Origin of the sequence: Anaeromyxobacter sp. K (assembly GCF_000020805.1) — a bacterium.
In the GTDB taxonomy this organism is placed as follows: Bacteria; Myxococcota; Myxococcia; order Myxococcales; family Anaeromyxobacteraceae; genus Anaeromyxobacter; species Anaeromyxobacter dehalogenans.
Genome location: NC_011145.1, coordinates 169,057 through 223,557, shown reverse-complemented (window position 1 = coordinate 223,557; position 54,501 = coordinate 169,057). Strand labels below are relative to the sequence as shown.

Genomic DNA, 54,501 nt, shown 5'->3' with positions numbered 1-54,501 from the left:
CGCGCTCCACCAGCGCGGGCGTGACGAGCCCGTTCAGCCACGCCGCGTAGCGCGCCATGCCCGGGCGCACCGCCGTGCGCGGGAACAGCCGGACCCGCCCGCCCAGCGCGGCGAGCGACGGATCGGCGCGGAGCGCGTCGAGCTGGAGCGCGAGCCGGCGCGGGTGGGCCACGTCGTCCGCGTCCATCCGCGCCACCACCTCGGCGTCGCAGGCGGCGAGGCCCCGCTGCAGCGCCCCGGCGATCCCCTCGCCCGGCCCGCGCAGCAGGCGCACCCGCCGGTCGCGCGCCGCGAGCCGCTCCAGCACCTCGGCGGTGGCGTCGCGCGAGCCGTCGTCCACGCAGACGAGCGAGAGGTCGCGCTCGGTCTGGCGCAGGATCGACACGGCCGCCGCGCGCACGGTGCGGGCGGCGTCGCGCGCGGGGAGGAGGACGGCGACCCTGGGCACCGGCGCCGGCTACGGGCTCGGCTTCTTGCGGTCCGCGGCGACGCGCGGCTGCGCGCCGATCTCGGCGCAGAGCCACTCCGCCGCGAGCAGGTACCCGCGGATCCCCAGGCCCACGATCTGCCCGCGGCAGGCGGGGGCGATGACGCTCACGTGCCGGAACGCCTCGCGCTGGTGGATGTTGGAGATGTGCACCTCCACCGCCGGCGCGGGCATCGCCTTCAGGCAGTCGTGCAGCGCGTAGCTCGTGTGCGTGAGCGCCCCGGCGTTCAGGATGATCCCGCGCGCCTGCTTCCGGTGCTCCTGCAGGAAGTCGATGATCGCGCCCTCGTGGTTCGACTGGAACGCCTTCACCTCGACGTCCCAGGCCGCGCAGGCGTCGCGGACGAGCAGCTCCACGTCCCCGAGCGTGCTGCGCCCGTACACGTCCGGCTCGCGCTCGCCCAGCAGGTTCAGGTTCGGACCGTTGACGACCAGGATCATCGCGCCCTCCGCGCGGCGCGGCCGCCCGCCCGCGCCTCCGAGATCTCCGCCACCGCCGCCTCGACCGCCGCGGGCTCCGCCTCGACGTCCCACTCCACCCGCCAGCCGTCCTCGACCGCCGCCGGCAACACCCAGCGCAGCCCGCCCGCCGCCCGCTTCTTGTCGTACGCCATCAGGCGCGCGGCGGCACGCGCGATCGCCGGCGGGACCCGGACCGGCAGCCCGGCCCCGGCGACGGCGCCCTCCACCCGCGCCACCGCCGCGCCGTCCACCCGGCCCATCCGCGCCGCCAGCCGGAACGCGAACGCGAGCCCCACCGCGACCGCCTCGCCGTGCGTGTACCGCGAGAACCGCCCGGCCGCCTCCACCCCGTGGCCGAAGGTGTGGCCCAGGTTGAGGAGCTTGCGGGGGCCGTGCTCGGTGGGATCCTCGGCCACCACGTCCACCTTCATGCGGGCGCAGGTGGCGATCACCGCCGGGTCCGGCGCGGCGGCGCCGAGCGCGGCGAACGCGTCGAGCAGCGCCGGCTGGAGCGCCCCGTACTTCAGCACCTCGCCGAGGCCGCTCGCGAGCTCGCGCCGCGGCAGGGTGCGGAGCGCGGCGGGATCCGCCAGCACCGCGTCGGGCGGGTGGAACGCGCCCACCGCGTTCTTCGCGGTCGGCAGGTTCACCGCGGTCTTGCCGCCGATGGCGGCGTCCACCATGGCGAGCAGCGTGGTGGGCACCGCCACCCAGGGCACGCCGCGCATGTACGTCGCGGCGAGGAAGCCGGCCGCGTCGCTCACCGCGCCGCCGCCCAGCGCCACCACCAGCGTCCGCCGCGTGGCGCCGGCGCGGAGCAGCTTCGCCGCGGCCCGCTCCAGCTCGGCGAGCGTCTTGCCCGCCTCGCCGTCGGGGAGCGCGTGCACGAGCGCGAGCGGCGCCTCGCGACGCAGCCGGGCGAGCACGTCCTTCCCGAACGGCGTCGAGAGCACCTTGCGGCAGGAGACGAGCGCCACCGCGTCGTGCTCGTCGGCGAGCGCGGGCAGCGCCGCCGCCGCGCCCGGGCCGACGCGCACCTCGTAGGCGTGCTCGCCCTGCCGCGCCGGGATGATCTCGGTGACCGCGGCGCCGGCCTCGTGTTCCTCGGAGGCAGCGGCGGGCTTGCGGGTCGGGCTCATAGCGACTCCAGGACGCGCCGGGCCACCGCCTCGGGCGTCAGCCCGTCCACGTGGACGGTGAGGTGGGCGCGGCGGTAGAGCGGCAGCCGGCGCGCGAGGAGCGCCTCCCAGCGCGCCGCGAGCGGGCGGGCCGGATCCTCGCCGATGCGGCGGGCGGCCTCCTGCGCCGAGACGTCGAGGAACACCACCCGCGCGGTGGCGAGCAGGCGCGCGGCGCCGTGCGGGTCGCAGAACGCGCCGCCGCCCAGGTCGGCCACCGCGCCCGGCGGCAGCGCGGCCACCGCGGCGCGCTCCAGCGCGCGGAAGCGCCCCTCGCCGTCCTCGGCGAACACCCGCGCGATGGGCTTGCCCGCCGCGCGCACGATCTCGTCGTCGAGCCGCACCAGCCGCCGGCCCAGCCAGCGCGCCAGCAGCGGGGCCACGGTGGACTTCCCCGAGCCCATCATCCCGGTGAGCGCCAGCGTCTCAGCGGATCCGAGCGGCATACGCCTCCACCGCCCGGCGCACGTCCTCGACGGCGTCGCCGCCGAACTTCTCCAGCAGCGCGTTCGCGAGCTCCCAGGCCACCACCGCCTCGCCCACCACCGCCGCGGCCGGCACCGCGCACACGTCGCTCCGCTCGTAGCGCGCCTGGGTGGCCGCGCGGGTGGCGAGGTCCACGGTGGCGAGCGGGTGGAGCATGGTGGGGATGGGCTTCATGTAGGCGCGCACGCGGAGCGGCATGCCGTCGGTCATGCCGCCCTCCAGCCCGCCGGCCCGGTTCGTCTCGCGCCAGAAGCCGCGCGCCGGGTCGTGGTGGATGGCGTCGTGGAACTCGTAGCCGGGGCGGCCCACCTGCGTGCCGTCGCCGATCTCCACCGCGCGGATGGCCTGCACGCCGCAGAGCGCGCCGGCCAGGCGCGCGTCGAGGCGGCGGTCCGGGTGCACGTGGCTGCCGACGCCGATGGGGAGCCCGGTGGCGTACACGTCGAAGGCGCCGCCGATGGAGCCGCCGCGGGCCTTCTCCGCGTCGATGAGCGCGCGCCACTCGGCGGCGAGCGCCTCGTCGTCCACGTGCAGGTCGGAGGCCTCGATGGCGTCGCGCTGCGCCGGGGTGGGCGGCGCGTCGGGCCGGATCTCGCGCGGGCCGATGGCCACCACCCGCGAGCACACCTCCACGCCCAGGGTGGAGAGCAGCGCCTTCGCGAGCGCGCCGAGCGCCACCGTGACCGCGGTGGACCGGGCGCTGGCCCGCTCCAGCACGTCGCGCGCGTCGTCGAGCCCGTACTTGAGCGCGCCGGCGAGATCGGCGTGGCCGGGGCGGACCTGGGTGAACTTCCTGCCGCCGCGGGCGTACGGGGAGACGAGGTCCTTCCAGTTCTCGTGGTCCTTGTTCCAGACCGCGAGCGCGATGGGCGCGCCGGTGGTGAGCCCGCCGCGCAGCCCGGCCAGGAACTGCGCCGCGTCGGTCTCGATCTTCATGCGGCCGCCGCGGCCGTAGCCCTTCTGCCGGCGGCGCAGGTCCCGGTCCACCGCCTCGAAGTCCACCGCCAGCCCCGCCGGGAAGCCCTCGGCGATGGCGACCAGCGCCGGGCCGTGCGACTCGCCCGCGGTCAGGTACCGAAGTGTCATCGTGCTCCCTCGCGCGCCTCGAGCGCGCGGGCCATGTCCGCCTCCGGGGCGGGCTGGCCGGTCCAGATCGTGAACGCGAGCGCGCCCTGGCGCACCAGCACCTGCTCGCCGCTGACCAGCCGGGCCCCGGCCGCGCGCGCGGCGCGGGCCAGGTCGGTGTCCCCGTACACGAAGTCGAGCACCACCTGGTCGGCGCGGAAGCGGAGCGGCGGCAGGCGGCCCTCGTGCCCGGGCAGCCCCACCGACGTGCCGTTCACCACCACCGCGGCGGCGTCCGCCTCGGCCTCGAGGTCCTCGAAGTCGGCGGCGGCCAGGTCGGCGCCGGGCACCGCGGCGGCGAGGTCGCGGCACAGCTCGGCGGCGGCCTCCTCGCGGCGCGCCGCCACCCGGAGCTCCGTCCCGAGCTGGACGAGCGCCCAGGCCGCCGCGCGCGCCGCGCCGCCCGCGCCCACCAGCAGCGCGCGCGACCCGCGCGCCACCCCGGCCGCCTCGAGCAGCGAGCGGCACGCGGGCGCGTCGGTGTTGAAGCCCTCCCAGCCGTCGCGGGTCCGGCGCAGCGTGTTCGCGGCGCCCACCGCGGTCGCCACCGGGTCGAGCGCGTGGCAGAGCGAGGCCGCGCGCGGCTTGTGCGGGACGGTGACGTTCAGGCCCTGGAAGCCGAGCGCGTGCGCGCCGCGCAGCGCCTCGTCGATCCGCTCCGGCGCGACCGGCAGCGCCACGTAGATCGCGTCCACGCCCAGCCTCGCGAACGCCGCGTTCTGCATCTCCGGCGAGCGGCTGTGCGCCACCGGGTGGCCGACGACGCCGTAGAGCGCGGTCCGCCCGGTGATCACGGCGCGCCTCCGCCGGACGCCGGGCCGGACACCTGGTCGAGCAGCCGGAAGAAGCCCGGGAAGCTGGTGGCGACGCAGGCCACGTCGTCGAGCACCACCGGCTCGCCGCCGCAGAACAGCTGCGCGACCGCCATGGCCATGGCGATGCGGTGGTCGAGCCGGGTGCGGACCTCGACGCCGCGGAGCGGGGTGGGGCCGTCGATGGCGCAGCCGTCCTCGAACAGCTCGATGCGGGCGCCGGCGCGCGCCAGCGTCTCGCCCATGGCGGCGAGGCGGTCGGACTCCTTCACCCGGAGCTCCTTCGCGTCGCGGATCACCGTCCGGCCGCGCGCCTGCGTCGCCATCACCATCACCGCCGGCAGCTCGTCGATGAGCCGCGGGATGGTCGCGCCGCGGATCTCGGTGCCCTCCAGGCGGTCGGCGCGCACGGTCACGTCGGCGCGCGGCTCGCCCGCCACCTCGCGGAGGTCCGCCAGCCGCACGTCCGCGCCCATGGCCCGGAGCACGTCGAGCAGCCCGGTGCGCGTCTCGTTCACGCCCAGGTTGCGGACCGTCACCTCGGAGCCGGGGAGCGCCGCCGCGCCGCACAGGAAGAACGCCGCCGAGGAGATGTCGCCGGGCACGTCCACCCGGCCGCCGGCGGGCCGCGCCGCCGAGACCGACACCTCCAGCCCCGAGACCCGCACCGGCACGCCCATGCCGCGCAGCATGCGCTCGGTGTGATCGCGGCTCTTCTCCGGCTCGACCACCGCGGTCTCGCCGTCGGCGAACAGGCCGGCGAGCAGGAGCGCGCTCTTCACCTGCGCGCTCGCCACCGGCAGCAGGTGGCGCGCCCCGCGCAGCGGGCCGCCGCGGACCACCACCGGCGGCAGCCGGTCGCCGTCGCGGGCGGACAGGTCCGCGCCCATCACGCGCAGCGGGTCGATCACCCGCCGCACCGGGCGGCGCCGCAGCGAGGCGTCGCCGGTGAGCACCGAGAGGCCGGGCACGCCGGAGAGCACGCCGGTGAGGAGCCGGAGGCTCGTGCCGGAGTTACCGCAGTCGATGACGTCGCCCGGCTCGCGCAGCGTCGCGGGCGGCGTCACCACCACCTCGGCGCCCTCGTCGCGCACGGTCGCGCCGAGCGCCTCCACCGCCCTGCGGGTGGAGTGGACGTCCTCGGCGTCGAGCAGCCCGGTGACGCGGGTCTCGCCGGTGGACAGCGCGCCGAAGAGCAGGCTCCGGTGCGAGATGGACTTGTCGCCGGGCACCTCGATGGCGCCGCGGAGCGGGCCGGCGCGCCGGCAGGTCAGGGGTCCGGAGGTCGGGGCAGCGCTCAAAACAGCTCCTCCCGTGCGGCGCGGGCCGCCTCGAGGGCCGAGCGCGCCGACTCCGGCGACTCGGCGATGGCGGCGAGGAGGCGGGCGAGGTGCCGCTCCAGCCGGCGCGCCGCCTCCGGCAGGTGGGCGTTGCGCCGGGCCACCTCGCCCTGGATGTCGAACGGGAACTCGGCCAGGCGCGTCGCGTCCTTCAGGCCGGGGCCGGCGAGGTGCATGGCGAGCGGGCCGGCCTCGCGCACCGCCACCGAGAGCGCCGAGGCGACGAGGTAGGGCAGGTGCGAGACCATCGCCACCGCCGCGTCGTGCTCGGCGGCGGTGCAGCGCTCGACCTTCGCCCCGAGCGCGAGGTGCAGCGCCGCCACCCGGTCCACCGCGCCGGGATCGCCGTCGGTGCAGATCGCCACCGTGCCGCCCGCCGACCACTTCTCCGCGGTGGCGCCGTCGTAGCCGCCGTGGCCGCCGAACATGGGGTGCGCGCCCACGAACGCGACGCCGGGGCGGACCCGCTCGCGGGCCAGCGCCACCACCCGCTCCTTCGCGCCGCCCACGTCGGTGAGCACCGCGCCGTCGGCGAGCAGCGCCGACACCGGCGCGAGCAGCGCCTCGATCGTGGCGACCGGCGTGCACAGCACCACCACCCCGCAGCCGGCGAGCGCCGCGTCCGGCGCGGCGGCGACGTGGTCGGCCACGCCGTCGGCGAGCGCCCGGGCGCGGACCTCGGCGCGCGGCTCCACCGCGGTGATGCGCACGCCGCGGTCCACCCGGCGGGCGGCGCGGGCGAGCGACGCGCCCATCAGGCCCAGCCCCACCACCCCCAGGTGGCCCGGGAGCGCGGGGAGCGGCCTGTTCGTCTGCGCGTTCACGCTCGCCTCCGCTCCCCGGCCGCGCCGGTCACGGCCGCACGTGGAGGTCGGGCCGGAGCGCCTGCGCGCCGCGCAGGTACACGTGGTTGCGCGGACCGTCGGAGTCCACGTGCAGCAGCACCCGGACGATCCGCGGCATCGAGCCGGGGACCGGGATCTCCTGCGAGCAGATCATCGGGACGGCGTTCCAGCCCTGCACGCGCGCGGCGCGCGCCGGGAAGTCGGCGTCGAGGTCATGGGTGACGGTGAAGATCGCCCATACGATCTGCTGCGGCTCGAGCTGGTTCCGCGAGGTGATCTCGCGGCACAGCTCCTTCACCGCATCCTCGATCGCCTCGACCGTGTTGGCCGAGCACTGGGTCGCGCCTCGAATGCCACGCATGGGAGTCGAACAGTGTAGGAAACGGGCGCGCGGGTGTCCACCCGCTTTCCGCCGGATCCACGCGCGCTTGGATCACCGGCCGTGCGGGTCCGGCCCGCCGTGCCCGGCCGCGACGGCCTCGGCGAGCGCCACGGTCCGGCGCGCCGCCGCGACGTGCAGCGCCTCCACCAGGCGCCCGTCCACCACGGTGACGCCCAGCCCGGCCGCCTCGGCCTCGGCGTGCGCCGCGATCACCCGCCGCGCCCGCTCCAGCTCGGCGTCGTCCGGCGCGAAGGCGCGGTTCGCCGCCTCGAGCTGCTTCGGGTGGATGAGCGTCTTGCCGTCGAAGCCGAGGTCCCGCCCCTGCCTGCAGGCGGCCTCCAGCCCCGCCGCGTCCTCGAGGTCGAGGAACACGCCGTCCAGCGCGGCGAGGCCGTGGGCGCGCGCGGCGAGCAGGACGAGCGACAGGCTGGTGAGCACCTCGGCCCGGCCGGCGGTGTGGCGCGCGCCCAGGTCCTTCACGAGGTCGCTCGTGCCGGCCACCAGGCACGCCACCCGCGGCGACGCGCCGGCGATCTCGTCGGCCGCCAGCACGCCGCGCGGCGTCTCGACCATGCACCAGAGCGCGAGGCCGGCCGGCGCGTGGCCGGCCGCGAGCGCCTGCACCGCGGCGTGCACCTCGGCGGCGCGCTCCACCTTCGGCAGGCAGATCGCGTCGGCGCCGGCGCGGGCCAGCGCCGCCAGATCGGCCGCGCCCCAGGGCGTGCCGAGCCCGTTCACGCGCACCACCCGCTCGCGCCGGCCGAAGCCGCCCTGCGCCAGCGCGGCCACCACCTGCGCGCGGGCGGCGTCCTTGGCGGCGGGCGCCACCGCGTCCTCCAGGTCGAGGATGAGCGCGTCGGCGGGAAGCGTGCGCGCCTTCTCGAGCGCGCGCGCGTTGGAGCCGGGCAGGTACAGGGCGCTGCGGCGGGGGCGGACGACGGGCATCGAGGGCTCCTCGGCGGGGACGAAGAGGTCGAGCGTGCCAGAGCGGGCCGCCCCGCGGAAGCGGGGATGCGGTTGTCGCCCCCGCCCGCCGTCACGATCGTGGAGGCATGACGGCGCTCCCGGCCATCGCGCTCGGGCTCGGCCTCGCGCTCGGGCAGGCGGCGCCGGAGCGGGGTGGCGACGCGGGGCAGGCCGCCTCGCCCGCTCCGCCGGCTGCGTCCGCGGCGCAGGGGACGGCGCCGCCGGCGGCGGGCCCGCGGCCGTACGAAGGGACCGAGGAGCCGGGCGCAGCCGGCAACGGCGACGCGCAGCGCCGGTCCGACGCGCCGGCCCGCGACGACGCGGCGGGGCGAGCCGAGCGCGCCGCCGCCGCGGCGCAGGCCGAGCGCGCCGCCGCCGCGGCGCAGGCCGAGCGCGCCACCGTCGCGGCGCAGGCCGAGCGCGCCGCCATCGCGGCGCAGGCCGAGATGGACCAGCTCCGGACGCAGGTGGAGGCGCTGCGGGCCGAGGTCGAGGCGCTGCGCGCGTCCGGCGCCGAGGCGGAGGCGCACACGGCCGCGGTGGAGCAGGAGCTGGCGGAGGCGCGAGCCCGGCGCGCCGCCGAGGCCGACGCCGCCGCCCGCTCGCCGGAGGAGCGCGCGCAGGCGACCGGCGGGGCGCTGCAGCGCATGGACGGCGCGCTGCGCGCGCTCGCGGCGGGGGACGCGAGCGGGGTGGACGCGGCGCTGGCCGGGGACGCGGCCGCGCTCGAGGCGGCGCGGGCCGAGGCCGGCCGGCGCGGCTCGGCGGAGGAGGCGGCGCAGGCCGAGGCCGGCGCGCGCAGCCTGGCCGCGGCGCGCGAGGCGCTCGCGCGCGGCGACCTGTACCAGGCGCGGCTCCTGCTCGGGAGCGCCGCGCGCTCCGCGGCCGCGGCGAACCGGCTGGCGCGCCAGGGCGCGGCGCCGGCGCCTTGACCCATCGTGAGTTCGCCTACCCGGGCGGCCAGCCCATGCGGCGGCCGCCCAGCAGGTGCAGGTGCACGTGGAACACGGTCTGGCCGGCGTCGCCGTGCGTGTTCACGACCGCGCGCCAGCCGGAGCCGTCGATCCCGCGCTCCTTCGCGAGCGCCGCCGCCACCCGGTACAGCTTCCCCATGAGCGCCTCGTCCTCGGCGGCGAGCTCGTTCACGGTGGGGATGTGCTTGCGCGGGATGACGAGCAGGTGCGTGGGCGCCTGCGGGTTGATGTCCACGAACGCCACCGTTTCGGCGTCCTGGTGCACCAGCTTGGCGGGGATCTCGCCCCGCACGATCTTGCAGAACAGGCACTCGCTCATCGGTCGCCCTCTCTAGAACAGCCGCCGCGAGTCGAGCAGGATGGTGACGGGGCCGTCGTTCACCAGCTCGACCTCCATCTCGGCGCGGAACACCCCGGTCTCGACGCGCAGCCCCTTCTCGCGGAGCATCCCGCACACCGACTCGTAGAGCGCGTTCGCCGCCTCGGGCGGCGCCGCGTCGCTGAAGCCGGGCCGGTTCCCCCGGCGCGCGTCGCCGAGCAGCGTGAACTGCGACACGACCAGCAGCGCGCCGCCCACCTCGGCGACGGCCAGGTTCATCTTGCCGGCCGCGTCCTCGAAGATCCGCAGCGCGGCGATCTTGTCGGCGAGCAGCCGCGCGTCCGGGGCGCCGTCGTCGCGCGCCACGCCCAGCAGGACGAGCAGCCCGCGCCCGATCGCGCCGGTGGCCGCGCCGCCCACCCGCACCTCGGCCCTCGAGACCCGCTGGATCACCGCCCGCACGCGTCCTTCCATGGCACGCGCCGGCCTGGCTTTCAACGCCGGAGCGCCGCGCCTCGGCGGCCGGCGGGCGCCTCCCCGGGGCCCGTTGCGCTCCGTGACAGGCCCCTGGCCCCGTGCTAGACCCGGGCCCGCCTCCAGCCACGGATCCGGTCCGCATGCTGCTCCTCAGGGACGCCCAGAAGACGGACCTCGCGGGGCTCGCCGCCCTGGCGAAGGTGCTGAACACGGTCAACCTCCCCTACGACGAGCGCGCGCTCTCGGGGATCGTCGATCGCTCGGTGCGGAGCTTCGCCGGGAAGATCCGCGATCCGCTGGAGCGGGCCTACGTGTTCGTGGCGGAGGAGCCGCGCACGCGGCGGATCGTCGGCACCTCGATGATCATCGCGCAGCACGGCACGCGCGAGTCGCCCTGCACGTTCTTCGACGTGTCCGAGCGCGAGCACTACTCGTCCACCATCGACCGGCACTTCAAGCACCAGGTCCTCTCCATCGGCTACCACTTCGACGGCCCGACCGAGATCGGCGGCCTGGTGGTGCACCCGGGCCTGCGCGGCGGGGAAGCGCGCGCCGGCAAGCAGCTCGCGTTCGTGCGCTTCCTCTACATGGCGATGTTCCGCGACCGCTTCCGCGAGCGCGTCCTCGCCGAGCTCATGCCGCCGCTCACGAAGGACGGCCGCAGCCTGTTCTGGGAGGCGTTCGGCAAGCGCTTCACCGACCTCGACTACCAGGAGGCCGACAAGAAGAGCCGCGAGAACAAGGAGTTCATCCAGCAGCTCTTCCCGCCCTCCGACGTGTACGCGACGCTGTTCCCGCCGGCGGTCCGCCGCCTGCTCGGGAAGGTGGGTCCCGACACCGAGCCGGTCCGGCGGATGCTCGAGAAGATCGGCTTCCGCTACGTCGACCGCATCGACCCGTTCGACGGCGGCCCGCACTACGAGGCGACGCTCGCGGACATCACGCTCGTGCGCGCCTACCGCCGCGCGCGCCTCGCGCCCGAGCCGCTCGACGGCGAGCTGCACGGCGGCGAGGACTGCCTGATCGCGGTGACCCGCGGCGAGGGTCGGACCCGCTTTCGGGCGGTGCGCACCGGCGCGCGGCTGGATGGGACGAACGTCTGGATTCCCCAGCGGGCACGCGAGGTTCTGGATGGACGGCCGGGCGAGCGGGTGCACGTCGTCCCGTTCGACGGGGGAGCGCGCTGAGAAGCCCCTTCCGGTCTGCCCTTTGAGTGGGCTAGAAGGCGCGGCATGACCCTTCGCAGCCTCCTCCGTGCCTCGTTCCTGCTCGCCCTCGTCGCCGCGGCTCCGGCGGCGCGCGCGGGCGGCTTCTCCACCACCAACGTCCAGCTCCTCCAGGGCTGGAACTTCGACAAGGCGATCGACACCTCGTTCGCCGGCAAGCTGAAGGACGGCACCAAGACCACGCTCACGCTGAACCACTTCTCGACGTGGGAGTACGGCGACAACTTCGCGTTCTTCGACCTGTCGCGCGGCCGCTTCGAGGCCGACGACACGCAGTGGACCGACGCGTACGTCGAGTGGCACCCGCGCCTGTTCGTGAACCAGCTCCTCGGCCAGAAGGAGCCGCTGTTCGGCGTCATCCGGAACTGGGGCTTCGCGGGCGAGGTGAACCAGGGCGCCGGCTTCTACGCGTACATGGGCGGCCTCGGCCTCGACTTCGCCGTGCCGGCCGGCTGGGTGCTCGGCCTCAACGCGTACTACCGCTACGACAACTTCAACCGGCACGGCTGGCAGGTGTCGCCGTTCTGGACAGTGCCCTTCACGGTCGGCAAGGTGCCGTTCCTGTTCACCGGCTTCATCGACGTGAACGGCCTCAAGGACGAGGGCGGCTTCTACACCGGGTCGGACAACGGCGTGGAGATCTGGTCGCAGCCGCAGCTGCTCGTGGACGCGCTCGCGCCGTTCGGCGGCAAGGCCGGCAAGCTCTACGTCGGCGTCGAGTGGTGGCTGCACTACTACAGCCTGGGCTCGTTCGAGGAGACGTCGTCCGCGCCGCAGGCCATGGTGCAGTGGACGGTCTTCTAGCGGGGACTGCGTCCCCGCCCCGCCGGCGGAGCCGTCGGGGCCCCACCCCTGCTCCGCGGGGCCCGTGACCGCTCGCGCCCGCATGCGCGGGCACGCGAGGCGGTCCCCGCGGAGAGGGGCGATGCCCCTCCCCAGCCTGCGGCTGGGGCCCCTCCCGCTCATGGGCGTGAGGTGGGCTCGTCACGGAACGTGAATGCGGCCGCGCTCCTGCGAGGGGGCGCGGCCGTTCCGTTCCTAGATCCGCACCAGCGTCGCGAGCCAGGCGCGCGCCGGCTCGGCGCCGAGCCGCTCGAAGCGCGCCTCGCGCAGGCGCGTCAGCGCGAAGATCGACCGGAACGCGTCGCGGACGTCGGACTCCGAGATCCGGTGCGGGCCGGGGCCGGGCGGCTCCTCGTCGGAGAAGCAGAGCAGGTGCAGCGTCGAGCCGGGCGAGAGCACCTCGGTGAGCGACTGCGCGTAGGTCCGCCGGTCGGCGCGATCGAACACGTGGAACAGGCCGCAGTCCACCGCGGTCTCGAAGCGCCGGTGGAGCGCCTTCAGGTCGAGCGCGTCCGCCACCAGGAACGGCACCTGCAACCCGCGCGCGGCCGCCTTCTCGAGGGCGCGCGCGATGGCGGTGGGCGAGCCGTCCACGCCCATGACGCGCTTGCCGAGCGCGGCGAGGTGGAGCGCGTTCTCGCCGGTGCCGCAGCCCACGTCGAGCACGTCGCCGACGATCTCCCCCGCCTCCGCGAGCGCCACCAGCTCGGCCTGCGGGCGCCCGATGTCCCAGGGCGGCGTGCCCTCCCGGTAGCGATCGTCGAACACGCGGCGCTGCGAGTCGGCCATGGCATCCTCCGGCGCCGCCGCGGGCGGCGCGCACCCCTTCTTGTCCCGCGCGCGCCCCGGGCGCAAGATCGCCCCGCATGCCGTTCGAGCCCGCCTTCATGTCCCGCCTCGAGGCGTTCCAGGCCGAGCTGGCCGAGGTCCGCGCGCCCGCCGAGTGGATGGCGTTCCGCGCGCGCTGGTTCACCGACCTCCCCTGGCCCCGGCGCACCCCCGAGGCGCTCGCCGCCGCGCGCGGCGACGGCGCGCCCTGGGTGGTCGCGGGGCGCACCTTCCGCCGCGCGCCGCTGCCCGACGACCTCACGCCCGAGGCGAGGTACGCCTACTTCTCCGCGCTGGCGCGCGGCTTCGCGGCGATGTACCCGCACGACGCTCCCGGCACCGGCGGCTCGGCGGTGCGCCACCACTGCCCCGCCTGCGAGCTGTTCTCCGACGAGCCGGGCGATCCCACCTGCCCCGGCTGCGGCCGCCCGCTGCTCGCGATGCGGCTCGCCCCGCCCCCTCGCTGACGGCGACGACGAGCGCCGGCGCGCGCCCCGCTCGCGCGCCCGAGCGGGCGAGCGCGCGTCCGCGCCGCGGCTTCCTCGTGCGGGCGCCGACCCGCGGGGGCAATTTCGCTCCCGGCTCCAGGGAGTATTCTGCCGCCCGCTCTTGTCGAGCCGTGCGACCGCGCGGGCTCGAGGTGACCCCGATGATCAGCAGCGCAGCGAGCCGGGGCCCGGTGCGGCCGGAGACGGTCGAGCCGGGGCGGGGGAACGGCGAGGACGGCGAGGCCGTCCCCGGAAGACAGATCACCACCCCGCGCGCCGTGGCGGCGGCGGTGCGCCCGGAGGCGTGGCCGGCGCTCGCCATGTTCGGGCTGTGCGCCCTGTTCGCGGCCGAGACGGCGCTGCTCGCCGCGTTCGGCCTGGGCGGGGGCGAGACGCTCCTGCCGGGCGGCGACCACGACGGCGTGCTGTTCGGGGCCTCGCTCGCGGCGGCGGTGCTGGGCGGCGCGCTCGCCTCGGTGACGCTGGTCCGCGCGATCCGCGCCTCGCGGGCCGACCGCGACGGGCGCGCCCAGGCCGAGGCGGCGCTGCGCGCCCGCGACGAGTTCCTCGGCCTCGCCGCCCACGAGCTGAAGACGCCGCTCACCGCGCTGTTCCTGGAGCTGGGCGCCGCCGGGCGCGAGGCCACACGCCGCGGCGACGAGCCCGTGCAGGGCCACCTCACGCGCGCCGACCGCGCCGCGCGACGGCTCGCCGAGCTGGTCTCGCGGCTGCTCGTGGACGCGCGCGCCGCCGCGGAGCCGCTCGCGCTCGAGGAGGTGGAGCTCGGCTCGCTCGCGAACGACGCGGTGGACGCGCGCCGCGAGCTGTTCGATCGCGCCCGCTGCGACGTCACGGTGCGCGCCGAGGGCCCGGTGAGCGGGCGCTGGGATCGCACGCGGGTCGATCGCGCGCTCGCCAGCCTGCTCGCGAACGCCGCCAAGTACGGCCAGGGGCGCCCGATCGAGGTGACGGTCCGCGCCGAGGGCGCGCAGGCCCGGCTCTCGGTGCGCGACCACGGCATCGGCATCCCGCCGGAGCGGCGCGCCGCCATCTTCGACCGCTACGCGCGCGCCGTGTCGGCCCGCCACTACGGCGGCCTCGGGCTCGGCCTGTGGATCGCGCGCCGCGAGGCGCTCGCGCTCGGCGGCACCGTCACGGTGGAGAGCCGGCCCGGCCACGGCGCCGAGTTCACGCTCCGGCTGCCGGCCGGCGCGGCGCCGCCGCTGCGTCGCCTCCCCCGGGCGGCGGGGGGGCTGGCCCGGGCGCCGGCGCGGGCGCTGCGCTGGCTGGCGTGGCGCAGCCGCCGGTGCTAGGTTCCGCGCCCGATGCTCCTGCACCCCGCTGGCGCGCCGCGGGGGGGCCCGTCCGGCCTCAGGTTCCCGGCGTTCCTCTGGGCGCTCCTCCACGTCCCCGTCTTCCTCGCGCTCTACGCGACGTCCATCGGGCAGGCCGTCCAGGCCACGCCCGCGCCGTACCGCGCCTGGCTCTGGCCCACCTTCCTCCCGCAGGCGCTGCTGCTCGCGCTGGTGGCGTTCGCGCTGGCGCTGCCGTTCTCGCTCGCCCCGCGCGCCTACCGCTTCGCGGTGGGGGCCGCGGCCGGGCTGCTCACCGGCGGGCTGGCGGTGGACGCGAAGGTGCTGCAGTCGGTCGGCTTCCACCTGAACGGCTTCTTCCTGCGGGTCATGCTGCAGCCGAACGCGCTCCGCGAGACCGGCGTGCCGCTCTCCGACGTGCTCCTGTTCCTCGGGGGTGCGCTCGCGCTGGTGGCGGTGGACGTCCTCGCCGGCGCCTGGTTCGTGCGCCGGTTCGCGGCCCCGGCGCGCCGCGCCTGGCCGTGGGCGCTCGCGCTCGTGCTGCTCTCGGCGGCGGAGCGGGTCTACGGCGGCGGGCTCACCTACTTCGCCGGGTCCTCGGTGTTCGCCGCCTCGACCACCCTGCCGCTCCAGGTGCCCATCCGCATGCAGGGCCTGGCGCGCTCGGTGTTCGGCGACCGCACCAACGATCCGTTCGAGGGCGCGAACGCCTCGAAGCGCCTGCCGGCCGGCGTGGACCCCGCCGAGCTCCGCTTCGAGCACCGGCCCGACGTCCTGTTCGTGGTGGCGGAGAGCCTGCCGGCCGAGCACCTCGACGCGCGCACCATGCCGCGGCTCTGGGCGCGCGCCGAGCACGGCGCGCGGTTCACCCGGCACTACGCCGCCGCCAGCTCCACCAACTACACGCTCTTCTCGCTCGTGTACGGGCTCCAGGCGCAGAAGCTCGAGGCGGTGGTCGGCGCGGGGCGCCAGCCGACGCTGTTCCCGGCGCTGCAGGAGAACGGCTACCAGGTGAAGGTGAGCGCGGCCTCCTGCGTGGACTGGATGGACCTGCAGAAGACCGTGTTCGGCGGGGTGTCGGATCTCGAGACCTGGTGCGACGGCAACGACCCGTCCACCCGCGACGCCCAGATGCTGAGGAGCGCCCGCGCCTTCACGGCGCGGGCCGACCCGGCGCGCCCGGTGTTCCTGTTCCTCTTCTTCTTCGGCACCCACTTCAACTACTTCCACGACCCCGAGGACCAGGTGTTCGCGCCGGCCTGGGACGGCGCCGGCGGCCTGAAGGCCACCCGCGCGCCCGGCGTGGAGATCGAGCACCGCGCCCGGAACGCGGCGCACGCGCTCGACCGCGCGCTGGACGCGTTCCTCGACGACTTCGCGCGGACCCGCGGACGCGAGCCGCTCGTCGTGTTCACCGGCGACCACGGCGAGGAGTTCCGGCAGAAGGGGCACCTCGGCCACGGCTCGGCGGTCACCGACGAGCAGATCCACGTGCCCGCGGTGTGGCTCGGGCCGGGCGTGCCGGCCGGCGTGCGCGACGCGGTCACCAGCCACGTGGACGTGGTGCCGACGCTGTTCTCGCTGCTCGGCGAGCGCCACCCGGCCTCGCTGTACGCCGACGGCCTCTCCATGTTCGAGGCGCCCGAGGATCGCTTCGTGGTCTCGACGGTGGGCTGGGAGCCGCGCTACGCCGCCATCGGCAAGGACCTGAAGGTCACGATGTACGCCGGCATGGGCGGCGCGCAGATCACCGACCCCGACGACCGGCCGCTCCCCGACGGGCCGGCCCGGATGGCCCGGCAGGCCGGGCGGATCCTGCGCGCGCTCCGGGGCGAGGCCGAGCCCGCGCCCCGCGCCGCCGCCGCGCCGGCGCCCTGATCGCGTCGGGGCATACCCGCTCCCACACGCGTCGCCGGCCGCCGCCTCGACGGACGCTCCGGGCCCATGCTCTGCTCCGGGCATGCGCCGGCTCGCCCTCGCCGCCCTGGCCCTGTCGCTCGCGTCCGCCTGCGCCTCGCGGGAGGGGCTGTGGCGCTACCGGGAGGAGGGCACGTTCGGCGACGGCGCCCCGCCGCTCCACGCCGAGCCCATCGGCGGCGGCGCCGAGTACCGGCTCGTGTCGGCCTCGCTCGGCGAGGCGGACCTGTCGCTGGAGCGCAGCGTGGCGGCGCTCGGCGACGCGCCGGTGCGGGTGGACCTGGGGCGGGTGCGCCTGCGCTCGGCGAGCGGCGAGGAGCTGCCGCTGGTGCGCGCCTGCCTGCTGGAGGCGACCCCGCGCTGCGCCGCGGGCGGCGCCTCGCGCGGCTTCGTGGCCACGCTCTCGCCCGGCGAGGTGGTCCGGTTCCGCGCCGACTTCGGCCCGGTGGACGGCCTCGGCCCGGATCGCGCGCCGAACGCGGAGGTGCTGAAGGTGACGCTCTCCGAGGAGGGCGTGTACGTGGGCGGCCGCCTCCAGCCGGTCACGGTGGTGCTGGAGCGGGTGCCGGCGCGCTAGGCGCGCGGGACGCGGCGGGGAAGGTGGGGCGCAGCCCCGCGCTACTCGCCCACGAGCACCGTGCCCGCCGACCCGGGCTCGAGCACCGCGGCCTCGAGGTCGCCGGGCGCGAGCTTCCCGAGGATCACCACCGACCTCGCGCCGCCGCGCAGCACCTCGAACGACTCCTCCAGCTTCGGGATCATGCCGCCGGAGATGGTGCCGTCCGCCACCAGCCGCTCGAACTCGGCGCGGGTGATGCGCGGGATGCGGCTCGAGGGATCCTTCACGTCGCGGAGCACGCCCGGGGTGGAGGTGACGAGCACGAGCGCGTCGGCGCGGAGCGCGCCGGCGAGCTGGCTCGCCACCGTGTCGCCGTTGATGTTGAGCGCCTGGCCGGCGTCGTCGCAGCCCAGGCACGCCAGCACCGGCACGTAGCGCCGCTCGAACAGGTCGCCGAGGAGCGGCAGGTTGAACCCGACCACGTCGCCCACCAGGCCGAGGTCCACCGGCTCCGGCCCGGCGCCCTGCATCACCCGCGGCGGCCGGCGGGTGGCCTGGATGGCGTGGCCGCTCGCGCCGTGCAGCCCCACCGGCATGACGCCGTTCGCGAGCAGGCGGCCGCACAGATCGACGTTGAGCCGCCCGGCCACCACGTACTTCATCACCTCGAGGGTGGCCTCGTCGGTGAAGCGCCGGCCGGCGACCATGCGCGTCTCGAGGCCGAGCCGCTTCTGGAGCGCGGTCGCCTGCGGGCCGCCGCCGTGGACGATGGCGACCCGGTTCCAGCCGTCGACGAGCGTGCGCAGGTCGCGCGCGACCAGGTCGAGCTCCGGGGAGTGGACGATCTCGCCGCCGAGCTTGAGGACGATGGTCTTCATGGAGGCCAGGGGCCGGGATCGGCGAGCGAGGCCTTCTCGTCGAGCCCGAGCACGAGGTTCATGTTCTGGATGGCCTGGCCCGCCCCGCCCTTCACCAGGTTGTCGGTCGCGCCGAACAGGGTGACGGTGCGCCGCCCCCGGAGCGCCGGCCCCACCGCCACGCCCACCTCGGCGTAGTTCGAGCCGGACACCGCCGCGACCTCCGGCAGCCGCCTGCGCGGGACGCGCACGAACGGCTCGCCCGCGTACGCCTCGCGGTAGAGCCGGTCGAGCCGGTCCTGCGTCCACTCCTCCGGCAGCTCCAGGAACGCGGTGGCGAGGATGCCGCGGGAGAGCGGCGCCGACACCGGCACGAAGCGCAGCGCGAGGTCGCGCGCGCCCGCGGCGGCGAGCGTCTCGGTGATCTCCGGGACGTGCTGGTGCTCGAGCGGCTTGTAGGTCTTGAGATTTCCGGCGCGGACCGGGTGGTGCGTGCCGGCCGAGGGCGCCACCCCCGAGCCGGAGGATCCGGTGATGCCCTGAACGTGGACCACGCCCTCGAGCAGCCCGGCGCGCGCGAGCGGCAGGAGCGCGAGCTCGATGGTGGTGGCGAAGCAGCCGGGCGAGGCGACGAAGCGCGCGGACCGGATGCGCTCCCGGTTCAGCTCGGGCAGGCCGTAGACGAAGTCGGCCAGCCGCTCCGGGCAGGGGTGGACGTGCTTGTACCAGCGCTCGTACGCGGCGGCGTCCTTCAGCCGGAAGTCGCCGCTCATGTCCACGACCTTCACGCCGGGCAGCGCGGCGAGCTCCGGCACCTTCGAGGCCGCCACCGTGTGCGGCAGGCCGAGCAGGACCACGTCCATGCCCGCGGCGGCCTGCGCCGGGGGGATGCCCTCGAACGTGAGGTCGGTGACCGCCTCCAGCGCCGGATCGGCGGCCGAGAGCGGCTCGCCCACGAAGTCGATGGACGCGACGCGGACCAGCTCCACGTCGGGGTGGACGAGGAGCCGGCGGATCATCTCCGCCCCGCCGTAGCCCGAGCCGCCGATGACCGCGGCCTTGAAGCGCTTGCCGGTCGCCATGCGCCGCCCTTATACCGGGAGCGCCCTCGCCCGGCCAGCGCCGACGCGCCGCCCGCGCGGGCTTTGCCCCGCGCGCCCGCCGCTGGCGGGCGTCGCCGGGCCGGGGACGACACGGATGGCCGCTCGCATCGAGGACGCGCTCACCTGGCTGCAGGGACAGCGCGGCGCCATGGAGGCGCTGCTGGAGCGCCTGGTGGCGCAGAACTCCTTCACGCAGAACCGCGCCGGCGTCGAGGCGGTCGCGAACGTGGTGGCGGGGCAGCTCCGCACGCTCGCCCTGGACGTGGAGCTGCGCCCCTCGCACCACTACGGCCCGCACGTCCTGTTCACCGGCCGCGCCGCGGGCGCGCCGGTGTTCCTGCTCGGCCACACCGACACGGTGTTCCCGCCGGGCACGTTCGAGGGCTTCCGCCGGGACGGCGACCGGGCGCGGGGGCCGGGCGCCTTCGACATGAAGGGCGGCATCGTGGCGATGCTGTTCGGGCTGGCCGCGGCGAAGCGCGCCGGGCTGCTGGAGCGGGTCGCGGTGCGGGGCGTGCTCGTCTCCGAGGAGGAGGTGGGCTCCCCCGAGTCGCAGGCGGTGATCCGCGCCCACGCGGCGGGCGCCGCCTGCGCGCTCGGCTTCGAGTCCGGGCGCCCGGGCGACCTGGTGGTCACCCGCCGCAAGGGCGTGGCGTCGGTGCGGGTCGAGGCGCGCGGGGTGGCGGCGCACTCCGGCAACGAGCACGAGAAGGGCCGGAGCGCGATCTGGTCGCTGGCGCGGTTCGTGGACCGCGCCCAGTCGCTCACCGACTACGCGCGCGGGCTCACCGTGAACGTGGGGACCATCGCCGGCGGCACCACCAAGAACACCGTGCCGGCCTCGGCCTCGTGCGAGGTGGACCTGCGCTTCGAGACGGTGGCGGACGGGCAGGCGCTGCGCGAGGCGGTGGAGGCGGCCGCGCGGGAGGCCGCCATCCCCGGGACGGAGCTCGAGGTGACCGCGGGCGCCTGGCGCGATCCGCTGGAGCGCACCCCGGCCTCGTCGGCGCTCGCGAAGGAGTACGGCGACTGCCAGCGCGAGTGCGGCCTGGGCCAGGGCGAGGCCCCGCTCGCCGGAGGCGGCTCCGACGCCTGCACCACCGGCGCGCTCGGCATCCCGACCATCGATGCGCTCGGCCCCCGCGGCAAGGCGTTCCACACGCCCGGCGAGGAGGTGGACCTCGGCTCGCTGGTGCCGAAGGCGAGCGCGCTGGCGCGCTTCCTGGCGCGGCGCGCCGGCTGACCGCCGCCGTCGCCCCCCGCCCGCGGGCACCTCGCGCGAGCCCGCGAACGCGGCGGCGCGAGGTCGCGGGCCCCGCGCACCAGCGGACGGGTCCGCCGCCCCTCAGGCGGCGGCGCCGCGGCGCAGCCAGCGCCAGAGCCGCGAGGGCGTCGGCGAGAGCCGCAGCGCGAGCGCGCGGGCCGCGGCGCGGGTGCGCCCGCCGGTCCGCTCCGCCAGCCCCTCCAGCAGCCGGACCGCGTCGCGGCGGCGGCCGGAGCGCGCCCACGCGCGCGCGAGGAGCAGCGTGGCCTCGCCGTGCCAGGGCTCGAGCCGCCCCGCCGTGTGCAGCAGCCGCTCCGCCGGGCCGAGCGCGCGCGCCGCGAGCAGCGTGCGGCCGCCGCGCACCAGCGCCGCCACCGCGTCGGCGCGCCGCCCGCGCGACAGCTCCAGGTTCGCCATCTCGTCCCACAGGGCGTCGTCGCGCGGGAACGCCTCGGTGGCCTGCGCCAGCACCGCCAGCGCGCGGTCCACGAAGCCGGCGCGGCGGTGCCCGTCGATGGCGGCGCGGAAGCTGCGCAGCGCCCCGTCGCGATCGCCGCGCGCGGCGAGCAGCGGCGCCACCTTGCCGTGGACCGCGAGGTCGTCCGGGTGCTGCGCGAGCACGCGCTGGTACAGCGCCACCGCCTTGCGGCGGCGGCCGCGCGCGCGGGCCCGGTCGGCGAGCGCGAGCGTCGCGGTGCGGTCGATGGTGGGCGGGGCCTTGCGGGCGGGGCGATGGGCGGTGCGGCTGCGCACCGGCGAATCCTACGCTGCGTCCGCCCGGTCCGGAACGGCGGCGTTCCACGGCGAGTGGGCGCGGCGCCTACCTCACCCGCCCCCGTCCCCAGCAGGCGAGGATCTCGCGACCCGCGGCGGCGCGCGCGGCCTCGTCACCCATCGTGAACCGCGCCACCGTGAAGCGCGGCCCCCGCGCGGGCGCCTCGCCGAAGGCCGGGTCGATCGCGATCCAGCCGGACGGCCCGCGCACCTCCGCCCAGGCGTGCCAGGTGAAGCCGGCCCCGTCGTGCGCCACGCCCACCGCCTGGCGCGCCTCGAGCCCGGCGCGCCGCGCCGCCGCGATCCAGGCGGCCGCCTGCGCCCGGCAGTCGCCCGGCCCCGGCCGCGCGGGCGGGGCCGTGGCGGGCGGCGGGGCCGGCGCCGGCGCGTCCACCGCGCGCCCGCAGAACGCGCGGGCGCGGCCCGGATCGGCCGGGCCGGCCACGCGGACCGGCAGCCGCGGCGCCCGGGCCGGCGGCGCGGCCGCGGGATCGCGGACGAAGCGCGCGCCCTGCTCCGGGAGCCGCACCTCGTCGGGGAAGCCGTCCGGGCCCGGGCGCACCTCCTCCCGCTCGCCCAGCACGTCGAGCACGACCGCCCCGTCCGCCAGCGCCGGCCCGGCGCAGGCGAGGCCGGCGCGCCCGCCCTCCTCGTCGAAGGCGGCGAGGCACGCCGCCGTCCCCCGGGCCGCGCCCGCCGACGGCGCGAGGAGCGCCAGCTCCGCCGCCGACGCCGGCACCCGCCCCCGCGGCGCGCTCGCCGCCCGCGGCGCGCCGTCCTCGGTCCGGCGCACCGCACCCACGAGCCGCCCCTCGCGATCCACCTCCGCCTCGATCCGGCGCACCCGCACCGCGCCGCCGGCCTCCTCCGGCGCGCGCAGCCACGTGCCGAAGCTCAGGACGCACCGCGCCCCGGCGCAGGCGACTCGCAGCTCCGCCGCGCCCACCGGCTCGCCGGAGAGCTCGACGCGGTAGCGCGCCTGCCCCTCCGGCAGCGCCGCGAGCAGCGCCGCCGCCGCGAGCGCGATCACGCCTCCTCCTCCCGGTCCGCCGCGGCGCGGCGCCGGGCGGCCCGGCGCCAGGCGAGCCCGAGGACCCAGAGCAGCGCGCAGGCGGCGAGCGCGGCCCAGGCCGCGTTCGTGTACCGCTGCACGAGCTGGATGAGCTCCTCCTGGTTGTGCGCCAGGAACGCGCCGGCCGCGAGCAGCACCGCGTTCCAGAGCGCGGCGGACAGGCCGCCGAGGAGGAGCACGCGGCGGAGCGGGATCCGCGACGCGCCCGCGCCGATGAAGATGAAGGCCCGGACGCCCGGCAGGAACCGGTTCGCCACGAGCAGCCACCCGCCCCAGCGCCGGTAGCTCGCCTCGAACCGCGCCAGCCGGCGGGCCTGGAGCGAGAGCGCGCCGTGGCGGGCGGCGCGCGCGTCCAGCCGCCGCCCGAGCGCCGCACCGACCCGATGGTCGAGCCACGCGCCCGCCAGGCCGCCGGCGGTGACCGAGACGAACGTGACCGGCCAGGAGATGGCGCCCTCCACCGCGTACCAGGCGCCGAGGACCACCAGCAGGTCGCCGGGGAACGGCGGGAACACGTACTCGACCAGCGTGGCGAAGAACAGGATCCCCGGCGCGTACGGTCCGGTGGTCGAGACGAGCGCGGCGAGCGCGTCGGCGAGGCGCTGGAGCGGGGTCACCGGCGCGCGATGTTACCCGAGGCGCGCGGGCGGCGCGCCGCCCGTGCGGCACCCCGTCCCGCGGCCGCCCGTCAGGTGACCGTCCGGTGACGGCCCCGGACGAAGCCCAGCACGTAGAGCACCAGCGCCGCGACGAGGAGCAGGTGGATGGCGCCCACCGTCACCTTGAACGCGAGCGAGACGATCCAGACGAGCAGCAGCACCGACGCCAGCAGCCAGAGCATCGCGACCTCCTCGTCTCATGTTCGGCCCTGGGCCGCGCCCGCGCCCGGCCGGCCGCCTTCCCCGCCGGCGCCCGCCCGCCGCGTGCTAACGTCGCGCCCGCGTGACCTCCCGGGCCCGGCTCCTCACCTTCGGCCTCGCCGCTGCCTGGCTGGCGATCGGCTACCTGAACGTCGCGCGCGGGGCCTCGCACGCCGGCGCGGGCTACCGCTTCTGGTCGTTCCAGCACCACTGCTACTCCGACGTCATCGCCCTGCACGGCGACCGCTACCTGGGCGGCGGCCGGCCGCTGCCGTACCTCGAGGATCGCATCGAGTACCCGGTGCTGCTCGGGATCGCGCTCTGGCTCCCCAGCTTCGCGCCGGGCGGCGCGCTCGGGCACTTCACCGTGAGCTACGCCTTGCTGGCGCTGTGCCTGTTCGCGGCGCTGCTCGCGCTGGAGCGGCTGCCCGGGGCGCGCCCGTTCTGGCTCGGGGCGACGCCGGCGCTCGTGTTCTACGCCGGGCTGAACTGGGATCTCCTGCCGATCGCGCTCCTCTGCGGGGCGCTGCTCGCGCTCGCGCGCGACCGGCCCGGCGCGGGCGGGGCGCTCACCGCCCTCGGCACCTCGGCGAAGCTGTTCCCGGGCGTGCTCGCCCCGCCGGCGCTCCTCGCGCTCGCCGGCGACGGGGCGCGCGCGCCGCTGCTCCGCTTCGGCGCCGGCCTCGCCGCCGCGCTCCTCGCGGTGAACCTGCCCTTCGCGCTCGCCGCGCCGGCGGGCTGGAGCTGGTTCTTCCGCTTCAACGCCGGGCGCGGCGCCGAGAACTCGATCTGGGACGCGCTGGGGGTGGGGCGCGGGCCGCTGCTCGAGGTCCTCTCCACCGGGCCGATGCTCCTCGCGGTGGCGCTCGCCTGCGCCGCCGCCTGGCGCGCCGCGCGGTCGGGGGGCGACGCCGGGCGGGCGGTGCGGCTCGGGGTGGCGCTCGCGCTCACCGCCTGGATCGCCACGAACAAGGTCTGGAGCCCGCAGTACGCGCTGTACGGGTTCCTGGCCGGCGCGCTCGCCGCTGCCCCCGCCGGCCTGTTCCTCGTGCTCTGCGCGGCCTCGGTGGCCGACTTCCACATCGCGTTCGAGGTCCGGGCGCGGCGCTGGGAGCCCTGGTTCCGGGACCACGTGTTCCACCCGGACGGCGTGGTGCGCTCGCTGCTCTGGCTCGCGCTCGCCGCCTGGATCGCGCGCGAGCTGTGGCGCTGCGCGCGGCCCGCGCCGGCGGAGGCGCGTGCGGGGGCGGTCAGTAGTCCCTCGACCAGATGAGGCTGGCGCCGCCGGACTGCGCGTCGCCGTAGCGCGACTCGAACGTCCAGCGGCGGGTGATCTGGTACTCCACCCGCACCTCGTTCACGTTCTGGCCCTGCTCGAGCTGCACGTCGAAGCGGCGGGTGTAGCCGACGTAGATCTTGTCGGTGACGTACTTGCCGGCGCGCAGCGCGCCCGCGTCGACCGCCACCGTGTCGAGCGGGAGCTTGTCGGCGACGAGGTTTTTGAACGCCTGGGTCGCGACCGCGCCCAGGGCGGCCCGGCCCGCCTCCTCGCCGGTGAGCGTCCCCACCCCGCCGGAGCCGGGCTTCAGCTCGGTGCGGCCGGTGGCGATGAGCAGCGCGATCTGCCCGTCGTCCATGGGCGGCTGCGAGGAGAGGCGGATCTCCGGATCGGAGACCGGCCCGGCCACCGCCACCGTCACCTTGGCGACCGGGTTGTCGTACGTCGCCTCGACGTCGAGCAGCGCCGCCCTGGGCGGGCCGCCGGTGAACGTCACCTTGCCCCGCTCGATCTGGAAGTTGCGGCCGCCGATGGGCTCCACCTCGCCGCGGACCACCTCGATGGTGCCGGTGGCGAAGTCGTTCGCGCCGGAGAGCTCGTACGTGACGTTCGCCTTCAGCTCGACGCGGATGCGCGGGTTGTCGCTCACCACCATGAGCCGCCCCGGCGCGACCAGCTGGGCGGTGAGCGTGAACGGCCGCTCCCCCGGCCCGCGCGGCACCGGCAGCGGCGCGCGCTTCGGCTCCGGCTGGCGCCCGACCACGATGTCGCGGCGGCGCTCGAGCGGCTGGAGCGCACGGGGGGCGCGCTTCGGCAGCCGGATGGTCCCGCGCGGCACGGTGAGCTTCACCTGCAGCGCCCCGGGCTGGTAGCCGCCGGTCGCGTCCACCTGCAGGTCGAGCGTCGCGAGCTCCATGCCGGCGCGCATGATGGGCAGCTCGCGGCTGACGATCCGGCCCTCCAGGCGCGCGTCCGGCCCGCCCATCCCGCGCAGCGCGCCGTGCGCCTCGAACGACCCGTGCGCCCGGCGCGCCGCCACCCGGCGGATCTCGACCGCGTCGTCGGTGACGGACGCGTCCACCTCGATCTGCGTCCAGTCGCCGTACTCCGAGACCGCCAGCCGCCCGTCGGCGAGCCGCACCGTCCCGCGCGGCGACGGGCGCGCGAGCGGGCCGCGCGCGGTCACGTCCGCCTGGAGCTTCCCGGAGGCGGTCCGCACCCACCCGGACAGCACCGCCGGCAGGAAGCCGAGGTCGAGGTCGCGGGCCCGCAGCGCGAGCTCCGCCGGCGCGCGGCGCAGGTCGGCGGCGCGGGTGTCGAGGCCGAGCGGCGCGTCCACCGCCGCGGTCGCCTCCAGCGTGCCGCCGGCCCTCGCCGCGAGCGTCACCCGGGCGCTGCCGCGCCCGTCCGCCCAGCGCGCCTGGGAGGTCACGTCGCCGAGCGGCCGGCCCTCGATCTGCAGCCCGCGCCCCTCCGCCTCGAGCGCGAGCCGGGGGGCGGCGAGCGTCCCGTCCGCGGTGAGCCGCGCGTCCACCGTCCCCTCGACGAGGAGCGTGCTCGTGGAGGTGCGGGCGAGCGACGCGTGCGGCACCACCAGCACCACCGAGAGCGGCGCGCTCCGCAGCCCCCCGCGCGCCAGCAGCCGCTCCGGCGCCGCCGCGAGCGACCCCTCGCCGCGCAGCACCTCCTCGCCGCCCATGGCGAGGCGGACGGTGGCGCCCACCCGGTGCGCGCCGGCCTCCGCCTCGAGCGCCACCCCCAGCCCGCTCACCCCGCTCGCGGCCCCGCCCTCCACCTGGAACGCAGCCCGCCCGCGCGGGGCCGAGAGCGTCCCCTCCAGCCGCGCGTCGCCGCTCAGCCGGCCGGCGAGGTCGTCCGGCAGGCCCAGCCGCCCCGCCAGCGCCGCGAGGTCCAGCCCCGGCACCCGCGCGTCCACCGCGGCGTGCCCGGCGCGGAGCGCGCGGATCGCGGCGGCGGGCCGGGTGAGGAGGTCGGACAGGTCGAGCGGCGCCTCGCCGCGCACCGAGACCGCCGGACGCCCCTCCAGCGTCGCCTCGAGCCTGGCCGTGAGCCGCTCGCCCGGCGCCTCCGCCGTGAGCCCGAGGCCGATGGCCGACAGGTCGTCCCAGGCGCCGCCGGTGAGCGAGGCCTCGGCCCGGAGCGAGGGCGCGCCGATCGCCCCCTCCAGCGCGACCTCGAGCGCCACCTCGCCGCTCGCCGGCAGCGCCGCGCCGGCCGCCTGCAGGATGGGGCCGAGCGGCAGCGCCTCCCCGCGGACGCGGGCCGACACCGGCTCGCCCGGGCGGCCCTGCAGCGGCAACGGCAGGTCGAGGCGCACGTCGGCGGTGCCGCCCGCCCCGCGCGCCGCCGACAGGTCCAGCCGGGCGCGCCGGGCGCCGCCGTCCCAGGCCGCGTCGGCGACGGCGCGCAGCCCGTCGAGCCCGCGGAACCGTCCCCCGGCGAGCGTGAGGTGCGCCTGCGCCACCGGCCGGCGCGTGGTGCCGGAGACCGACGCCTGCGCGCTCAGCTCGCCCGCCAGCCCGGCGCCGCTCGGGAGCACCCCCACCGGCAGCCCCTCGAGGCGCAGCGCCTCGACCTCGGCCCGGGCGTCGAGCGCGCCGCGCGCCCCGATCCCGCCCTCCAGCCGGATGCGCTGGGCGCCGGAGGCGAGCTCGAGCCGGTCCACCCGCGGGCCGGTGAGGGACAGCCGCGCCGGCGCGGTGAGCGCGTAGCGGGTGCCCGGGTACGCGATGGCGAGCTCGCGGAGGATCACCTCGTCGCCGCGCTCGGTGCGGAGCGCGCGCGCCTGCACCGCCACCGGCTCCCGCCCCAGCGCCGGGACGTCCGCCGAGGCGTCCAGCCGCGCGTCCGCCGCCGCCAGCTCCGCGTCGAGCAGCAGCGCGCGCGCCAGCTCGGCCCCGCCGCTGCGCACCCGGTCGGCGGTGAGGTGCAGCCGGCCGGTGACGGCCCGGAACGGCCCGGCCACGTGCCCGCTCCCCTTCGCCCCGTCGAGCGCGAAGCTCCCCACCGCGAGGTGCGGCCCCTCCACGGTGCCGTCCAGCACCGGGGCGCGCGAGGTGCCGGAGAGCGTCGCCTCGACCCGCGCCCGTCCGGCGAGCGGCGGCAGCGCCTGGCCCAGCAGGCGCTCCAGGTTCGCGGCGAGGCGCGCCAGGTCGCCGGCGTCGGCGGAGACGCGGCCGGAGACCCCCGCCCCCTCGCGCCAGCGGCCCGACCCGAGCAGCGCCACCCCCGGCGCCTGCAGCGTGAGCCGCTCCACCTCCCAGCTGCCGCGGTCGGCGCGGGCCGTCAGCTCGCCCGGGCCGAGCTCCCCGCCGCGCACGGTCGAGCGCGAGAGCGACACCTGGGCGCGGCCGCGCAGGTCGTCGAGGGTCGTGCCGGACAGCCCGCCGCGCGCCCGCAGCGTGACCGCGCCGCGCGGCAGGCCCGACCAGATCCGGGAGGGGTCGAGCGCGTCGAGCGCCACCTCGGCGCCGAGCGAGCGGGATCCGTCGAGCCGCACCGCCACCGCCGCGTCGCCGCCGCCCCGCGACTCCCCGGCCCGCGGCGCCACGTGCAGCGCCGCGGTGGCGACGTCCCCGTCCGACTCGGCGTAGCCCGCCGCGGCGAGGTCGCCGCCCAGCGCCACCTCCGGCGCGAGCGCGCGGAGCTTCTCCGAGTCCACCCCGAGCCGCGTGATCGCCAGCCGCCCGCTGCGCCGGGCGAGGTCTCCCTCCCCGATCGCCTCCAGCACGGTGTCCCCGTGGCGGGCGCGGAGCACCGAGACCCGCAGGACGTCGCCGTCGCGCGCCAGGCGCACGTCGAGCGCGAGCGCGCCCGGCACCGGCACGTCGGCCGCGCCCCGCAGCCGGAGCTGCACCCGTGCCCGCCGCGGCCCGATCACGCCGCGGGCGTCGAGGTCGAGCGCCTGCGCCTCGAGCCGCGTGGCCCCCTCGCCGTCCACCCACCACAGGTCGCCGCCGCGCAGCGTGAGCCGCTCCACGCGCAGCGTCCAGCCGGACCCGTCGTCCCGCGGCGCGGGGGCGCCGGGCGGGCGCGGCGGCGAGGGGTGGCTGGGGGCGAAGGCCCGCGCGATGGACAGCCCGCCCTCGCCCTCCTCGACGAGCACCGAGGGCCGGTCCAGCTCGGCGGTGACGCCGATCACCCGGTTGCGGAGCCGGGTCAGGTCGGCGAACACCGCGGCGCGCCCGACCTCCAGCACCAGCCGGCCCTCCGGGTCGAACACCCGCAGGCCGTGCAGCTCGATGCCGCCCTGCGGCAGGACCGTGATCCGATCGAGCTGGAAGCTCCCTGCCAGCGCGTCGTCGGCGATCCGCACCAGCGCGTTCGCCACCACCGGGCGCCCCACCCCCCACGACGCGTACAGGATCGCCGCGGACAGCGCCACGCCGGCGAACGCGGCGAGCCCGAGCAGGAGCCAGCCCACCGCGCCGGCGACGGCCCCGATGGCGGCGGCGATCGAGGCCCCCCGGCGCACTAGAACGCCTCGCCGATGGAGAGGTGGAACGCGATCCAGGGCTCGCGGTGCGTGGCCGGCACGGTGCCCACCAGGTTGCCGGCCTTGTCGTAGATGGGCGCGCCGGCGTTCTCGACGCTCGGCACCGTCGGGAAGCGCTGGTGGAAGGGCACGCCGGCGGCGAGGTTGGTGGGGAGCTGCACGCCCACGTCGAAGCGCACCGGGCCGAACGGCGTCCGGTAGCGCAGGCCCAGGCCGCCCGCCCACTGGACCTGGGTCGGGTCGAGCACGTCGCGGTAGGCGGTGGGGACGCCGGAGGGGCGCGAGACGTTGCCGCCGTCCACGAACAGCGCCGCGCCCCAGCTCCGCGTCAGGTCGAGGCGCAGCTCCAGCGAGCCGTCGGCGAGGCCGTTGCCGCCCACCGGCACCCAGTCGCCGTCGCGCAGCACCATGGGGGCGAGGCGGCCGGTGTAGTAGCCGCGCATCGACTGCGGGCCGCCGGCGGTGAAGCGGGCCACGATGGGCGGCTCGCCGGCCTGGTTCACCGGGACGAGCGCGCCCACCCGGGCGCGGGCGGCCAGCACCAGCTTCTGGCCCAGCGGCACGAAGCCGCGCGCCTCGGGCAGGAAGCGCAGGTAGCGGTACCCGTAGCCGCCGACGTTGAAGCCCTCCTGCACCGCCACCATCACCCACACGCCGCGGCGCGGGTTGAGCGGGTCGTTGCGCCCGTCCCAGCCCACCCGCTGCTCCAGGTAGGACAGCAGGCACACGCTCCCCTGGCAGTTCTGCAGCTCCGGCCCCTGCTTCGCCGGCTGCGTGGGATCGAACGTGCTCACCGCGTTCTGGAGCTGGTAGACCTCCAGGTTCCAGCTGGGCACCAGCGTCAGGCGGCGGGCGAGGCGGAACGGAAACCCCACCCGCAGCCGCTCCGACCAGAAGTCGTACGCCTGCTCCAGGCCGCGCTCGATCTCGAGCCGCGCGGTGGCGTCGATGCGGCGGCTGATGGCGCCGGGCTGCGAGAACTCGGCGGTGGCGAGCGCGATGGGCCCCTCCTTCCGCGGCCGCGCCACCAGCCAGGCGTACCCGGCGCGCAGCTCCAGCTGCAGCTTGCGCAGGTCCCCCATGAAGTTGCGGTGGCTCCAGCCCACCGTGCCGTTCACGTCCCAGCGGGTGTTCGCCTGCACGCCCACGCCCGGGCCGGCGCGGAGCGTCCGGAACGGCACCTCGCGCACCGCCACCACGATCGGCACCACCGCGCGCTGCGGGTCGGGGGCGCCGCGGGTGACGCGCACCGCGCCGAACACGCCCAGGTCGAAGACCCGCGCCTGCGCCTTCGCCAGCCGGTCCTCCTCGAACCAGTCGCCGGGGTGGATCTCGATGCCGGCCTGCTCGCGCACCCGGTCGCGCGGCACCGCGGCGGTGCCCGCCACGAACACCGGGCCAAACCGGTAGCGGGTGCCCGGCGTCACCTCGTAGCGGACCTCGGCCGCGTGCTCGGCGGGCAGGATCTGGGCGCGCTGCGTCACCGCGCCGTCCGCCCAGCCGGTGTTGCGGAGCGCGTGGAGCAGCGCGCCGCGGGCCCCGTCGTAGTCGCGCTCGGTGAACCGCTCGCCGGGGCGGATCGGCAGCGCGCCGACGCGGGCCTTCGCCTCGGGGGCGGCGTCGAGGCCCGAGACCTCGACGCTCCGGACGAGGATGGGCTCGCCCTCCTCCACCCGCATGACGACCTTCGCCCGGCCCGGCCCGTCGGGCCGCACCTGCACGTCCACCACCTTCGCGTCGTAGAAGCCGCGCTCGCGGTAGTAGGCCTCGACGCGCTTGCGGTCCACCGCGAGCGCGTCGGCGTCGAGCCGCCGCGCCTCCTGCCAGGCCCAGCGGTCGGAGGGCTGGGTGGCGAGCTTCTCGGCGATGTCGTCCGCGTCGAGCGCGTGGGTGCCCTGGATCTCCAGCCCGTACAGGACCGGCTCCTCGCCGGGCTTCGCCCGCGCGGCCATGCACCCGGCGGCGGAGAGCGCGAGCAGCGCGACGAGCGGCAGGGCGAGGCGTCGGGGCACGGGCGCACGGGATCATGGCACACCCGGTGCGCGGGCGCCGGCCGGAAACGGGCGGCGCGCGGCGCGCGGATGGGGCTCGCACGGTGGGTCACCGCGCCGCAGCGCGGGGCGCGGCTACGCGGGCGAGGAGAGGAGCAGCGCCAGGTTCCGGTCCTCCCACGCCTTGGCGCGCTCGTGGTCGGGGTAGGCGCGCTCGCGGCGGCGGAACGCGGCACCGTGCACCACCCGGCGGCCGTTCACCTCCACCGCGGGGACGGCCTGGTGGAGCATCTCGTGGAACACCACCGCGGCCACGTAGAACTCGGGCACCTCGGGCCGGTCGAGGGTCGGGTGGATCCGGATGAGCCGCGCGTCCTGCACGTAGACGCCGGTCTTCACGGTGCGCCGCCGCCGCCCCAGCCGGACCGGGCCCCAGCCGATGCGCGCCTCGATGGCCCCGCCGAAGTGCTCGGCGTTGAGCCGGTCGAACAGCGCCTGGAGGTCGTGCACCCGGCCGCGCGGCTGGAGCCGGTCGGCGCGCGGGGCGGCGATCCGGGCCCGGTGCTCCTTCACGTAGGCGTCGATGCGGCTGCCCGCCTGCCGCCGGCGGGCGGCCGCGGCGCCGCGGCCCGCCACCGCGAACGCGGCCAGCGCGGACACCACCTCGCCCGGCGCCTCCAGGAACATGTGGTGGACGCGGTAGTGGATCTCGCCCGGCCGGCGGCGGAACGAGACCATGGTGGACCGGTTGTCGTGGACGGTGAGGCGCACCCGCTCGGTGAGGATCCCGGAGAGCGCGTCGGCGAGCAGGTGCGCGGCGGAGCGGCGGGCCTCCGGGGAGAACAGCGTCAGCTGACGGCTCGACTCCTTGGGGCGCACGCGGCGCCGATCCTACGGAGGGGGCGCCCGTCCATCAAGGGCTACCTCTGCGGCGCACAGGGCGGGCGCGCGGGGCGCGGACGGACCGGCGTGCCCCGCTAGCCCTGCCCGCCCTCCTCCTCGGCGAGCAGGCGCTCGACGCGCCCGGGCTCGGTGCGCAGGAGCATGACCTTCTCCTGGCTGTAGGTGACCGCGCCCGGCGCCGAGCCCTTCGGCTTCTTCACGAAGCGGGCGCGGGTGTAGGCGACGTCGGCCTGCGGCGCCCCGCGGGCGTCGGAGAAGTGCACCGCGAGGTGGGCGGCGTCCACCAGCGTCTCCGCGTCCGGCGCCTTCCCCTTGTCCAGCCGGACCACCACGTGCGCGCCGGGCAGGCCGCGCGCGTGCAGCCACAGGTCGTTGCCGCGGGCCACCCGCAGCGTGAGCGCGTCGTTCTCCGCCGCGCCGCGCCCGACCAGGACCGTCGCGCCGGAGAGCGAGCGGAAGGTGCGGTACGGCGGCGCGGGCTCGTCGTGCTTGCGGCGCGGCGGCGCGGCCGGGCGCGGGCCGGCGGCGAGGCGGCGCGCCTCGCGCTCGAGCCGGGGCAGGTCGGCGGCGCCGGCCGCGTCGATCCGGGCGAGCAGCGCGCGCAGCGCGGCCTCGCGGGCGCGCACCTCGGCGGCGCGGGCCTCCACCCGCGCGGCGCTCTCCACGATGCGGCGGTAGCGCCGGTAGTACCGCTCCAGGTTGGCCTGCGGCGTGAGCGCGGGATCCACCGCCACGCGCACCTCGCGCGGGCCCTCCTCGGTCCACTCGGTGACCGTCACCTCGGTGGCGCCGCGCCGGACCGCGCGCAGGTGGGTCTTGAGCAGGTCGGCGGCGCGCCGGTCCGCCTCGGCGGCCGGCACCCGCGCCGCCTCGTCGGCCAGCTTCACGAGGGCGCGGCCGGCCCGGGCCAGGGCCGCGCGCACCGGCTCGCGCAGCCGCCGACGCCCCTCGGCCAGGCGCCGCTCCTCCTCGCGCGCGAGGTAGGCGGCCTCGATGGCGGCCGAGAGCGGGAAGGGCGCGCCCGGCACCGGCGGGAAGCGGAGCGCGCCCTGGCCGGCGTCGGTGCCGGCGCCGGGCGGCAGCGAGGGCGCCTGGTAGGGGCGGCCCACCGCGAGGTCGCGGCGCTGCGAGAGGTTGCGGGCGGCGGCGGCGCGGATGACCCCGGCCGCGTCCACCAGGAACAGGTTGCCGTGGCGGCCGGTGAGCTCCGCCACCAGGCGCACCGGCCCGCCCCGCGCCGGGGCCCGGTCGAAGGACAGCGCCACCACCCGGTCGCCGGGGAGCGTCTCCAGCCCGGCGAGGCGCGCGCCCTCCAGCTCGCGGCGGAGCACCGCCTGCGCGGCGTAGGGGGTGTCGGGCTGAGGGGGGCGGCGGCCGACCGCGTGGAGGCGGGTGACGTCGGGCTCGGCGGAGAGGAGGAGCAGCGCGTCGCCGGCGCGCCCGCGGAGCGAGAGCGTGAGCGCCCGCTCCGCGTGCATGCGCACCGCGTCCACGTGCGCCCCGGCGAGCGGGGCGAGCTCGGCGACCACCTCGGCGAGCTCGCGTGCGGTGAGCGACATCGCGCCTCTTCGTAGCCCGGAAAAGCAGCGGCCGCCCGGAGGCGGCCGCGGCGCTACGCTGGGTGGAAGCCCTGCGTTACTTCTTGCCCTTCTTCGCGACCTTCTTCTTCGCGGCCGGCTTCTTCGCAGCGGTCTTCTTCGCGGTCTTCTTCTTCGCAGCCATCTGTTCCCTCCTCGGAACGTCCATTCGATGTCGATGGACACTCAGGAATGGACAAGTTGTGCGGAGGTTAGCAGCGCGCGATCTCGCACGTCAAGGAAGCGACACGCGTTTCGCGCGCGCGATCTCCGCCGCGAGGCGTCGCGCACCCGGATGGATCCCGCGCCGCCGACGGCGTCGCCGCTGCGTCAATGCACTGACCGTGATCGTGGAGCGGCGCCGCCAGGCGCGCGGCGAGGTCGATGGAAATCGCTGGGGCGCAGCGCTTTCGCGGCGGTCGTGGCGCGTGGACCGCGGCGCGAGCCGGCCGCGTCTCCGCGCGCGCGCGGCGCGCCTCCCGACGCTTCGAGGCGCCGGGTAGGCGTGGCCTTCGCGGACACCCCTTCGATCTACTCGAGCACCGCGGCGCCGATGACCCCGGCGTCGTCGCCGAGCCAGGCGCGCTCCACGGTGAGCCCGCGCGTGGCCGAGCGCGATACCGCCTCGTCGAAGCGGCGGAGCGTCAGGTCGGCGAGGCGGGGTGCGCCCAGCAGCACGCCGCCCCCCAGGATGAGCCGGGCGGGGTTGAGCAGCGTGACCAGGTTCGCCACGGAGAGCCCGAGCAGCTCCGCGACCTCGTCCCACAGCGCCACGGCGTAGGCGTCGCCCAGCGCGTGCGCCTCCTCCACCACGCTGGCGGTGACGCGGGCGAGGTCGCCCTCCACCAGCTCGAGCACGCGGGTGGCGGCGCCGGCCGCGATCTCCTCGCGCACGCGCGCGGCCACGTTCACCCCCGAGGTGTACGCCTCGAGGCAGCCGAGCTGGCCGCAGCCGCAGCGGCGCGGCGTGAACCCCGGGCGCGGCAGGCGCACCTTGATGTGCCCGAGCTCGCCGGCCACCCCCTGGGCGCCGTCGTGCAGCCGGCCGCCGAGGATGAGGCCGGAGCCCACGCCGGAGCCGACGAACACCAGCACCACGTCCTCGATGCCGCGGGCGGCGCCGAAGCGCTTCTCGCCCCAGGCCGCCACCGACAGGTCGTTCGCGACCCGCACCGGCACGCCGAGCGCCTTCTCCAGCAGCGTGCCGAACGCCACGTCGCGCCAGCCCAGGTTGGGCGCGTTCATCACCACGCCGGTGGCGCCGAGCACCTGCCCGGCCACGCCCACCCCGACCCGGCCGGCCGACGCCGGCGCGATCCCGGCCGCGCCGGCCGCCTGCCCGAGCGCGTGGAGGACGGTCGCGACCACCGCCTCGGGCCCGCGCTCGCGCAGCGGCTCCTTGTGCGAGGCCACGATCTCGCCGGTGGCGCGGTCCACCACCGCCGCGCGCGCGTTGGTGCCCCCCAGGTCCACGCCCAGCGCGAGCCCCTTCACGGCCTACGCCCCCAGCTCGCGCAGCAGCTCGTCCACCTTGCCGCGCACCAGCGCCTGGATCTCGGCCAGCCGCGCCTCGGTCTTCGCCTCGAAGCGCAGGACCAGCAGCGGCTGCGTGTTGGAGGCGCGCACCAGGCCCCAGCCGTCCGGGAAGACCACCCGGACCCCGTCCACCGTCACCGCGTCGTAGCGGGCCGCGAAGAACTCCTGGGCGCGGCGCACCACCTCGAACTTCTTCTCCTCGGGGCAGTCCACCCGGAGCTCGGGCGTGGAGAACGTCCGCGGCACGTCGGCGAGCAGCGCGGACATGGGCCGGTCCTCGTGCGTGAGCAGCTCGAGCAGCCGCGCCGAGGAGTAGATCCCGTCGTCGAAGCCGAACCAGCGGTGGCCGAAGAAGATGTGGCCGCTCATCTCGCCGGCGAGGAGCGCGTGCTCCTCCTTCATCTTCGCCTTGATGAGGCTGTGCCCGGCCTTCCACATGATGGCCCGCCCGCCGCGGGCGGCGATGTCGTCGTAGAGCGTGAAGGAGCACTTCACCTCGCCCACGATGGCGGCGCCCGGCTCCTCGGCGAGCAGGGCCCGGGAGAACAGGATCATGATCTGGTCGCCCCAGAGCACGTTGCCCTTCTCGTCCACCGCGCCCACCCGGTCGGCGTCGCCGTCGTAGGCGATGCCCACGTCCGCCCCGGTCTCCAGCACCTTGCGCCGCAGGTGCTCGAGGTTCTTCTCCACGGTCGGGTCGGGGTGGTGGTTCGGGAAGTTGCCGTCCATCTCGATGAACAGCGGCACCACCTCGAACCCGAGCGACTCGAACAGCGGCACCGCCACCACGCCGCCCGTCCCGTTGCCGGCGTCCACCACCACCTTCAGGCGGCGCTTCCCGAGCCGGAGGTTCTGCCGGACGTGCTCGCGGTAGGGCGTGACGATGTCGTGCGCGCGGACGGTCCCCTGGCCCGTGGCGAAGCGCCCGGCCTCCGCCTCGCGGCGCAGCGCCTGGATCTCCTCGCCGTAGTAGGTGGCCGAGCCGAGCCCGACCTTGAGGCCGTTGTACTCCGGCGGGTTGTGCGAGCCGGTGATCATGCAGATGCCGTCCACGTCGAGCGTGTGGGCGGCGAAGTAGGTCAGGGGCGTCGGCACCACCCCGAGGCTCACCACGTCCACGCCGGTGGAGGTGAGCGCCTCGATCATGGCCTTCGCGAACTTCGGCCCGGACAGGCGCGCGTCCCACCCCACCGCGGCCCGCTTCCCGCCCGCGCCCCGGATGCGCGAGCCGAGCGCCTTGCCGACGAGCGAGACCGCCTCCTCGGTGAGATCCTGGTCCACCAGCCCGCGGATGTCGTACTCGCGGAAGATGGTCGGGGAGAGCTTGGCCATGGGGTCGGTCCTCGGTCGTGAATGTCGTGACGTGAGGCGCCGCGGGCAGGCTCCGTGCCCGGAGAGCGCCGGCGCCGCCCGGTTCCCCCCGGGGCGGGCCGCCGGGCGGCTGTATAGCACCTCGGACCGGGGGCCGCGCGTCCCTCGGGGACGCGGGGCGCGGGGGCCGCGCTAGAGGAGCTCCTCGCGGCCGCGGCGGCCCAGCTCCTCGACCGCCTTGCGCACGTCCTGGGCCCGGTCGCGGCGGCACACGAGCAGCGCGTCGCCCGAGTCCACCACGATGACGTCGTCGAGGCCGATGAGCGCGATGGGCCGGTCCTTCCCGGCCAGCACCACGTTGTTGCGGCCGTCGATGACGAGCGCGTCGCCCTCTGCCACGTTGCCGAGGTCGTCGGTGACGCGGACGTCGGAGAGCGCGGCGAAGCTGCCCACGTCGCTCCAGCCGAACTCGGCCGGCACCACCGCGATGCGCTGGCTCTTCTCCATCACGCCGTAGTCGATGGAGATGGACGGGCAGTCGGGGAAGACGCGCTTCAGCGTGCGCGCGTAGTTCGGCGTGCCGAGCGTGCGGCGGATGGCCTCGAGCTGCTCGCCCAGCACCGGCATGGCGCGGCGGATCTCGTCCAGGATCACGTCGGCGCGGAACACGAAGATGCCCGAGTTCCAGAGGTAGCTGCCGTCGGCGAGGTAGCGCGCCGCGGTGACCACGTCCGGCTTCTCCACGAAGCGCTCGACCTTGTGCGCCACCAGCCGCTTCTTGCCCTTCGCGCGCGCGGCCAGGCGCGGCCCGAGCTTCAGGTAGCCGTAGCCGGTCTCGGGGCGCGAGGGGCGGATACCGATGGTGGCGATGGAGCCCGCCTCGGCGAGCTGGGCGGCCGCGGCCAGCGCGTCGCGGAACGCCGGGGGCCGGCCGATGTGGTGGTCGGCCGGCAGCATGGCGATGACGCCGCGGGGGTCCTTCGCGGCCACGTGGATGGCGGCGAGGCCCACGCAGGGCGCGGTGTTCCGCGCGCACGGCTCGACGATGAAGTTCTCCTTCGGGAGCTGCGCCACCATCCGCCGGGCGGCGGCCGCGTGCTTCGGCCCGCACACCACGAACGTGTCCCTGGGCCGCGACAGCGGCGGGAGCCGGCTCACCGTGGCGGCGAGCAGCGGCGCGTCGCCGGCGAGCGCCAGGAACTGCTTCGGGCGGTTGCGGCGCGACAGCGGCCAGAACCGCGTGCCCGAGCCGCCCGCCATGATCACCGGGTAGATCTTCACGACGCCCTCCAGATGGACAGGAGCTCGGCGAGCACGCGACCCGTCGCGCCCCAGATCACGTCCTTGCCGACCGAGAAGAAGTGCACGTCGAGCCTCAGGCCGTAGACCTCGCGCCACTCGACCCGGTGCGCGCCGGGGCGGGAGAGCGCCGAGAGCGGGACGTGCAGGATCTCGTCCACCTCGTGCGGCGCGGCCGCGTACGGGTAGGGATATGGCACGGAAGCCACCCACGGCGTCAAGCGGAAGGCCGACGCGAGCACCAGCGTCTCGCTGAGCTGTCCCATGACGTCGGCGCGCGCCGGCTCGAGCCCCACCTCCTCGTGCGCCTCGCGCAGCGCGGCGGCGAGGCTCTCCTCCCCCGGGTCGATCTTGCCGCCGGGGAACGCGATCTGCCCCGCGTGGCGGGACATCTTCATGGGCCGGCGGATCATGAGCACGTGCACCTCGCCGTCGAGCACGTGCAGCGGCACCAGCACCGCCGCGGAGGCGAAGCCGCCGCGGGGCAGGTGCTCGTGGGCGATCCGGTCCACCGGGGCGATCCCCGGCTCGCGGGCGACCAGCGCCGCGGCGAGATCGTCGAGCGTCACGGGGCCGCGTGCAGGGCCGGCGGGGGCGGCGGGGGCGCCTCGGCGCCGGCGGGGAGGACGCCGGAGAGGATGAGCGCCGCGATGGCGGCGCCGGCGGCGAGCCGCCAGACCACGAACACGTAGGTGGTGCGCGTCCGCAGCCACGCGAGCAGCCAGTCGATGACGAGGTAGCCGGCCACGGCGGACACCACGGTACCGACCACCGTCGCGACCGTCCAGGCCGCCTCGCCCCGCAGGTCCGGGACGGTGGACCAGAGCTTGTACGCGCCGGCCGCGAGCGTGATGGGGACCGAGAGCAGGAAGCTGAAGCGGGCCGCCGCCTCGCGGGTGAAGCCGAGCAGCATGCCGCCGGTGATGGTGGTGCCGGAGCGCGAGCTGCCCGGCACGAGCGCCAGCGCCTGGGCGACGCCGATGAGGAGCGCGTCGCCCGCGCCGACGTCCTCCACCCGCCGCCGGTGGCTGGCCAGGCGCTCGGCCGCGAGCAGCACCAGGCCGAGCGCCACCAGCGAGCCCGCGATGACCCAGTTGCCGAGCGCCTCGATGCGGTGCTCGAGCAGCTTCCCGGCCAGCGCGGCCGGCAGCGTGCCGAGCACGATGTACCAGCCCAGCCGCGCCTCCGGCGTCCCGAACGGCCTGCCCCGGGCCAGCCCCCGCGCCGAGGCCGCCACCAGCCGCGCGATGTCGGCGCGGAAGTAGACCAGCACCGCCAGCGTGGTGCCGGCCTGGATGATCGTGACGAAGGCGCGGAAGCGCCGGTCGTCGAGCGAGTGGCCGAGCAGCTCCCCGAACACCAGCAGGTGCGCGGTGGAGCTCACCGGGAGGAACTCGGTGAGCGCCTGGAGCAGCCCGAACAGCGCCGCGGAGACGAGGCTCATCGTCCGCCCGGCCTAGTAGCGGTAGTGATCGGGCTTGAACGGGCCGGACTGCGGCACGCCGATGTAGGCCGCCTGCTTCTTGGTGAGCTTCGTCAGGCGGGCGCCGATCTGCTCGAGGTGCAGCGCGGCCACCTTCTCGTCGAGGTGCTTCGGGAGCACGTACACCTGCTTCGCGTAGGCGGCGCGGTTCACCGCCAGCTCGATCTGCGCCAGCGTCTGGTTGGTGAACGAGTTCGACATCACGAACGAGGGGTGCCCGGTGGCGCAGCCCAGGTTGAGGAGCCGCCCCTCGGCCAGCACCAGCACCCGGTGGCCGTCCGGGAACACGAACGCGTCGTACTGCGGCTTGATGTTCACCCGGGTGGTGAGCTTGCGCAGCCCGGCCATGTCGATCTCGTTGTCGAAGTGGCCGATGTTGCCGACGATGGCGCAGTCCTTCATCGCCTTCATGTGCTCGACGGTGACGACGTCCAGGTTGCCGGTGGCGGTGACGAACACGTCGGCGTCCTTCACCACGTCCTCGAGCCGCACCACCTGGTACCCCTCCATCGACGCCTGCAGCGCGTTGATGGGGTCGATCTCGGTGACCACCACCCGCGCGCCCTGGCCGCGCAGCGCCTGGGCGCAGCCCTTGCCCACGTCGCCGTAGCCGCAGACCACGCAGAGCTTCCCGGCCAGCATCACGTCGGTGGCGCGGTTCAGCCCGTCCACCAGCGAGTGGCGGCAGCCGTACAGGTTGTCGAACTTGGACTTCGTGACCGAGTCGTTCACGTTGATGGCGGGGAACAGCAGCGTCCCGGCCTTCTGCATCTCGTAGAGCCGGTGCACGCCGGTGGTGGTCTCCTCGGTCACGCCGGCGCAGGCCTTCGCCACCCGGGTCCAGCGGCGCGGGTCCTTCTTCTGCTCGCGGGCGAGCAGGCGCAGCACCACCTCCAGCTCCTCGGAGTCGGCGCTGGAGGGCGGCGGCACCTTGCCGGCCTTCTCGTACTCGACGCCCTTGTGGATGAGCAGGGTGGCGTCGCCGCCGTCGTCGACGATCTGCGTGGGGCCCTTGCCGCCGCCGAAGTCGAGCGCGCGCTCGGTGCAGTCCCAGTACTCCTCCAGCGTCTCGCCCTTCCAGGCGAACACCGGCACGCCGCGCGGCGCCTCGGGCGTCCCCTCGCGGCCCACCACGATGGCGGCGGCGGCGTGGTCCTGCGTCGAGAAGATGTTGCAGCTCGCCCAGCGGACGTCGGCGCCGAGGTCCACCAGCGTCTCGATCAGCACCGCGGTCTGGATGGTCATGTGCAGCGAGCCGGTGATCCGCTGGCCGGCGAGCGGGCGCTGCCGCGCGTGCTCGCGCCGGAGCGCCATCAGGCCCGGCATCTCCTTCTCGGCGAGCTCGATCTCCTTGCGTCCCCAGCCCGCCAGGGAGAGGTCCTTCACCTTGTGCTCGAGCGGCGCAGGGGCGCTCGGGGCGGGCTTCTTCTTCGCGGCGGACACGGCCATGGTGCTTCTCCTTTGCGTGGAACGAGGGTCGAAGGTCGGTGGTGCGGCGCGGTCAGGGCCGGGCGGGTCGCTCGCCGGTGCAGGCGACCAGCCCCGGGCCGCGCGCGCCCGGCTCGGGCGGCAGCGCCCGCGCGGTGACGCCGGCCGCGCCGGCCCGGCGGACGAGCGCGGCGAGCGCGTCCGGCTCGAAGCCGGGGTGCGCCTGGCCCATGCGGCGCCGGAGCGCCTCGTCCTGGTGGCGCGCGGCGTCCAGGACCACGAGGCGCCCGCCCGGGCGCAGCACCCGCACCGCCTCGGCCAGCGCGGGGGCGGGATCGTCCAGGTAGGCGAGCACGAGCACCAGCAGCGCCGCGTCGCAGCCGCCGTCCTCGAGCGGCAGCGCCGCGAGGTCGGCCTCGTGCAGCTCGACGTTGTCGAAGCGGGCGGTGCGGCGGCGTGCCGCGCGGAGCATGGCGGCGGAGCGGTCCACCGCGATCACCCGCCGCACGCGGGGCGCCAGCTCGGCGGCGACCGCGCCGGTGCCGCAGCCCAGGTCGGCCACCGTCCAGGCCGGGGGCACCAGCGCGAGCAGCGCCTCGGCGGCGACCCCGCGCCCGTACACCCGGGCGCGCAGCCCGTCCCAGGCGCCGGCCGCGCCGGCGAAGAAGCGCTGCGCCTCGTCGCGGCGGGCGCGCACCGCCCGGAGCCGCGCCGCGTCGGCGCGGACCACCGCCCACCCGTCGCTCTCGGCGCGGGCGAGCTGCCAGAGCTTGCGGGCGCCCGGGTCCAGCTCGGCGGCCCAGCCGTACAGGCTCTGGGTGCCCTCGCGCCGGGCGGAGAGCCAGCCCGCGTCGGAGAGCGTCTTCAGGTGGCGCGACACGGTGGACTGCGGGAGCGCCAGCACCTCGCGGAGCTCCAGCACCGACAGCTCGCGCGGCTCGAGCGCGCGCAGCGCGCGGAGCCGGATCGGGTCCGAGAGCAGCTCCATCCAGCCGAGCAGGGCCTCGGGGCGGCGGCTCGGGGCGGGGAGGCGGGCGGGGGCGGGGCGAGGCATCAATGCATCCGGATGGACGGATAGCTAGTCCACCCGGCCGGCCCGGTCAACTCCCGGGCCGCGGTGCCCCGCAAACGAGGCGGCCCGCCCGGTGGGACCGGACGGGCCGCGAGCGGCGAAGGCGCCGGGGTCGTGCAGGGCGCGTCAGATCACCGCGCGGATCTTGGACAGCCCGGCCGCGTCGGCGAGCGCCTCCTTCTTGTCGGTGCGCTCCCAGGTGAACGTCTTCTCGGTCCGGCCGAAGTGGCCGTAGGCGGCGGTCTTCTCGTAGACCGGGCGCAGCAGGTCGAGCCCCTCGATGATGGCGCGCGGGGTGAGGCCGAACACCTCGCGGACGGCGCGGGCGATCTTCCCCTCCGGCACCTTGGCGGTGCCGAACGTGTCCACCATCACCGAGACCGGCTCGGCCACGCCGATGGCGTACGCCACCTGCACCTCGCAGCGCGAGGCCAGGCCGGCCGCGACCACGTTCTTCGCGATGTAGCGCCCCATGTACGCGGCGGAGCGGTCCACCTTCGACGGGTCCTTGCCGCTGAACGCGCCGCCGCCGTGGCGGCCCATGCCGCCGTAGGTGTCCACGATGATCTTCCGGCCGGTGACGCCGGTGTCGCCCATGGGGCCGCCGATCACGAACCGGCCGGTGGGGTTGATGAGGATCCGCGTCTTGCGGTCGAGGAGCCGCTTCGGGAGCGCCTTCGCGATCACCTGCTCGCGCACCGCCTCGTGCAGCCGCTTGTTCGAGACCGACTCGGCGTGCTGGGTGGAGACCACCACCGTGTCGATGCGGACCGGCCGGCCGTCGCGGTACTCGACCGACACCTGGCTCTTGCCGTCGGGGCGGAGGAGGTCGAGGCCGGCACGGCGCGCCTTCGCGAGCTGCTTCGTCACCGCGTGCGCGTACTGGATGGGCGCCGGCATCAGCTCCGGCGTCTCGTCGCAGGCGTAGCCGAACATCATGCCCTGGTCGCCGGCGCCGCCGGTGTCCACGCCCTGCCCGATGTCCGGCGACTGCTGGTCCACCGCCACCAGCACCGCGCAGGTGTTGGCGTCGAAGCCCATGTCGCCGCTGGTGTAGCCGATGCGGCGCACCGTCTCGCGGGCGAGCTTCGGGTAGTCGATGCGCGCCTTGGTGGTGATCTCGCCCGCGATCATCACGTAGCCGGTCTTGAGCAGCGTCTCGCAGGCCACCCGGCCCTTCGGGTCCTGGCGGAGCACCGCGTCGAGCACGGCGTCGGAGATCTGGTCCGCCATCTTGTCCGGATGGCCCTCCGTGACCGACTCGGAGGTGAAGAGGAAGTCCTGGAGCGGCATGTGTTCTCCTCCGGAGGCGGGGGTGCCCGGGCGGGACGGGCAAGGTACGCGCCCGGCGCGCGTGGTGTCAATATGGCGGACACGCTGCCGCCGCGTCCGTCCGATCGGAGGGCGACCCCGCCGGACGTGGCGGCCGGGCGCCGACCGCCCCGCCGGCTCAGCCCTGGCCGGCCGGCTCGGCGTCGTGGTCCCCGTCGAGCAGGCCGGGGAAGCGGCGGGCCATCTCGGCCTGGACCTCGTGCTCGATGTCGTCGGCGGTGGTGAGCGCGAGCAGCCGGTCCACCAGCGCCCGCCCGTCCTCGGCGCGGGCGGCGCGGACCACCCGCTTCACCAGCGGGATGGACGGGCCGTTCATGGACAGCTCGGCGACGCCCAGGCCGAGCAGCACGAGCGCGTTCACCGGCTCGCCCGCCATCTCCCCGCACATCGACACCGGCACGCCCGCGGCGCGGCCGGCGTCGCAGATGAGCTTCAAGAGGCGCAGCACCGCCAGGTGGAGCGGCTTGTACAGGTAGGCCACGTCCTTGTCCTGCCGGTCGATCCCGATGGTGTACTGGATGAGGTCGTTCGTCCCGATGGAGAAGAAGTCGCACTCGGCCGCGAGCCGGTCCGCGATCATGGCGGCGCTGGGCAGCTCCACCATGATCCCCACCGGCACCTGCCGGAACGCGACGCCCTCGGCGCGCAGCTCGTCGGCGGCCTGGCGCAGCGCGTGCTTCGCGGCCCGCAGCTCCGCCACCCCGGAGATCATCGGGAACATGATGCGCAGGTTGCCGTGCACCGACGCCCGCAGCAGCGCGCGGAGCTGGGCGCGGAACATCTCCGGCTGGCGCAGGCAGTAGCGGATGGCGCGCAGGCCGAGCGCGGGGTTCTCGGCGGTCACGCGCATGCCGGCCGGGAGCTTGTCGCCGCCCAGGTCGAAGGTGCGGATCGTGACCGGGCGCGGCGCGAGCGCCTCCAGGATGCGCCGGTAGTTCTGGTAGTGCTCCTCCTCGCCGGGCAGGTCGGACCGGCCCATGAACAGGAACTCGGTGCGGTAGAGCCCCACCGCCTGGCCGCCGTGCGCGAGCAGGCTCGGGACCTCCTCGGCGAACTCGATGTTGCCGGCCAGCCGGACGGTGAGGTCGTCGAGCGTCCGGGCGGGCAGGTCGCGGGTGGCGAGCAGCGCCTGCTCGCCGGCGAGCTGCTTCTCGCGGGCGGCCTCGTAGCCGGCCCGCTCGCCCGGGCTCGGGTTGATGACCACCAGCCCGCGCCCGCCGTCCACCACGATCCAGTCGCCGCGGTCGGCGACGGCGGTCACCCGGCCCACCCCCACCACCGCCGGCACCTCCAGCGCGCGCGCCACGATGGCGGTGTGCGAGGTCTTGGCCCCGGCGTCGGTGACGAACGCGGCCACCTTGTGCTCGTGCAGGAGCAGCGCGGTGTCTGCGGGGGAGAGGTCGTGCGCCACCACGATCACGCCCTCGGGCGGCACGTCCTCGACGTCCGGCGCCTGGCCGAGCAGGTTCTTGATGATCCGCTCGCCCACGAAGTCCACGTCGGCCCGGCGCTCCTTGAAGTAGTCGTCGGCCTGCTCGTGGAACGCGTTCTTGATCTTGCGGGTGGCGCGCTTCACCGCCCACTCCGCGTTGAGCCGCTCCTCCCGGATCTGCCGCTGCGCCTCGAGGACGAGCATCTCGTCCTTCAGCATCATCCGGTGCATGTCGATGATGGCGGTGTGCTCGGCGCTGCCCGGCGCCTGCGACTCCTCGACCTTGCCGCGCACCTCGGCGAGCTGCACGTCGGAGATCTCGAGCGAGGTGCGCAGCCGCGCCAGCTCGGCCTCGACCTCGTCCGGCGTGAGCCGGCGCTTGGGGGTCCGCACCCGCCGCCGCTCGATCGTCCAGCAGCGCCCGATGGCGATGCCGGGCGAGGCGCCGATGCCGACGAGCGTGGTGGCGGACGACCGGCTCATGTCTCCCCGAACCCGTTCTCGATCACCTTGGCGAGCGCGGTCATGGCCTGGTCGGCGTCGTCGCCGTCGCAGGTCACGGTGATCTGCGAGCCCTTGGCCGCGGCGAGCGTGAGCACGCCCATGATGCTCTTCCCGTTCACCTGCATGCCGTCCTTCTCGACGTGGATCTCGGACCGGTAGCGGTTCGAGGTCTGGACGAGCTGCGCCGCGGCGCGCGCGTGGAGGCCGAGCGTGTTGACGATGACGAACGTGCGCTCCTGGTGCGGCATCCCTAGCTGCTCCCGTGGAGGTGGCCGAGGAGGAGCGCGGCGCCGACCCCGGCCAGGGTGGCGACGTAGGCGGTGGGGAGCAGGCGGGCTCCGCGGGCCAGCGCGGCGTAGCCGCCGGCCGCGGCCGCCGCCGCGAGCGCCGCGGCCGGCGGTCCGCCCACCGCCGCGCCGCGCATGAGGAACACCGCGCCCGCCACGCCGCACAGCGCCGCGCCGCCGGCGCGGAGCCGGTCGGCCACCACCGGCAGGTTGAGGTGCGCGATGGTCCCGACGAGCGCGTCGCCGCGCAGGTAGCCGGCGCGGAACAGCCCGATGCGCAGGGCGAGGTGGATGGCGTTGTAGACGAGGAGCGCCGCGACCAGGGCGGGGACGCCGAGCAGCAGCGCCCCCACCACCGCCAGCGCGCCGAAGAACGGGCGGAGCGCGGTCCAGAAGAAGCCGTCGCCCAGCGCCGCGAGCGGCCCCTGCAGCGTGGCCTTGTAGGCGAGCGGCGCCTGCCCCGGCTCGGCGCCCGCCGCCACCCGCTCCTCGTGGTGGATGGCGCCGCCCACGATCGCGGCGGCCATGTACGGGTGGCAGTTGAAGAAGCCGAGGTGCCGCCCGAGCGCCTCCTCGCGCCGCGCCGGGTCGGGGTAGAGCGCGCGGAGCGCCGGGTCGATCGCGTAGGCGAAGCCCAGGTTCTGCATGCCGCGCCGGTTCCAGGCCGCCTGCAGGAACAGGCAGCGCCAGAAGACGCGCACCAGCGTGGCCCTCGGGACGCGCGCGCTCACCCGAGCAGCCTCCAGGTGAGCAGCGCCGCGAAGGCGGCGGCGAACGCGGCGAAGAACAGCCGGGGGGCGGCGCGCGAGCGGAGCGCCTTCGCGCCGGCGGCGCAGGCCAGCGCGGCGAACGCGAACCAGCCCACCCGCAGCGGCGCGGCCGCGCCCGGCGCCGCGGCGAGGAAGCGCGGGATGAGCGCCTCGGCCAGCCAGGCGGAGAGCGGCGCGAGCACCGCGGCGATCGCGAACGGCGCGGCGAGGCCGTAGAGGTTCGAGCGCGCGGCCTCGGCCACCCGGTGGCGCGCGAGCGCCGCCTCGGCGTGGCGCGCCAGCCGCTCGTTCCAGCCCTCCACCGCCTTGTCGGCACGCCGCCCCAGGAGCGCGACCGGCGCCGCGAGCAGCACCGCCAGCACCGCGATCTCCGGGGTGACGCCGGACCCGGCCGCCCGGCCGGCCAGCACCGCGCCGCCGGCGATGGCGGCGGCGCCGAGCGCCTCGTGCACCGGCACCGCCGCGCCGAGGTTGACGGCGCCGAGCCAGAGCAGCTCGAGCGGCGCCGCGACCACCAGCCCGCCCGCCGCGTCGCCGAGCACCCAGCCTGCCACCGGGGCCAGCGCGATGGGGCGCGACAGCATGGCCTGCAGGAACCCCTTGCGCTCCACGGCGGCGAGGCCCGCCACGAGCCCTAGGAAGAGAAGACCCAAGCCGGACGAGTGTAACCTAATGGCCCGCGGCGTACCGGCGTTCGATCTCGGCCAAACCCGTGGGGGATTCGGAAGGAATCGCGCGGGCTTCCACCTCGAAGCCTTCCGCGGCAAGCCGGCGCAGGACCGACAGGTCCTCCTCCGACACGAACACCGAGGGCGTGACCAGGCGCCGCCCCGGCCCGAAGTGGAGGTTGCCCAGGTTCACCCGTGGTGCGAGCGCGGCGCCGAGGCCGGCGTCGCGCGCCGCCGCCAGCCCGGGCACGTCGCGCACCAGCAGCAGCACCTTGGCGCCGCCCGCGGCCAGCCCCGCGTAGTCGACCTCCGCCACCCGGCGGATGCGCACCGGCAGCTCCGGCGGGACGCACAGGGTCATGGCCGCCTGCGCGAGCGAGCTGGCGGCCGCCTCGTCGTCCGCGACCATCACCTGGTCGATGCGCAGGCGGGGCACCCAGGTCTCGAGGATCTGGCCGTGCAGCAGGCGGTTGTCGACGCGGACCAGGGGGATCACGTGAGACTCGACGGTCGCTCCCGGCCGGCCATTCAGCGGTCGGCTACGTCCGGCTCCGCGCGCGCGTGCGCAGCAGCTCGGAGGCGAGGGTGATGTTCTTTTGCCCGTACGCGGTCACGAGCTCGGCCACCGAGTGGAGGGAGACGTCCTCGCCCCGCGCGGTCGCGAGCTTCATGATCATGGGGAGGTTCACCCCGGTGACGACCTCCAGCTTGTCCCCGAGGAAGGTGAGCGCCAGGTTCGCGGGCGTCCCGCCGAACATGTCGGTGAGGACCAGCACGCCGCTGCCCTGATCGACCCGCTTCACCGCCTCGGCGATGTGCTGGCGGGCCTCGTCCATCGACGCGCCGGCCACGATGCTCACCGCCTCGCAGCGCTCCAGGCGCCCGACGATCCCCTCGGCGGTGAGCAGGAGCTCCTCCGCGAGCCGTCCGTGCGTGGCGACCACCAGTCCGACCATGTCCTCAGCGTCCTCGCGGCGGATGAGCGGCCGGCCGCGTCCGGCCCCCCCGGCGCGCGCGTACCATATACGCCGCGGGGCCCGGCGGCCAGCGCCGAACGCCCGGGCGCGGCTACTCCTTCTCGACGTCGCGGTGCCAGAGCCGGACCGGCTGGCCGGAGCCCTCGAGCCGCTCGGCGAGCGCGGCGGCGAGCGCCACCGAGCGGTGCTTGCCGCCGGTGCAGCCGATGGCGATCGTGAGGTAGCTCTTCCCCTCGTTCCGGTAGCGCGGCAGCAGGAAGCCGAGCAGGTCCGTGAGCCGCTCCAGGAACGCCTTCGCGTCCGCCTGGCCCAGCACGAACTCCGCCACGCGCGGATCGGTCCCGGGGTGCGGCTTCAGCTCCGGCACGAAGAACGGGTTCGGCAGGAAGCGCACGTCGAGCACCAGGTCGGCGTGCGTCGGGATGCCGAACCGGAACCCGAAGGACACGAGCGTCACGCCCAGCTTCGCGCCCTCGCCGGCCACGAAGCGGCGGGTGACGAGCCGCTTCAGCTCGTGGACGTTGAGCGTGGTGGTGTCGATCACCTCGTCGGCGATGCCGCGCACGTCCGCGAGCGCCAGCCGCTCGGCCGCGATGCCGTCGGGCACGGTGCCGCCCTCCCCGGCCAGCGGGTGGCGGCGGCGCGTCTCGGAGTAGCGCCGGACCAGCGCCTCGTCGGAGGCGTCGAGGAACAGCACCTCCACGTCGGCGCCCTTCTGGCGGAGCTCGCGGATGATCCGCGGCGCCTCCACCAGGAAGCGCCCCTCGCGCGCGTCCACCACGAGCGCCATGCGCGAGACCTCGCCGGCGGTGTGGCCGGAGAGCTCGAGCAGCTTCTCGAGGAAGACGATGGGGAGGTTGTCGACGCAGTAGAAGCCGGCGTCCTCCAGCGCGCGCAGCGCGGTGGACTTCCCCGAGCCGGACACGCCGGTGAGGATCACCACCTGCGGCCCGGCGTGGCTCACCGTGGCGGTCATTCGACGTCGATCTCCCCGACGCGCCCGCCCGGCGCGAGCGCGATGGCGCGGTTCAGTCGCTCCTGGAACTCGCGGGCGGAGTGGTGCCCCTGGAGCTTGAGGAGGTGGTTGCGCGCGGCCACCTCCACGATGGTGGTCATGTTGCGGCCCGGCCGGACCGGGACGACCAGCATCGGGATCTCCACGTCGAGGATGCGGAACTTGCGCTCCTCGACGCCGAGCCGGTCGTACTCCACGTTCGGATCCCACTCGACCAGCTCGAGCACGATCTCGATCTTCTTCCGCTCGCGGATGGCGGCGACGCCGAACAGGTCCTTGATGTTGATGATGCCGAGGCCCCGGATCTCCATGTGGTGCTTGATGATCTCGGAGCCGGCGCCGAACACCGACTCCGGCGTCTTGCGCTTCACGTCCACGATGTCGTCGGCCACCAGGCGGTGGCCGCGCATGATGAGGTCGAGCGCGATCTCGCTCTTGCCGATGCCGGACTTGCCGAGCAGCAGGATCCCGACGCCGAACACGTCGAGCAGCACGCCGTGCATGGAGGTCTGCGCGGTGAGCACGTCCTCCAGGCAGTTCTGCACCGACTCGATGAAGTTGGAGGAGAGGTGGCTGGTGCGGAGCAGCGGCACCCCCGCCTCGTCCGCCGCGGCCATCATCTCGGGCGGCGGCTGCAGCCCCTTCGTCACCACCAGGCAGGAGACGTCCTGGCCGAAGAAGCTGCGCAGCACCTCGACCGAGCGCTCGCGCGGCAGGGTGGCGAGGTAGCTCATCTCGGTGTTCCCGAACACCTGCACGCGCTCCTTGTGCAGGTACTCGGTGAAGCCGGCGAGCACCAGCCCGGGCTTCTGGATGCGCGAGGAGCTGATCCGGCGCGACAGGCCCTGCTTGCCCGCGACGAGCGTGAGCCGCAGATCGAACTTGGTGTCGTCGAGGAGCGCCCCGACGCGGATCGCATCCATGGGGTGCCGAGTCTAACCCGGCGAAACCCGGGCCCGCCACCTTCGGCGCGCGCGGGCGGGGCCGGGGCCGGGCGCGCCCGCGGCGGCGGGGTCGAGGGCTCGCGCGCCCCGCGGCGGCCCCCGGGGCCCCGCCCCGCACGCTCCGAGCGTGTTCACCCACAGAGAACGCGCGCGCACGCGCGGCCCGCACCGGAGGCACGCGCCGACGCGGCTTCCCCCTCTGGGTACAGATCGCCGGCCGGGCCTGCAACACGCGTTGACGCTATGCTCCCGACGTCACTAGATTGCCCGGCCCGCCATGCAGCTCGAGCTCCTCTACCACGGCAACTGCTTCGACGGCTGCGCCTCGGCCGCCCTCTTCGGACGCTGGTTCCAGGAGCGCGAGGGGGCGCGCCTCGCCGGCGTCCGCTACCGCCCCGTGCAGCACCAGCAGGGCGACGCGTTCCCCGCCGACGCGTTCGGCGCCGACGTGAACGCGTGCGTCGACTTCCGCTACTCGCCCCGCCTCGACTGGTGGTTCGACCACCACGCCAGCGCGTTCCCGACGCCCGCCGACCGCGCGTCGTTCGAGCGGGACGCGACCGGCCAGAAGTTCTGGGACCCGGCCGCGCCGAGCTGCACCGGCTTCATCGCGCGCACGCTGGCGAACCGGTTCGGCTGGCGCGCCGCCGAGCTGGACGAGCTGGTGCGCTGGGCCGACGTCATCGACGCGGCCCGCTTCGAGTCGGCCGCGGTGGCGGTGCGGCTCGAGGCGCCCGCGCTCCGCATCATGACGCTGCTCGAGGCCACCAAGGACCCGGCGCTCCCGACCCGGCTCATCGGCGCCATGCAGCGGCTGCCGCTCGCCGAGATCGCGGCGCAGGACTGGGTGACCGGACCGCTCGCGCCCATCCTGGAGCGGCACCGCGGCGCCATCGACGTGGTGCGGCGCCAGGCCAGGGTGCGGGACGGGGTGGTGGAGATCGACCTCGGCGACACCGGCCTCGAGGCCGCGAACAAGTTCATCGCCTACGACCTGTTCCCGGAGGCGCGCTACACGGTGGTCGTGTCGAAGGATCCGAAGCGAACCAAGGTGTCGGTGGGCTCGAACCCCTGGGCCCGCGAGCAGCGCACGCACGACATCTCCAAGCTCTGCGAGCGGTACGGCGGCGGCGGGCACCCGGTGGTCGGTGCGGTGTCGCTCGCGCCGGACCGGCTGGCGGACGCGCGCCGGATCGCCGCGGAGATCGCCTCCGCGCTCCGGGGGGAGCCGAACGCACCATGACCCCGGGCCAGTACATCCTGGTGGTGGACGACGACGACGACTTCCGCGAGGCGCTCTCCGAGGTGCTCGTGGACGCCGGCTACCCGGTCCAGCAGGCCGAGAACGGCGAGGTCGCGCTCGCCAAGGTGGACGAGGAGGCGCCGGGCATCGTCCTGCTCGACCTCAAGATGCCGGTGCTCGACGGCTGGGGCGTGATGGAGCGGATGCGCGGCGACGCGAAGAGCGCCGCGATCCCGATCCTCATCCTGTCCGCGTACGGCTTCGAGTGGGAGGCCGAGCTGCTCGGCGCCCAGGGCTACATCCCGAAGTCGGTGGGGATGGACGAGATCCTGGAGCGCGTCCGCAAGGCCGCCGGCCCGCCGCCCATGAGGCACTGATCGTCACGAGGGCGGCGCCCTCGCCCCGCCGGCGGAGCCGTCGGGGCCCCACTCCTGCTGCGCGAGGCCCGTGACCGCTCGCGCCCGCGTTCGCGGGCGCGCGAGCGGTCCCCGCGGGAGGGGGTGCACCCCTCCCCAGCCTGCGGCTGGGGCCCCTCCCTGCCATCCGCGCGCTGGGCGGCTTCGCTACAACTCGAACACCCTGAAGCGCCGGTCGTCCATGAGCTTGCGCAGCAGCGGCATGGCGACGTTGTAGACCGGCACGCCCTTCGGCGTGCGCGCCTCCAGCGTCCCGTGGTGCGAGTGGCCGTGGAAGACGGCCCGCGCCCCGAACGCGTCGCACGGCCCGAGCAGGCGGCTCGATCCCAGGAACGGCCGGAGCTGCAGGTCCTCGCCCTCGGTGGTCTCGACCAGCGGCGCGTAGTGCATCAGCACCACCTTCTTCTGGATCTCGAGCTGCGCGAGCGCGGCCTCGAGCTTCAGGGCCTCGTTCACCGACTCCTGCACGAACGCCTTGATGGCCGGCTCGCCGAACGCCTGCAGCATCCCGCGCTCGAAGCCGCCCGCGAACCCCTTCACGCCGGCGATGCCGAGGCGGCGGTCGAACACGGCGTGGTCCCCGTCGAGCAGGGTGACCTTGGCCTCGGTCAGCACCCGGCAGATCTCGCGCACCACGCCGCCCTCGTAGTCGTGGTTCCCGAGCACCGCGGCGCAGGGGACGCGGAGCTGCGAGAGCACCTCCGCGAGCGTCTTCGCCTCGTCGAGCGTGCCGTGGTCGGTGAGGTCGCCGGCGAGGACCAGCCCCTCGGCCTCGCCGTTCACCATCCGCACCAGCTCGCGGAACCGGCCGTGCTGGTCGGAGCGGCAGTGCAGGTCAGCCGCCGCCGCCAGGCGAAACGTCCGCTCCGCCTGCTGCTGCGCCGGTGCCTGCTGCTCCGCCATGTCCCGCCCTCCCCGCCGGTCCCCGCTCCGCCTCGTCCCAGCGGCGCCCGTCGTGGAGCCCGAGCCGCTCCACGTCGTGCTGGTACTGCACGCGAGACATGAGGCTCCCCCGGCACATCGCCACCGGGTGGTCGCCGGAGCGCAGGTTCTCGAGCGTGCGGCCCACCAGCTCCTCGGTCACCCAGTCCGGCACGGTGGAGCGCGCCCCCGGGTACGCGAACTGGAACAGCAGCAGGTGCGAGAACAGCACCTCCCAGTACCGGTCGAACCGCTGGAGCAGCCGGTCCCAGTCCATGCCGGGGCCGCAGACGTGCAGCAGGTGGTTCACGTCGGCGCCGTCGTAGCGCTCGCGCTCGAGCACGAAGCTCTTCGACCAGATGATCTCCTCGGGCGGCGCGAGCAGCACCTCCACGTCCATCACCCGCCCCGGCCGCGCGTGGGTGAACCAGAGGTCGTCCACCACCGCCACGCCGTTGCCCGACGAGAAGATGAGGTCCACGAACCACTCGCCCTGCCAGGCCTTGCCGATCCAGCCCGGGTCGGTGAGCTCGGTGCGGAAGCCCGCCTCCTCCAGCACGCGGAAGGCGGCCTCGAGGTCCTTCTCCCGCAGGAACAGGTCGAGGTCCTTCGTGTCCCGGAAGATGCCGGTGTACTCGAAGAACGCGTACGCCCCGGCCACCAGGAAGGGGACGCCCGAGCCGGCGAGCGCCCGCAGCGCGGTCGCCCGCGCGTCGAGCTCCCCCTGGCTCCGCTCCCGGATGGCGAGGTCCTCGCCCGGACGTATGGCTGCGGCCATGCCGTCAACCTGCGGCGCCGCGCGCCACGGGGCAAACCGCGGCTCCCTCACCCGTCGGGCTCCTCGCCGCCGTCCCCGGGATCCCCGTGGCGGCGCCGGGGCGGCCGGCCGGCCAGGTCGGCCCGTGTCACCGCGCCCTCCCCGAAGCGGCCCGCCAGCGCGTCGAGCGCCGCGTTGAGCGCCTTGCGCCGCGACGCCTCGGGCGGCGGGGGAGCGGGCGCCCCACCGAACAGCCCGAGCTGCCCGCGCTCCTCGTCGCCCGCGAAGCCGGAGACCGAGATGCCGGTGAGGCGCACCGGCCGGCGCAGGTCCACGCGCTCGAGCTGCGCGCGCGCCGCCTCGAAGATGGCGCGGTCGTCGTCGGTGGCCCGCTCGAGCGTCACCCGGCGCGTCACCAGCGTGAAGTCGGCGTACTTCACCTTGAGCGTCACCACGTGGCCGGCGAGCCCGGCCGCGCGGAGCCGCCGCCCCACCGTGCCCGCCTGCGCGAGCAGCTCGCGCTCGAGCGCCGGGCGGCCGAGCAGGTCGTGGTCGAAGGTGTCCTCGGCCCCGACCGACTTCGCCTCCTCGTCCGGCACCACCTCGCGCGCGTCCTCGCCGCGCGCCAGCGCACGCAGCCCGCGCGCGTGGGTGGGCCCGAGCGCCGCGGCGAGCGCCGACTCCGGCATGCGGGCGAGGTCGCCGATGGTGGCGACGCCGATGCGGCGCAGCGTGGCCTCGGTCACCTCGCCGACGCCCCACAGCCGCCCCACCGGCAAGGGCGCCAGGAACGCCGCCACCCCGCCCGCCGGCACCACCACCAGCCCGTCCGGCTTGCCGAGGTCCGTGGCGATCTTGGCCGCCATCTTCACCTCGGCCACGCCGGCCGACACCGCCAGGCCGCACTCGCCCCGGACCGCCGCCTTGATGGCCCGCGCGATGTCCGGCCCGGTGCCGTGCAGCGCCCGGCTGGCGCTGACGTCGAGGAACGCCTCGTCGAGCGAGAGCGGCTCCACGAGCGGCGTGTAGCGCCGGTAGACGTCGAACACGCGCCGCGACAGCTCCGAGTAGCGGCCGAAGCGGGGCGGGAGGAACACGCCGTCCGGGCAGAGCCGGCGGGCCCGGGCCGTGGGCAGCGCCGAGCGGACGCCGAACTTCCGGGCCTCGTAGCTCGCGGCGCACACCACCCCTCGGTTGCCGGTCCCCCCCACGATCACCGGCCGGCCGCGCAGCTCGGGGTGGTCGAGCTGCTCCACCGACGCGTAGAACGCGTCGAGGTCGAGGTGGAGGATGGTGCGGGGCCCCGGATCCATCGCCCTGTACATAGGACAACCCCCTGCCGTGCCCAACGGGGACGCCGCGCCACTTGATCCTGATCAAGTGGCCCGGTAAGTAGCGGCTTGCATGGACGGATCGGTGGCTACCCGCCGTATCGGTCCTCCGCGGGCCGGGATCGCGGAGCGGATCTGGGACGCGGCCAGGGCCGAGTTCTCGAAGCGGGGGTACCACGGTGCCCGCGTGCAGGGGATCGCACGCGGTGCGTCCTGCAACGTGGCGCTCATCTATCGCCACTGGGCCTCCAAGCGGGCCCTCTACCTCGACATCCTGCGGGCGGTGTGGCTCTCGGCGGCGAACGAGCTGTCGCGCTTCGTCGAGAACGGCTCGGGCGGTCCGGAGGCGGTCATCGCCGCCTACCTCGACGCCATGATGCACGACGCGATGGGCGCGCAGATCCTGGTGCGCGAGTACCTGGACGGCGCCCCGTACCTGTCCCAGCTCACCACCGCCGAGCCGGCGCTCCTCGATCCGCTCCGGCGGGCGGCGGCGGTGATCGCGGAAGGCACCGACGGCGGCGTCGATCCGGTGCTCGCCGTCGTGACCGT

General features: G+C 76.0%; 54 protein-coding genes (2 of these 54 cut by a window edge). 12 read left to right on the top strand and 42 right to left on the bottom strand.

What is annotated here, in order from left to right:
* From ANAEK_RS00995 to ANAEK_RS00950, 10 genes are all read right to left on the bottom strand, one after another.
* Nucleotides 1-448, bottom strand: the 5' portion of a protein-coding gene (locus ANAEK_RS00995) for a glycosyltransferase (RefSeq protein WP_012524280.1). 557 nt of this gene lie to the left of the window's left edge; only the first 448 of its 1,005 coding nucleotides appear in the window; it begins with the start codon at nucleotides 446-448; its stop codon lies off the left edge, out of view.
* Between the two features lie 9 nt (nucleotides 449-457).
* Nucleotides 458-928, bottom strand: coding sequence for a type II 3-dehydroquinate dehydratase (aroQ, locus tag ANAEK_RS00990; RefSeq protein WP_012524279.1), 471 nt, complete (start codon nucleotides 926-928; stop codon nucleotides 458-460).
* Nucleotides 925-2,088: a 3-dehydroquinate synthase family protein gene (locus ANAEK_RS00985; protein WP_012524278.1), complete on the bottom strand. Its 1,164-nt coding sequence runs from the start codon at nucleotides 2,086-2,088 to the stop codon at nucleotides 925-927. Before ANAEK_RS00985 ends, aroQ begins: the two co-directional genes overlap by 4 nt.
* A complete protein-coding gene (locus ANAEK_RS00980) occupies nucleotides 2,085-2,573 on the bottom strand; it encodes a shikimate kinase (protein ID WP_012524277.1) in 489 nt (162 codons plus the stop codon). The genes ANAEK_RS00985 and ANAEK_RS00980 overlap by 4 nt, the downstream gene beginning before the upstream one ends.
* On the bottom strand, nucleotides 2,554-3,699 hold the full coding sequence (gene aroC / locus ANAEK_RS00975) for a chorismate synthase (protein WP_012524276.1): 1,146 nt from the start codon (nucleotides 3,697-3,699) through the stop codon (nucleotides 2,554-2,556). Before aroC ends, ANAEK_RS00980 begins: the two co-directional genes overlap by 20 nt.
* The gene (locus ANAEK_RS00970) at nucleotides 3,696-4,532 is read right to left on the bottom strand and encodes a shikimate dehydrogenase (NADP+) (RefSeq protein ID WP_012524275.1); all 837 of its coding nucleotides are present in this window, start codon (nucleotides 4,530-4,532) and stop codon (nucleotides 3,696-3,698) included. The genes aroC and ANAEK_RS00970 overlap by 4 nt, the downstream gene beginning before the upstream one ends.
* Nucleotides 4,529-5,851: a 3-phosphoshikimate 1-carboxyvinyltransferase gene (gene aroA / locus ANAEK_RS00965; RefSeq protein WP_012524274.1), complete on the bottom strand. Its 1,323-nt coding sequence runs from the start codon at nucleotides 5,849-5,851 to the stop codon at nucleotides 4,529-4,531. The genes ANAEK_RS00970 and aroA overlap by 4 nt, the downstream gene beginning before the upstream one ends.
* Nucleotides 5,848-6,714 (bottom strand): prephenate dehydrogenase, encoded by an 867-nt coding sequence (locus tag ANAEK_RS00960; protein ID WP_012524273.1) that lies wholly within the window; start codon nucleotides 6,712-6,714, stop codon nucleotides 5,848-5,850. Before ANAEK_RS00960 ends, aroA begins: the two co-directional genes overlap by 4 nt.
* A gap of 28 nt (nucleotides 6,715-6,742) precedes the next feature.
* A complete protein-coding gene (gene aroH / locus ANAEK_RS00955) occupies nucleotides 6,743-7,096 on the bottom strand; it encodes a chorismate mutase (RefSeq protein ID WP_012524272.1) in 354 nt (117 codons plus the stop codon).
* Nucleotides 7,097-7,168: 72 nt separating this feature from the next.
* Nucleotides 7,169-8,062: a CoA ester lyase gene (locus ANAEK_RS00950; protein ID WP_012524271.1), complete on the bottom strand. Its 894-nt coding sequence runs from the start codon at nucleotides 8,060-8,062 to the stop codon at nucleotides 7,169-7,171.
* A gap of 107 nt (nucleotides 8,063-8,169) precedes the next feature.
* Between ANAEK_RS00950 and ANAEK_RS00945 the strand changes: the two genes are divergently transcribed.
* Nucleotides 8,170-9,015, top strand: coding sequence for a hypothetical protein (locus ANAEK_RS00945; protein WP_012524270.1), 846 nt, complete (start codon nucleotides 8,170-8,172; stop codon nucleotides 9,013-9,015).
* Nucleotides 9,016-9,031: 16 nt separating this feature from the next.
* Here ANAEK_RS00945 and ANAEK_RS00940 read toward each other — a convergent pair whose 3' ends face one another.
* Both ANAEK_RS00940 and dtd read right to left on the bottom strand, forming a co-directional pair.
* The gene (locus ANAEK_RS00940) at nucleotides 9,032-9,376 is read right to left on the bottom strand and encodes a histidine triad nucleotide-binding protein (protein WP_012524269.1); all 345 of its coding nucleotides are present in this window, start codon (nucleotides 9,374-9,376) and stop codon (nucleotides 9,032-9,034) included.
* Between the two features lie 12 nt (nucleotides 9,377-9,388).
* Nucleotides 9,389-9,838 carry a D-aminoacyl-tRNA deacylase gene (gene dtd / locus ANAEK_RS00935; RefSeq protein WP_198137455.1) on the bottom strand — a complete coding sequence of 150 codons (450 nt, stop codon included), beginning with the start codon at nucleotides 9,836-9,838 and terminating at the stop codon, nucleotides 9,389-9,391.
* 155 nt (nucleotides 9,839-9,993) lie between these two features.
* Between dtd and ANAEK_RS00930 the strand changes: the two genes are divergently transcribed.
* Both ANAEK_RS00930 and ANAEK_RS00925 read left to right on the top strand, forming a co-directional pair.
* Nucleotides 9,994-11,040 carry an arginine N-succinyltransferase gene (locus ANAEK_RS00930; RefSeq protein ID WP_012524267.1) on the top strand — a complete coding sequence of 349 codons (1,047 nt, stop codon included), beginning with the start codon at nucleotides 9,994-9,996 and terminating at the stop codon, nucleotides 11,038-11,040.
* 45 nt (nucleotides 11,041-11,085) lie between these two features.
* A complete protein-coding gene (locus ANAEK_RS00925) occupies nucleotides 11,086-11,883 on the top strand; it encodes an ion channel protein Tsx (RefSeq protein WP_012524266.1) in 798 nt (265 codons plus the stop codon).
* Between the two features lie 234 nt (nucleotides 11,884-12,117).
* Here the strand turns inward: ANAEK_RS00925 and ANAEK_RS00920 are convergent, their stop codons facing one another.
* Nucleotides 12,118-12,711, bottom strand: a complete 594-nt coding sequence (locus ANAEK_RS00920) for a class I SAM-dependent methyltransferase (protein ID WP_012524265.1) — start codon at nucleotides 12,709-12,711, stop codon at nucleotides 12,118-12,120.
* Between the two features lie 77 nt (nucleotides 12,712-12,788).
* Between ANAEK_RS00920 and ANAEK_RS00915 the strand changes: the two genes are divergently transcribed.
* The 4 genes from ANAEK_RS00915 (at nucleotide 12,789) to ANAEK_RS00900 (ending at nucleotide 17,045) form a co-directional block, all read left to right on the top strand.
* Nucleotides 12,789-13,217 (top strand): hypothetical protein, encoded by a 429-nt coding sequence (locus tag ANAEK_RS00915; RefSeq protein WP_012524264.1) that lies wholly within the window; start codon nucleotides 12,789-12,791, stop codon nucleotides 13,215-13,217.
* A gap of 182 nt (nucleotides 13,218-13,399) precedes the next feature.
* A complete protein-coding gene (locus ANAEK_RS00910) occupies nucleotides 13,400-14,551 on the top strand; it encodes a sensor histidine kinase KdpD (RefSeq protein ID WP_012524263.1) in 1,152 nt (383 codons plus the stop codon).
* 12 nt (nucleotides 14,552-14,563) lie between these two features.
* Nucleotides 14,564-16,429 (top strand): sulfatase-like hydrolase/transferase, encoded by a 1,866-nt coding sequence (locus ANAEK_RS00905; RefSeq protein ID WP_012524262.1) that lies wholly within the window; start codon nucleotides 14,564-14,566, stop codon nucleotides 16,427-16,429.
* Nucleotides 16,430-16,511: 82 nt separating this feature from the next.
* The gene (locus tag ANAEK_RS00900) at nucleotides 16,512-17,045 is read left to right on the top strand and encodes a hypothetical protein (RefSeq protein ID WP_012524261.1); all 534 of its coding nucleotides are present in this window, start codon (nucleotides 16,512-16,514) and stop codon (nucleotides 17,043-17,045) included.
* A 41-nt stretch (nucleotides 17,046-17,086) separates the two neighbouring features.
* Here the strand turns inward: ANAEK_RS00900 and argB are convergent, their stop codons facing one another.
* Together argB and argC are read right to left on the bottom strand one after the other, a co-directional pair.
* Complete coding sequence (gene argB / locus ANAEK_RS00895) at nucleotides 17,087-17,905, bottom strand: acetylglutamate kinase (RefSeq protein ID WP_012524260.1); 819 nt, start codon at nucleotides 17,903-17,905, stop codon at nucleotides 17,087-17,089.
* The gene (gene argC, locus ANAEK_RS00890; RefSeq protein WP_012524259.1) at nucleotides 17,902-18,966 is read right to left on the bottom strand and encodes an N-acetyl-gamma-glutamyl-phosphate reductase; all 1,065 of its coding nucleotides are present in this window, start codon (nucleotides 18,964-18,966) and stop codon (nucleotides 17,902-17,904) included. Before argC ends, argB begins: the two co-directional genes overlap by 4 nt.
* A 115-nt stretch (nucleotides 18,967-19,081) precedes the next feature.
* On the opposite strand from argC, the gene ANAEK_RS00885 reads away from it, so the two are divergent.
* The gene (locus tag ANAEK_RS00885) at nucleotides 19,082-20,230 is read left to right on the top strand and encodes a M20 family metallopeptidase (protein ID WP_012524258.1); all 1,149 of its coding nucleotides are present in this window, start codon (nucleotides 19,082-19,084) and stop codon (nucleotides 20,228-20,230) included.
* Between the two features lie 102 nt (nucleotides 20,231-20,332).
* Here the strand turns inward: ANAEK_RS00885 and ANAEK_RS23575 are convergent, their stop codons facing one another.
* The 4 genes from ANAEK_RS23575 to ANAEK_RS22950 all read right to left on the bottom strand — a co-directional run bounded on the left by ANAEK_RS23575 (nucleotide 20,333) and on the right by ANAEK_RS22950 (nucleotide 22,938).
* Nucleotides 20,333-21,004 (bottom strand): lipopolysaccharide assembly protein LapB, encoded by a 672-nt coding sequence (locus ANAEK_RS23575; RefSeq protein WP_012524257.1) that lies wholly within the window; start codon nucleotides 21,002-21,004, stop codon nucleotides 20,333-20,335.
* A gap of 67 nt (nucleotides 21,005-21,071) precedes the next feature.
* A complete protein-coding gene (locus ANAEK_RS00875; RefSeq protein WP_012524256.1) occupies nucleotides 21,072-22,055 on the bottom strand; it encodes a transglutaminase domain-containing protein in 984 nt (327 codons plus the stop codon).
* The gene (locus ANAEK_RS00870) at nucleotides 22,052-22,714 is read right to left on the bottom strand and encodes a DedA family protein (RefSeq protein WP_012524255.1); all 663 of its coding nucleotides are present in this window, start codon (nucleotides 22,712-22,714) and stop codon (nucleotides 22,052-22,054) included. Before ANAEK_RS00870 ends, ANAEK_RS00875 begins: the two co-directional genes overlap by 4 nt.
* Before the next feature lie 71 nt (nucleotides 22,715-22,785).
* The gene (locus ANAEK_RS22950) at nucleotides 22,786-22,938 is read right to left on the bottom strand and encodes a lmo0937 family membrane protein (protein ID WP_012524254.1); all 153 of its coding nucleotides are present in this window, start codon (nucleotides 22,936-22,938) and stop codon (nucleotides 22,786-22,788) included.
* Between the two features lie 101 nt (nucleotides 22,939-23,039).
* Between ANAEK_RS22950 and ANAEK_RS00865 the strand changes: the two genes are divergently transcribed.
* Entirely contained in the window at nucleotides 23,040-24,230 is a 1,191-nt protein-coding gene (locus tag ANAEK_RS00865) for a membrane protein (protein WP_012524253.1), read from the top strand.
* Here ANAEK_RS00865 and ANAEK_RS00860 read toward each other — a convergent pair.
* From ANAEK_RS00860 to hprK, 20 genes are all read right to left on the bottom strand, one after another.
* Complete coding sequence (locus ANAEK_RS00860; RefSeq protein ID WP_012524252.1) at nucleotides 24,208-28,731, bottom strand: translocation/assembly module TamB; 4,524 nt, start codon at nucleotides 28,729-28,731, stop codon at nucleotides 24,208-24,210. The genes ANAEK_RS00865 and ANAEK_RS00860 overlap by 23 nt on opposite strands.
* Nucleotides 28,731-30,764, bottom strand: coding sequence for an outer membrane protein assembly factor (locus ANAEK_RS00855; protein ID WP_012524251.1), 2,034 nt, complete (start codon nucleotides 30,762-30,764; stop codon nucleotides 28,731-28,733). The genes ANAEK_RS00860 and ANAEK_RS00855 overlap by 1 nt, the downstream gene beginning before the upstream one ends.
* 114 nt (nucleotides 30,765-30,878) lie before the next feature.
* Entirely contained in the window at nucleotides 30,879-31,622 is a 744-nt protein-coding gene (locus ANAEK_RS00850) for a hypothetical protein (protein ID WP_012524250.1), read from the bottom strand.
* A 98-nt stretch (nucleotides 31,623-31,720) separates the two neighbouring features.
* Entirely contained in the window at nucleotides 31,721-33,205 is a 1,485-nt protein-coding gene (locus ANAEK_RS00845; protein ID WP_012524249.1) for an NFACT RNA binding domain-containing protein, read from the bottom strand.
* 549 nt (nucleotides 33,206-33,754) lie between these two features.
* Entirely contained in the window at nucleotides 33,755-34,717 is a 963-nt protein-coding gene (locus tag ANAEK_RS00840) for an ROK family protein (RefSeq protein ID WP_012524247.1), read from the bottom strand.
* 3 nt (nucleotides 34,718-34,720) lie between these two features.
* On the bottom strand, nucleotides 34,721-36,091 hold the full coding sequence (locus ANAEK_RS00835) for a phosphomannomutase/phosphoglucomutase (protein WP_012524246.1): 1,371 nt from the start codon (nucleotides 36,089-36,091) through the stop codon (nucleotides 34,721-34,723).
* 171 nt (nucleotides 36,092-36,262) lie between these two features.
* Nucleotides 36,263-37,351 carry a mannose-1-phosphate guanylyltransferase gene (locus ANAEK_RS00830; RefSeq protein ID WP_012524245.1) on the bottom strand — a complete coding sequence of 363 codons (1,089 nt, stop codon included), beginning with the start codon at nucleotides 37,349-37,351 and terminating at the stop codon, nucleotides 36,263-36,265.
* Nucleotides 37,348-37,938 carry a CoA pyrophosphatase gene (locus ANAEK_RS00825; protein WP_012524244.1) on the bottom strand — a complete coding sequence of 197 codons (591 nt, stop codon included), beginning with the start codon at nucleotides 37,936-37,938 and terminating at the stop codon, nucleotides 37,348-37,350. The genes ANAEK_RS00830 and ANAEK_RS00825 overlap by 4 nt, the downstream gene beginning before the upstream one ends.
* Nucleotides 37,935-38,813, bottom strand: a complete 879-nt coding sequence (locus ANAEK_RS00820) for an undecaprenyl-diphosphatase (RefSeq protein WP_012524243.1) — start codon at nucleotides 38,811-38,813, stop codon at nucleotides 37,935-37,937. The genes ANAEK_RS00825 and ANAEK_RS00820 overlap by 4 nt, the downstream gene beginning before the upstream one ends.
* Nucleotides 38,814-38,825: 12 nt before the next feature.
* Entirely contained in the window at nucleotides 38,826-40,301 is a 1,476-nt protein-coding gene (gene ahcY / locus ANAEK_RS00815; RefSeq protein ID WP_012524242.1) for an adenosylhomocysteinase, read from the bottom strand.
* A gap of 52 nt (nucleotides 40,302-40,353) precedes the next feature.
* Nucleotides 40,354-41,334, bottom strand: coding sequence for a metalloregulator ArsR/SmtB family transcription factor (locus ANAEK_RS00810; RefSeq protein WP_012524241.1), 981 nt, complete (start codon nucleotides 41,332-41,334; stop codon nucleotides 40,354-40,356).
* Nucleotides 41,335-41,478: 144 nt separating this feature from the next.
* Complete coding sequence (metK, locus tag ANAEK_RS00805) at nucleotides 41,479-42,645, bottom strand: methionine adenosyltransferase (RefSeq protein WP_012524240.1); 1,167 nt, start codon at nucleotides 42,643-42,645, stop codon at nucleotides 41,479-41,481.
* A 157-nt stretch (nucleotides 42,646-42,802) separates the two neighbouring features.
* On the bottom strand, nucleotides 42,803-44,599 hold the full coding sequence (gene ptsP, locus ANAEK_RS00800) for a phosphoenolpyruvate--protein phosphotransferase (protein WP_012524239.1): 1,797 nt from the start codon (nucleotides 44,597-44,599) through the stop codon (nucleotides 42,803-42,805).
* The gene (locus ANAEK_RS00795) at nucleotides 44,596-44,868 is read right to left on the bottom strand and encodes an HPr family phosphocarrier protein (protein WP_012524238.1); all 273 of its coding nucleotides are present in this window, start codon (nucleotides 44,866-44,868) and stop codon (nucleotides 44,596-44,598) included. The genes ptsP and ANAEK_RS00795 overlap by 4 nt, the downstream gene beginning before the upstream one ends.
* Nucleotides 44,869-44,870: 2 nt before the next feature.
* Nucleotides 44,871-45,638 (bottom strand): PTS system mannose/fructose/sorbose family transporter subunit IID, encoded by a 768-nt coding sequence (locus ANAEK_RS00790; RefSeq protein ID WP_012524237.1) that lies wholly within the window; start codon nucleotides 45,636-45,638, stop codon nucleotides 44,871-44,873.
* The gene (locus tag ANAEK_RS00785; RefSeq protein ID WP_012524236.1) at nucleotides 45,635-46,330 is read right to left on the bottom strand and encodes a PTS sugar transporter subunit IIC; all 696 of its coding nucleotides are present in this window, start codon (nucleotides 46,328-46,330) and stop codon (nucleotides 45,635-45,637) included. Before ANAEK_RS00785 ends, ANAEK_RS00790 begins: the two co-directional genes overlap by 4 nt.
* A 16-nt stretch (nucleotides 46,331-46,346) precedes the next feature.
* Nucleotides 46,347-46,841 carry a PTS sugar transporter subunit IIB gene (locus ANAEK_RS00780; protein WP_012524235.1) on the bottom strand — a complete coding sequence of 165 codons (495 nt, stop codon included), beginning with the start codon at nucleotides 46,839-46,841 and terminating at the stop codon, nucleotides 46,347-46,349.
* A 43-nt stretch (nucleotides 46,842-46,884) separates the two neighbouring features.
* A complete protein-coding gene (locus ANAEK_RS00775; RefSeq protein ID WP_012524234.1) occupies nucleotides 46,885-47,301 on the bottom strand; it encodes a PTS sugar transporter subunit IIA in 417 nt (138 codons plus the stop codon).
* A gap of 112 nt (nucleotides 47,302-47,413) precedes the next feature.
* Nucleotides 47,414-48,298 (bottom strand): RNase adapter RapZ, encoded by an 885-nt coding sequence (gene rapZ / locus ANAEK_RS00770; protein WP_012524233.1) that lies wholly within the window; start codon nucleotides 48,296-48,298, stop codon nucleotides 47,414-47,416.
* Entirely contained in the window at nucleotides 48,295-49,260 is a 966-nt protein-coding gene (gene hprK / locus ANAEK_RS00765) for an HPr(Ser) kinase/phosphatase (protein ID WP_012524232.1), read from the bottom strand. Before hprK ends, rapZ begins: the two co-directional genes overlap by 4 nt.
* 298 nt (nucleotides 49,261-49,558) lie before the next feature.
* On the opposite strand from hprK, the gene ANAEK_RS00760 reads away from it, so the two are divergent.
* Nucleotides 49,559-50,524: a DHH family phosphoesterase gene (locus ANAEK_RS00760; RefSeq protein WP_012524231.1), complete on the top strand. Its 966-nt coding sequence runs from the start codon at nucleotides 49,559-49,561 to the stop codon at nucleotides 50,522-50,524.
* Complete coding sequence (locus ANAEK_RS00755) at nucleotides 50,521-50,901, top strand: response regulator (RefSeq protein WP_012524230.1); 381 nt, start codon at nucleotides 50,521-50,523, stop codon at nucleotides 50,899-50,901. The genes ANAEK_RS00760 and ANAEK_RS00755 overlap by 4 nt, the downstream gene beginning before the upstream one ends.
* A gap of 186 nt (nucleotides 50,902-51,087) precedes the next feature.
* On the opposite strand, the gene ANAEK_RS00750 is transcribed toward ANAEK_RS00755, so the two are convergent.
* The 3 genes from ANAEK_RS00750 to ANAEK_RS00740 are packed head-to-tail and all read right to left on the bottom strand — an operon-like array spanning nucleotide 51,088 to nucleotide 53,943.
* A complete protein-coding gene (locus tag ANAEK_RS00750; protein WP_083779823.1) occupies nucleotides 51,088-51,843 on the bottom strand; it encodes a metallophosphoesterase in 756 nt (251 codons plus the stop codon).
* A complete protein-coding gene (locus tag ANAEK_RS00745) occupies nucleotides 51,776-52,639 on the bottom strand; it encodes a nucleotidyltransferase (RefSeq protein WP_041454002.1) in 864 nt (287 codons plus the stop codon). Before ANAEK_RS00745 ends, ANAEK_RS00750 begins: the two co-directional genes overlap by 68 nt.
* Nucleotides 52,640-52,686: 47 nt before the next feature.
* The gene (locus tag ANAEK_RS00740) at nucleotides 52,687-53,943 is read right to left on the bottom strand and encodes a DNA polymerase IV (RefSeq protein WP_012524227.1); all 1,257 of its coding nucleotides are present in this window, start codon (nucleotides 53,941-53,943) and stop codon (nucleotides 52,687-52,689) included.
* Between the two features lie 91 nt (nucleotides 53,944-54,034).
* Here ANAEK_RS00740 and ANAEK_RS00735 point away from each other — a divergent pair, with 91 nt between their 5' ends.
* A protein-coding gene (locus tag ANAEK_RS00735) for a TetR/AcrR family transcriptional regulator (RefSeq protein WP_232288331.1) crosses the window boundary here: on the top strand, nucleotides 54,035-54,501 show its 5' portion. Its footprint extends 145 nt past the window's final position; the window shows 467 of its 612 coding nt (coding positions 1-467); the start codon lies at nucleotides 54,035-54,037; its stop codon lies beyond the right edge, outside the window.

What these genes read in the sequence shown, in the direction of transcription:
- ANAEK_RS00885 (WP_012524258.1), top strand. Translation starts at nt 19,082, where the DNA reads ATGGCCGCTCGCATCGAGGACGCGCTCACCTGGCTGCAGGGACAGCGC.
- argB (WP_012524260.1), bottom strand. Translation starts at nt 17,905, where the DNA reads ATGAAGACCATCGTCCTCAAGCTCGGCGGCGAGATCGTCCACTCCCCG.
- ANAEK_RS00755 (WP_012524230.1), top strand. Translation starts at nt 50,521, where the DNA reads ATGACCCCGGGCCAGTACATCCTGGTGGTGGACGACGACGACGACTTC.
- ANAEK_RS00750 (WP_083779823.1), bottom strand. Translation starts at nt 51,843, where the DNA reads ATGGCGGAGCAGCAGGCACCGGCGCAGCAGCAGGCGGAGCGGACGTTT.
- ANAEK_RS00745 (WP_041454002.1), bottom strand. Translation starts at nt 52,639, where the DNA reads ATGGCCGCAGCCATACGTCCGGGCGAGGACCTCGCCATCCGGGAGCGG.
- ptsP (WP_012524239.1), bottom strand. Translation starts at nt 44,599, where the DNA reads ATGAGCCGGTCGTCCGCCACCACGCTCGTCGGCATCGGCGCCTCGCCC.
- ANAEK_RS00950 (WP_012524271.1), bottom strand. Translation starts at nt 8,062, where the DNA reads ATGCCCGTCGTCCGCCCCCGCCGCAGCGCCCTGTACCTGCCCGGCTCC.
- rapZ (WP_012524233.1), bottom strand. Translation starts at nt 48,298, where the DNA reads ATGACCGCCACGGTGAGCCACGCCGGGCCGCAGGTGGTGATCCTCACC.
- metK (WP_012524240.1), bottom strand. Translation starts at nt 42,645, where the DNA reads ATGCCGCTCCAGGACTTCCTCTTCACCTCCGAGTCGGTCACGGAGGGC.
- aroQ (WP_012524279.1), bottom strand. Translation starts at nt 928, where the DNA reads ATGATCCTGGTCGTCAACGGTCCGAACCTGAACCTGCTGGGCGAGCGC.
- aroC (WP_012524276.1), bottom strand. Translation starts at nt 3,699, where the DNA reads ATGACACTTCGGTACCTGACCGCGGGCGAGTCGCACGGCCCGGCGCTG.
- ANAEK_RS00835 (WP_012524246.1), bottom strand. Translation starts at nt 36,091, where the DNA reads ATGGCCAAGCTCTCCCCGACCATCTTCCGCGAGTACGACATCCGCGGG.
- aroH (WP_012524272.1), bottom strand. Translation starts at nt 7,096, where the DNA reads ATGCGTGGCATTCGAGGCGCGACCCAGTGCTCGGCCAACACGGTCGAG.
- ANAEK_RS00740 (WP_012524227.1), bottom strand. Translation starts at nt 53,943, where the DNA reads ATGTACAGGGCGATGGATCCGGGGCCCCGCACCATCCTCCACCTCGAC.
- ANAEK_RS00775 (WP_012524234.1), bottom strand. Translation starts at nt 47,301, where the DNA reads ATGGTCGGACTGGTGGTCGCCACGCACGGACGGCTCGCGGAGGAGCTC.
- ANAEK_RS00795 (WP_012524238.1), bottom strand. Translation starts at nt 44,868, where the DNA reads ATGCCGCACCAGGAGCGCACGTTCGTCATCGTCAACACGCTCGGCCTC.
- ANAEK_RS22950 (WP_012524254.1), bottom strand. Translation starts at nt 22,938, where the DNA reads ATGCTCTGGCTGCTGGCGTCGGTGCTGCTGCTCGTCTGGATCGTCTCG.
- ANAEK_RS00920 (WP_012524265.1), bottom strand. Translation starts at nt 12,711, where the DNA reads ATGGCCGACTCGCAGCGCCGCGTGTTCGACGATCGCTACCGGGAGGGC.
- ANAEK_RS00760 (WP_012524231.1), top strand. Translation starts at nt 49,559, where the DNA reads ATGCAGCTCGAGCTCCTCTACCACGGCAACTGCTTCGACGGCTGCGCC.
- ANAEK_RS00985 (WP_012524278.1), bottom strand. Translation starts at nt 2,088, where the DNA reads ATGAGCCCGACCCGCAAGCCCGCCGCTGCCTCCGAGGAACACGAGGCC.
- ANAEK_RS00930 (WP_012524267.1), top strand. Translation starts at nt 9,994, where the DNA reads ATGCTGCTCCTCAGGGACGCCCAGAAGACGGACCTCGCGGGGCTCGCC.
- ANAEK_RS00810 (WP_012524241.1), bottom strand. Translation starts at nt 41,334, where the DNA reads ATGCCTCGCCCCGCCCCCGCCCGCCTCCCCGCCCCGAGCCGCCGCCCC.
- ANAEK_RS00915 (WP_012524264.1), top strand. Translation starts at nt 12,789, where the DNA reads ATGCCGTTCGAGCCCGCCTTCATGTCCCGCCTCGAGGCGTTCCAGGCC.
- argC (WP_012524259.1), bottom strand. Translation starts at nt 18,966, where the DNA reads ATGGCGACCGGCAAGCGCTTCAAGGCCGCGGTCATCGGCGGCTCGGGC.
- hprK (WP_012524232.1), bottom strand. Translation starts at nt 49,260, where the DNA reads ATGGATGCGATCCGCGTCGGGGCGCTCCTCGACGACACCAAGTTCGAT.
- ANAEK_RS00925 (WP_012524266.1), top strand. Translation starts at nt 11,086, where the DNA reads ATGACCCTTCGCAGCCTCCTCCGTGCCTCGTTCCTGCTCGCCCTCGTC.
- ANAEK_RS00900 (WP_012524261.1), top strand. Translation starts at nt 16,512, where the DNA reads ATGCGCCGGCTCGCCCTCGCCGCCCTGGCCCTGTCGCTCGCGTCCGCC.
- ahcY (WP_012524242.1), bottom strand. Translation starts at nt 40,301, where the DNA reads ATGGCCGTGTCCGCCGCGAAGAAGAAGCCCGCCCCGAGCGCCCCTGCG.
- ANAEK_RS00905 (WP_012524262.1), top strand. Translation starts at nt 14,564, where the DNA reads ATGCTCCTGCACCCCGCTGGCGCGCCGCGGGGGGGCCCGTCCGGCCTC.
- ANAEK_RS00910 (WP_012524263.1), top strand. Translation starts at nt 13,400, where the DNA reads ATGATCAGCAGCGCAGCGAGCCGGGGCCCGGTGCGGCCGGAGACGGTC.
- ANAEK_RS00940 (WP_012524269.1), bottom strand. Translation starts at nt 9,376, where the DNA reads ATGAGCGAGTGCCTGTTCTGCAAGATCGTGCGGGGCGAGATCCCCGCC.
- ANAEK_RS00845 (WP_012524249.1), bottom strand. Translation starts at nt 33,205, where the DNA reads ATGTCGCTCACCGCACGCGAGCTCGCCGAGGTGGTCGCCGAGCTCGCC.
- ANAEK_RS00980 (WP_012524277.1), bottom strand. Translation starts at nt 2,573, where the DNA reads ATGCCGCTCGGATCCGCTGAGACGCTGGCGCTCACCGGGATGATGGGC.
- ANAEK_RS00945 (WP_012524270.1), top strand. Translation starts at nt 8,170, where the DNA reads ATGACGGCGCTCCCGGCCATCGCGCTCGGGCTCGGCCTCGCGCTCGGG.
- ANAEK_RS00820 (WP_012524243.1), bottom strand. Translation starts at nt 38,813, where the DNA reads ATGAGCCTCGTCTCCGCGGCGCTGTTCGGGCTGCTCCAGGCGCTCACC.